Below are 57,671 nucleotides of genomic sequence, written 5' to 3'. Positions count from 1 at the left end.
CCGCTCAGGCTCAGCAGACGCGCGCCGATCTCGCCCCGCACATCGTCCAGGCCGAAGCGCTCGACCTCTCCGGCCTGGAGGCGCCCGCCAGTCTTCTCCTCCACATAGTCGGGCAGAAAGGCATGCGTGAAACCGAAGACCGAGTCGCGCGCGAATTCGGTCTCGTTGACTGGTACCGGCCGACCGTCGACCAGCAGATAATGCACTCCATCGCGCGTGATCCGTCCGCCCTCGAAGAAAGCCGGCACCAGGAAATGCGCATCAAAGGGGCCAAGCTCCTCGGCGATGACATCGGTCTCGACCGGATAGTGACCGCGCAGCGTCGAATCCGAACGGCTGACGATCAATGGCTGGATCGGCTGCCCATCCCCCGCGAGCCGATCGAGCGCCGCGCGCAGATTGACGCAGATCTCGCGCGTCACGGCCGCAGCCTGCGCGGCATCCAGACCGCGCGTGTTGCTCAGCACGAAGAACAGCGGTGACTCATCGTTCAGCGCCTCGACGAGTGTCTCCACATGCCAGCGCGTCAGCAGCAGACAGGAATGCACCGTCTGACAGCCGGTCGGGTCGTCGTCGATAGCGATGATCTTGGTCTTGGTGGAAGCGTTCATCAGCGGCTCCGCGAAAAGTTCTCAGGCACAAGGCTCGGGGTGCGGCTGTCGGGGGGTGTCGGCCGCATGGATGCGGCCGTCAAGCCTACAGGGATGTATTCACGGCGTCCCCCCGGCAGCCGTACCCCGAGCCGCCACGCCCCAACCTAAGCCGCCCGATCCAGACGCGCGCCCTCGGAATCCAGCAACTCCAGCGCGCGCTGCTCCAGACTCTCGGGCGAGATACCGTTGTAGGCCATGATCTCGGCCGGGCTGGCGGTGGTCTCGCCGCGCTGCCAGCCGATCAGATCGCGTCCAGCCGCCCGCGAGCGCAGCAGCACCGGCTCCAGAGCCACGGTTCCGCCGCCGCTCACCCCAATCAAAGCATCCCCCGTAAAGAGCGCCTCGAACTCCGCATCCGACATGAACCGTCCATCCGGCTGCGCACTCTGCGACCAGGCGACATCGCGCTCGCGATAGAGCCGGCGCGGGTTGACCACAGCGACGATGCGCACCCGATAGCCCGCCGCCTCCAGCCGATCCTTGGCGGCGAACACCGGCTGGAACACCATGTCGCCCGTCACGGCGAAGACCACAGTCCCGCGTGCCCCATGCGCCGATTCATACAGACAGATCGCCCCGCGCTCGATCGCCTCACGCGCCTGATCGAGCGTGGTATGCACCGGCAACGCCGACTTGGAAGCCACGATGCTGATGCACTTGTTGGACTGCTCGACCGCCCAGGCATAGGCAGCCTGGATCATGTTGGCGTCGGTCGGATAGAGCAGATAGACATTGCCGTTGCGCACCTGACCGCCGATGTAGTTCTCGATCTCGGGACGCTGATGGGTCCAGCCGTTGCGGCCCTGCTCCAGCGCGCCGGCGGTGAACATCGACACCATCGCCGGCGTCCTGCGCCGCAGTTCAGCCATCGCCTGACCCACGGTCTGCACGATCGGCCAGCCGTTGATGGCGAAGCTCTCGTAGGACAGCCACAGCGAACGTCCGCCGAAGAGCGCGATCCCGGCCGCGAGTCCGGCGCAGGCGTCCTCGTTCAGCGGCTCATAGACCTGACCGCTCGGCGACTGGTTGTAGAGCGGATCAGCGGTCGGATGGCGGATCTTGAGCGCGTCGTTGATCGCCTTCATGGCCGAGGCTTCGTTGCCGTCGGCGTTGGTGACGACGAACAGCGGATCGCGTCGACCCAGTTCGGCCACCAGGGTCGCTAGGGCACTCGCCGGAACCGCCTGCTCGCCGCGCTCGAACTCATGCAGCGGGAGTCTGCCGATCTCGGGCAGTTGGCGCTCGAACTCCGTGACCACGGTCCGCGCGGCCGGTCCGCCACCGGCGCGGCTCATGTTGGTCCGGGTCAGCGCCCAGATCTCGGGCGCCAGGGCGCCGTGCTCCAGTGCAGCGGCGATGTTGGGCTTCTCAGCCGTGTCGCCCGGATAGAGGTTGTGCGACTTGGCGCCGCTGGCGTGCACGCCGGCCCCTTTGAGCTGCTTGAAGATCACCGCCGTCAGCGTCCCACTGAGCGCCGACTCGGCGGCGGCGCGCATCCCTTCGAGCACCGCGCGCGAGAAGGCCAGCCGTGCCTCGCGACCGAAGAGCGTGCTGTCGACATAGGCCCCCTCCTGCCCCGCGTCGTCGAAGTCCTTGGCGTCGATCAGGATCACGCGCTCGAAGTCGTGCGCGCGCCAATAGGCGATCATGGCGTCGTTGTCCATCCGCGACACCATCGAATGATGCTCCTGGCTGTAGCCGTTCCAGACCAGCACCGGCAGGAAGTTGGTCACATCCGGGTAGGCGGTGTGGAAGTGCTTCATGGCCGAGAGGATGTAGGGCTCGCCGAGACCGCCATCACCGATGGTGCAGGGAAAGAGCCGGTCGCGATTGAGATAGGCCCCGGCCATGGCGAAATGCTGGCCCTGACCGAGCGGACCAGCCGGTGCCAGCAGTCCCGGAATCGCGCCTGAGAGATGTCCCAGCAGCCCGTCGCGCTCGCGGAAGCGCGCCTGAAGCTCGGTCATGGTGTGGATGCCCATAGATTCCAGCGAGCCATCGAGGAACATGGCGCTGTAGAAACCGGGCGCGTGATGACCGACCTCGGTGACGATGTTGGTATGACCCAGCATCACCAACGCCGCATAGGCATCGGCCGAGCTGGCGAAACCGCCCGGATGACCTGACTGCTTGGAAGCACAGAGCTGGAGCGTCAGATAGCGCAGGGCATCGGCCGTCCACTGGGTCTGTTGTACGGCGGCAGCGTCGATCGCACCGATGGCCGATTGACCCTCACCGATCGCGGGCGTCTGGCCAAGGCGCGCGAAGTCGACCGGCAGTGCACCGAAATGCAGGATGCCGTCGCGGAAATCGGCCTTGGCGGTGCTGTGACTGATCGGAGTGGCGGCTTGGGTCATGGGTCTCTTCCTCTCGGTTGGTATCGGTTTAGCGCGTGGCTTTTGGCGTTGGAGAGACTGTAGAGACGGCATTGATTTTTCGCAATAGAGGATAGATTTCACTATGCGAAAATCGATCAATTCATCAACGGAGCCGTCGCCATGACCCCAAACACCCCATCTCAACCCGCCGACACTTCGGAAGACAGCGCGCGCACCCCAGGCATCCAGGTCATCGACCGCGCCGCCGCCCTGCTCGACGCCATCGCCCGCTATCCCGAGCCGGTCAGTCTCAAGATCCTGGCCGCCGAGACTGGACTGAACGTCTCGACCGCCCATCGCATCCTCGCGTCCCTGATCCAGAACCAGTTCGTCGAGAAGGACGCGGCCAGTCACTACCGGCTCGGTCGACGTCTGTTGCAACTCGGCGTGCGGCTGCACGGCAACATCGACGTGCGCGCCCTCGCCCGCCCGGTCATGGAGTCGTTGCGCGACCGTTTCGGCGAGACCATCAATCTCACCATCCGTGAGGGTGATTCTGTGGTCTATATCGAGAAGGCCACGCCGAACCGCATGATCCACGTCCAGCAGCTCATCGGCTCGCGCGCGCCCCTGCATGTAACGGCCGTCGGCAAGCTGATGCTGGGCGCCAGCGGTGAGGACGCCATCCGCGCCTATGCCCAGCGCACCAACCTGCCGGCCTACACCCGCAATACCTTGACGGCCCTGCCCGACCTGATCGCGGCCTGTCGGGAATCGCTCGCGCGCGGCTATGCGCTCGACGACGAGGAGGCCGAGATCGATGTCGGGTGCATCGGGGTCTTGATCCGCGACGGGACGGGCAATGTCAGCGCCGGGCTGTCGGTGTCGGCGCCGATCGTGCGTCGGCGGCTGGAGTGGATCGAGGCGTTGATCGAGGCGGGTCGGAGTCTCTCGGCGCAGCTCGGCTATCGCGCCGATGGCGAGTGATTCGCGCTGGATCGGGACAATACCTGAGAACTGCGCATTGTCATTGGCTGGTCGGGTCTGGAGGGTGAGAATGCGCCGCCATGAACAGACCCTACACACTCCTTTTTGTCATCCTACTGTTGTCACCACTGGCCGGCTGCGGACAGTCCGGTTCCAGCTCGAACACCGCCATGGCGCCCGATGGTCCGGGCATGGCCCTGATCGAGTCCGCCGAACAGGGCGACCTGAGCACCGTCGAGCAACTCCTGGCCCGCAATCGCCAGCCCAATGTGCGCGACAGCTGCGACTGGACGCCGCTCATGAAGGCCGCGCTCAACGGCCATGCCACCATCGTCGAGCGTCTGCTCCAGGCCGGCGCCCAGGTCGACGCCATGGACTCGGGCGGCTATACGGCCATGATGCTCGCCGCCTCGAACAACCATGCCGCCATCGTGAAAACGCTGCTCGAACGCGGCGCCATGGTCGACCATCAGGAATCGACCATGGGCTGGACGGCCCTGATCTGGGCCGCCAAGCAAGGTCATGTCGCCAGCGTCAAGGCTCTGCTCGAACACCAAGCCGACCAGACCCTCAAGGACTTCGACGGCAAGACCGCGGCCGACTGGGCACGCGAAGGCGGACACGACGAGATCCTGGGCCTGCTGCACTGAAGCGATCGGGCCAGCCCACGCAACCGCTTGGGCTGGAGCGCGGGCGCGATTATGCTTGGCCTCATGCCGAGCCTCACCAAAAAACTGACCGAGTACGGATTCGAGTCCAACGACGACTACGAATTCCAGGTCCGCTGTCTGCTCGAAACCCCGACCTCAGGGATCCGCGCCCTGAACATCGAGGGCGACGGCGAGCGGCGCAAGACCGCCTTTGCCAATGCCCTCGCCCGCGCGCTCGACTTCCCGCAGATCCTCTATCACGACTTCACCGACGCCCATCCGCCGTTGCCGGACGTGATCCTGCCGCCGAGCCAGGACGAACTCGGGCGCGAGGAACCGCCGATCGAGCCGTTCGACCGTATCGTCAGTGAAGCCTGCGCCCAGAGCGAGGGCGACCCGACCGTGCTGATCCTCGACCAGCTCCAGGCCGCCGACTTCCGCGAGCACATCCGTCTCCACCGTCTGATCAAGGACGGGTTCTGGGAGGTGCGCGGCGGCTCCTATTTCGCCAATCCCAACCGGCTCTTGATCGTCCTGATCTCGGAAGAACCGCTCTATCACGCCCTGCGTCAGGAGAGCTTCCGACTCTGGATCGGTCGCCAGTCCGAACGCCAACTGGTTTATCATCCGGCGGACTTCGGTCTGGGGCCGGATGCGCAGCCCGTCTTCGATGCCCTGACCCAGTTGTTCGAGTCGCTCGGGGCCGCGCCGACACGCCGTGAATTCACGCGCCTGCTCGACGATCTCAGACTCCATGTACGCACCCTCGAGCATCTGCGCCTGAGTCTCTATGGACGTCTGGAAGTGATCGAGCGGGAGGCGTTGAGCGATCCACGCCTCCGGCCGGCCCAGAACCGAATCCTGGAGGCCGCCCAAGGCTGGCTCGTCACCGAGCACATCGAACTGTCGGGCGATCGATCAGACCCAGATCCGAACCAAGAACAGAGCTGACCGAACCGAACCGCGAACCGATTCCACCACACGGAGATCCCGCCATCATGAGTCGTAAGCAGCGTATCGAGACCCGGATCCAAGAGACCCTCGCGCCCCTGTATCTGGACGTGGTCGATGAGAGCTATATGCACGCCGTCCCGCCGGACTCCGAATCCCACTTCAAGCTCCTGGTCGTGAGCGAGACTTTCGAGGATGTCGCGTTGATCGAACGCCATCGCCGGCTCAACGAACTGCTCGCCGACGAGTTCAGCCAGGGTCTGCATGCGCTGACCATGCACACTTGGACGCCGGAGGAATGGCAGGCCAAGGGCGGCGCGCCCGACTCCCCGCCCTGCCAGGGTGGCGGCAGGGGCGCCGGCGTCTGAATCCGAGCGCGTGCCCTCAGTCCGGTCGCGGGGTCGACGGCGCCAGACCGATCTGTGCGATCCGCGCCAGAAAGACCGCCGGTTCCAGGGCCGGCGCGCACAGATAGCCCTGGAACTCATGACATCCGGCATCCAGCAGGAACTGACGCTGGATGTCGGTCTCGACCCCCTCGGCGATCACCCGCAGCTTGAGCACGCCGGCCAGACCGATCACGGCCGTGGCGATGGCGGTATCGCTCTCGTCGTGTGGGATGTCGCGCACGAAGGACTGGTCGATCTTGAGTTTGTGGATCGGAAAGCGCTTCAGATAGGCCAGACTGGAATAGCCGGTGCCGAAATCGTCGATCGACAACCGCACGCCCAATGCCACCAGGTCTTCGAGCCGGCGCAGGGTCTCCTCGACGTTGTGGATGAGGATGGATTCGGTCAGTTCCAGCTCCAGCCGCCCCGGCGGCAGCCCTGTCTCCTCCAGGCACTGCGCCAGTGAGTCGATGAAATTGGCCTGCTGGAACTGCGTCGCCGAGACGTTCACCGATAGCGCCAGCTCGATGCCCTGAGCATGCCAGCGCGCCCCCTGCTGGATCGCCTCGCGCAACACCCAGGCGCCGAGCGCGACGATGAAGCCGGTCTCCTCGGCGATCGGGATGAAGCGCCCCGGCGAGAGTTGGCCCAGATTGGGATCCGTCCAGCGCACCAGGGCCTCGGCCCCGATCACCAGGCCGCTCTGCAGATCGATCTGCGGCTGATAGGCAAGCCGGAAACAGCCCTGCTGCAACGCCTCGCGCATGGCGTGATCGAGCTGCACCCGTTCGAGCAGATCGACGTTCATCTGGCGCTGATAGAAACAGCAATCGCCCCGACCGTGCTCCTTGACGTGATACATGGCGCTGTCGGCGTTCTTGATCAGGTCGTCGAGCGTCTCGCCGTCCTCCGGGTAGAGCGCGATGCCGATACTGCACGAGAGCGAGAACTTCAGCCCGTCGAGCTCGAAGGGCTGGTCCATGGTCTCCAGCAACCGGCGCGCGACCAGCTCGGCCTCGCGGGCCTCGACCCGATGCAGCAGCAGCACGAACTCGTCGCCCCCCAGACGGGCGATAGTGTCGACATGACGCAGACACTGCTGGATGCGCCGCGCCACCTCGATCAGCACCCGGTCGCCGAAGACGTGCCCCAGGGAATCGTTGATGTGCTTGAAGCGGTCGATGTCGATGAAGAGCACGGCGAAGCGCGTGTCCTCGCGCCGGGCCAGCTCGATGCTGAACTCCAGCCGCTCGGTGAGCCGGAGCCGGTTCGGCAACCCGGTCAGGGCGTCGTTGAAGGCCAGTTGCTCGATACGCCGGCGCGCCTCCACCGTCTCGGACAGATCCTTGACGAAGCCGACATAGTGAACGGGCTGCCCCGCGTCATCCGGCACCCGCATCAGCGAGACCAGACAGGGGATGGTCGAACCATTGGCATGACGCTGCTCGATCTCGCCCTGCCAGTGACCGCAACGGTCGAGCGCCGCCTGGATGTCCGGGTCGAGCGTCTCGTCGGACCAGAGCCGCAGCGAGGCATCGAGCCGCTGACCGATCAGCTCGGCGCCGGGGCGACCGGTCATACTCTCAACCGCCGGATTGACGGCCACGATCCCGAACTCGGGGTCGGTGACGAAGATGGCGTCCAGACTGGCCTCGAACACGCGCGCCGCGAGCTTCAGCCCCTGTTCGTCCTGCAGGCGCTGGGTGATGTCGCGAAACGAGTAGACGCGCCCGATGGGACGCCCACGCGCGTACTGCGGCAGGGTCACGCGCTCCAGCACCCGCCCCCGGCGCAGGGTCAGCAGATCCGAGGCCTCCAGCAGGGGATTCTCGGCGATGGCCTGGAGACGCACGGCATAGCTCTCGGCATCCAGCACCTCGCGCGCCATCCAGTCATGGATTCCGGCATCGTTGCGCTCGGTCAGCAGTGCCGCCGGCAGACTCCACAGCTCGGCGAAGCGCTGATTGAAGCTGCGGATCGCGCCATCGAGATCCATGACCAGGATGCCGTCGGCGCTCGACTCCAGGGTCGCGCGCAGTTCGGCGACCAGTTTCTCGAGTTCGTTCTCGACCGCGCGCCGCTCGCTCTGATTGGAGAAACAGGCCAGATAGAGGCACCGGCCATCCGGGCAGGACACCCGCCCGACGCGCCTCAGGACCGTCACCAGGGTGCCGTCCGGGCGACACAGCAGCGTCTCGGAGAGCAGGGCATCGCCGCGTCCGGCGGCCACGTCCTCCCAGAAGAACAGATCCTCGGGCGTGCAGGCCAGTTCGCTCACGGGCCGACCGACCAGGGAGGCACGATCCTGACCGAGCAATTCCTCGGCCGCCCGGTTGACGGCCAGCAGACGCTGATCACCGGCATCGACCAGCCACACCGCTTCGATCAGCTCGTCGATGAGGGCTTGTGCAAGGTCGAGATCGGTGGTCAAGTCGTCATCCTCGGCACCCTGGCCAGTGGTGGACTTGCAAGACATCCCGGGTCATGACGACTTGGGACGATCCATGGATTCGCGCGCACGCTCGAAAAAATAGCAGATCCGCTGACGCGGCAGCAGATAATCGAAGACCGCGCGCGGCAGTTGCAGCGGTTTCAGGCTCTGACGGATGCCCAATTTCTCTTCGTGTTCGAGATCGACCAGGAGCGCCTCGTCGCGCGGAACCCTGGGGTCATGGACGATCACCCGCGGCTTGAGCGGACGCGCGGCGTTCACCGAGACCACCAGCGCATGACGCCCGTCGCTGAGCACCACCACCGAACCGGGCGGATAGACGCCCATCATGCGGATGAAGACGGCCAGGATGTCGGCGTCGAACTTGTCGCGTGACTGAGCGAACATCAGCGACAGCGCCTGATGCGGCGTGATGGCCGCCACCGGATTGGATGGATTGCACAGCATGTCGTAATGATTGACCAGGGTCACGATGCGCGACAGATAGGTCAGCTGCTCGCCGCGCAGCCGTCCCGGAAAACCGCTCCCGTCCACGTATTCGTGATGCTGGCCGATGATCGCGCCGATCTCGGCGTCCAGTCCCATGCGCGCGGCCAGCTCGACGCCATGCTCGACATGGCGCTGAAACAGCTTGCGTTCGGCGGCGCTGACCACGGCGTCACGCCAGCGCAGACGCTCGGGCAACGCGACCTTGCCGATGTCGTGCAGCAGGGCGCCGAGCGCGAGCTGGTCGAGCGCCGCGGCGTCCAGACCGAGACGCTGCCCGAGCAGCAGCGCGATGACGGAGACATTGATCGCATGCAGCGAGGTCTGTTCGCCGGCCTGCTCCGACAGCAGACGAATACAGGACTCACCCTGATCGAGCAGTCCCCGGACCAGACCATCGGCCATGGCCCGCGCCCGCTCGTGCGCCAGTTCGGGCTGGGCGGAGGCGAGCTTGAGGATGTCGCGAAAGGCGCGCGTGGCATCGGCGAACTCGCGCTCACAGCGGGCCAGACTGGCCTGCTGGTCCAACAGGAGCCGGCGTTGCTGCTCAACCGGCGTGGGAGGGGCGGCCGGTGTTTCGAGCCTGACCACCGGATCGGCGGACGCGGGCGGATCGCTGAGTTCGGGCGACCAGCGCAACCGCTTCAGGCCGAGTCTGCGAATGGTCTCGATCTGGCTCTCGGAGTCGATCTTGAAGTTGTTGAGCGCGAACGGATGGCCCATCCAGCCGAGATCCAGATAGATGTACAGACCGACACGCAGCTCGTCGACATCGATGAAGCGAGCCTGGATATCGCTCATGTCCGCCTCTCCGTGAGACTGGTCGGGTGGGCAGGCGCTCAAGGTCTCGGCTCGCGCACACCGCGCTCCAAGCGGTCGCGGGCGAGTCTGGCCTCGGTGCTGTTCGGATAGTCGCGGATCACGCGCTCCAGGGTCGCTCGGGCCTGTTCGATGGCGTTTTGTTCATACTGAATGAAGCCGATCTTGAGCAGCGCGCCCGGCACCTTGGCGCTGGTCGGACTGAGCTGGACCAGCCGGTCGTATTCGGCCAGGGCGGCCGGATACTCGCGCAGCACATAGTAGGTCTCGCCAAGCCAGTAGCGGGCGTTTTCGGTGTATTCGCCCTGCGGATAGCGGCGCAGCAGCTCATTGAAGGCGGTCTTGGCCTCCTGGTACTGGCGCTCCTTGAGATGCTCGAAGGCCTGGCTGTAGAGGTCGCGCTCACTGGCCCCCTGGGTCTCGGGCGCGGGCAGGGACGGAATCCCAGTGGTCCCAGGACTCGCGGGCACGGGCGGCGTCACGGGATTGCCGGATGGATTCGCGATGGGCGGTGCGTCCAGTCCCGTACCGCTCGCATCCACGACGCCGGGCGGGAGTGTCGACTCCGCCGTCCCGCCGCCATCCGGCCCGGATGCGCGTCCGGTGCCGGCGAGCCGCGCGTCGAGATCGAGGAACTGATCGCGCTGCTGGCGCTGGAGGCGTTCGATGTCGAACCGCTGCTGCTCGACCATGCCGCGCAGTTCCTGCACCTCGCTCTGCAGACGCTGCATCTGGAGCAGCAGCTCCGAGCCGCTCTGGTTCTCCAGGATGCGTTCGAGACGCCCGATGCGCCCTTCGAGTTCAGGATCGGCGGCGGCAAGGCCGGGCGGGATCAGGCCCCCAAGGACCAGCATGAGCGCAAATGACGGGAATCGAACGGACGGCGGCATGGTTCTCACCTCAGTATTGGATGATCACGCGACGGTTCAGGCGCCAGGAGGCCTCGCTATGCCCCGGATCGGCCGGACGCTCCTCGCCATAGCTCAGGGTCGCGAGCTGCTTGGCCGGCACGCCCTCGGCGAGCATGAAGCGGCGCACCGACTCGGCGCGCTGGTCGCCCAGGGCCAGATTGTACTCGCGCGTGCCGCGCTCGTCGGTGTGTCCTTCCAGCGTGACGCGCGTGCCGGGTTGGCTGCCGAGATAGCGCGCATGGGTGCGGATCACATCGAGATATTGCGGCTTGATCTCGGCGTTGTCGTAATCGAAATAGATGGTGCGCTCATAGAGCGGACTGGACGGATCTTCCCAGGGGCCGGCATAGGTCGGGCGGGTGGATTCCAGGGGCGCCGTGGTCGCGGCGCTTCCGACGGTCGTCGTCGGCGTCGGCATGGAGGCGGACATGTCGCTCGGCGCGGGCCTGGAGGCGCAACCGGCGAGTCCGGCGCCGGACAGGATCAGGAATAGCGCGGCCAGATGCGTGGTGCGGGATTCAGTCATTTCGTGGAATCTCCCGGTGAATGGATGGCCTATCTTGCCGAAAGCGCTCGCCGGGCGGCAACACGGGCTCAGCGTCGGCTTCAGCGCCTCAGCGGCGACCAGGCCGGTTCGCGCACCTGCCCCGAGTCCTGCGTGAGACGCTGACTGCCGCCGCCCTCGACCGAGGCGGTCGCCAGCACGCCGCGATGGCCGTGGATGGTGGCGTAGATAACCATGGCGCCGTTGGGCGCGAAACTCGGCGATTCGTCCAGATCGCCGCGGCTGAGCAGGCGCGTCACGCCGCGCGCCAGATCGAGCTGGCCGATGCGAAAGGCGCCGTTGACGCGCGTGACCATGACGATCGAGCGCCCGTCCGGGGCGTAGGACGCCCGTCCATTGTAGTCGCCCTCAACGCTGATGCGCTCGGCGGGACCGCCTGCGGCCGCCATGCGATAGATCTGCGGACTGCCGCCCCGATCCGAGGTGAAGATGATCGACTGTCCGTCGGGCGACCAGGACGGTTCGGTGTCGATCGCGTAGTGATCGGTGAGCCGGGTGAGCTCGCGGCTGAGCAGATTGAGGCTGTAGATGTCGGGATTGCCGTCCTTGGAGAGCGTCATCGCCAGGCGCGAGCCGTCGGGCGAGAAGGCCGGCGAGCCGTTGATGCCCGGATGACTGGCGACCAGTTCGCGTCGGCCCGAGCTGAGTTCCTGGATATAGATGGCCGCGCGCTTGTTCTCGAACGAGACATAGGCGAGGCGCTGGCCGTCCGGCGACCAAGCGGGCGACATCAGGGGTTCGGCCGAGGAGACGATGGTCTGCGGATTGTAGCCGTCGGCATCGGCCACGCGCAGGGTCACGGTCAGATCCGCGCCGCTGCCGGTGGAGGTGATATAGGCGATGCGGGTCGCGGCCACGCCCGGCTGGCCGGTGAGTTTTTCGTGGATTTCGTCGGCGATGCGGTGTGCGGTCTGGCGCATCCCGGACTTGGTGCTGACCAGGCTCGTGCTGGCCAGTTCGGTGCCGCGAAAGACGTCGAAGAGCGTGAAGCTGACCCGGTAGCCCGTAGGGTCCGGCTCGACCCGGCCGATGACCAGATTGTTCATGCCGAGCAGGCTCCAGTCGCGGAAGTCGACCTCCTCGCGCGTGCTGGGCATGTCGAGCATGTCGCGGGTCGGCATCGGCTTGAAACGCCCGGTGCGGGCCAGATCGGCGCCGATGATGGCGGCCATGTCGACCGGCGGGATCAGGCCATCGGCGGTGCCGAAGGGGACGATGGCGATGGGCTGGGCCGACTCGATGCCGCCGGTGATCTCGATGTTGAGTCGGGGAGCGGCCAGCGCCTGTCCCAGGCCGACGAGGATCAGGACGACGACGAACAACGAACGCGGTAGGCAGGAGTATCGAGTCATGTGGCGTGATCCCTCAGCTCAAGGGGAAAAGGTGAAGTCGAACTCGCGGAAACGCTCGAACGGCGGACCCGAGGGTACCGGCAGTGGTGAGGCATTGTACACGGCAGCGACCACGGATTGATCAAAGGCCGTGTGACCGCTGCTGCGCACGACGCGCACGCTGTTGGGCACCACCTCGCCGCCGGGGATCAGACGCACAGAGACCACAGTCACCAGATCCAGTCCGGCCGACGGCGGGCGCACCCAGAATTGACGCACGCGATCGCGGATGGCCGGCACATAGCGATCGGCCTCGCGTGCGATCTGCTCGAAGGCGAGCCGCGAGGCCAGATCCTCTTCACGCGCGCGCTGGGCTTCCGCCGCAGCGGCACGCTGCGCGTCCTCGGCGGCTTGCTCACGCGCCAACTGCTCGCGGCGCTGCTGCTCGATCTCATCGGCCAGACGGCGCTCTTCCTCCTGGGCCAGTCGTTCCGCCTCCTCGGCGAGTTGCTGTCGACGCTCGCGTTCCAGTTCCGCTTCCAACCGAGCCGCTTCTTCGGCAGCCAGTCGCTCGGCTTCCTGGCGCAGACGTTCGCGTTCGGCCTCCATGCGCCGCGCCTCCTGCTCGGCACGCTCACGCGCCTCTCGGGCCAGACGCTCCTCTTCCGCCCGTTGGCGTTCGAGTTCGGCCTGACGACGCGCTTCGAGCTCCAGAGCTTCACGCCGCGCCGCTTTCTCAGCGGCGAGACGTTGGGCCTCCAGTTCAGCCTGACGCTGGGCTTCGAGTTCCAGGGCTTCGCGCCGGGCCGCTTCCTCGGCCTCACGTCGAGCAGCCTCCTGTGCCTCGCGCTGAGCGGCCAGTTCAGCCGCGCGACGGGCTTCTTCCTCGGCGGCGAGGCGCTGGGCTTCCAATTCGGCCGGATCTGGCTCAGGTGGTTGCAGCTCAGGTCGGGTGGGACGTTCGGCCTCAGTGGAATCGGATGCGGGCAGCTCGGGTTCGGGCAGATCCGGAACCGGCATCTCGATCCCCGTGTCCGCCTCCGGCATCGAACCCTCCGCAGATCCGGCCGCTCCAGTCTCCAGATCCGATACCAGCGCCTCCAGCGCCCGATCCGAGACCAGATTCGCCTGCACCACGCGCGCCTTGGAGCCAATGTCCGGCGCGGGTTTCAGGACATCGATCCCGACGAAGAACAGCAGCGCAAAGAACAGATGCAGTCCGAGCGACCAGTAGAAGGCGCGCGGATTGACGCGCAGGATCTCCCACATGGTCAGGGCTCGCGGCGCTCCGGCGGCACGGTGATCAGTCCGACCTCGGGCGCGCCCGCCTTCTGGGCGATGGCCATGGCGCGCACCACGCGGCCATAGTCGACGCTGTTGTCGCCGCGCACCAGGATCGGGGTGTCGGGCTGATAGTCGAGCACCACCCGCAGCCGGTCATAGAGGATCTGGTCGCTCGCCGGCTGATTTTTCTCGGCGCCGATGTCGATGTAATAGTCCCCGAACTGATCGACCGTGATGACGACCGACTCGGTGGCCGGCCCGGTGATGGCGCCGGTCTTGACCTGGGGCAGACTGACCTTGACCCCGCTGGTGATGAGCGGCGCCGTCACCATGAAGATGACCAGCAGCACCAGCATCACGTCGATATAGGGCACGACGTTGATCTCGGCCATGAGACGACGGCGGGTGCGGCGGCGGCTGTGCTTGACCATGCGTCGAAGCCCCCTGCCCCGCTCAGCCGCGCCCCTGGCGCTGGAGCAGGGTCGCGAATTCCTCGATGAACTCTTCGTAGCGGTTGTTGAGCCGCTCGACCTGATTGGAGTAGCGGTTGTAGGCGATGACGGCCGGAATGGCGGCGAAGAGTCCGATGGCCGTGGCGACCAGCGCCTCCGAGATACCGGGCGCGACCAGAGCCAAGGTCGCCTGCTCGACGTTACCGAGCGCATGGAAGGACTGCATGATGCCCCAGACGGTGCCGAACAGCCCGATGTAGGGACTGGTCGAGCCGACGGTGGCCAGGAAGGCCAGATTGGTTTCGAGACGATCCATCTCGCGGCTCAGGGCCACACGCATCGAGCGCTCGGCCCCTTGCAGCACGGCCGGCATGTCGGTGTCCTCGACCTTGCGCAGCCGCACGAACTCCTTGAAGCCGGCGCGAAAGATCACCGCCAGCCCCTGACCGCCCTTCTCGTCCTGACTCAGCTCCTTGTAGAGCGCCCCCAGATCGCCGCCGGACCAGAAACGCTCCTCGAAGCGATCGGCCAGCTTGCGCGCACGCCCGAGGACACGGGTGCGGTCCAGAATCATGGTCCAGGAGATGACCGAGGCGACCACCAGCACCAGCAGCACCAGTTGCACCACCAGGCTGGCATCGAGGATCAGAGCGAAGAGGGACAGATCGGATGTCATGGGATTTTTTTACTCAGATCGCCGCTGCCAGCCGGTCCGGCAGACGGCGCGGACGCATGGTCGCCGCATCGAGGCACACTACCTTGACCGACCCGCGACAGCAGACGGCCTGATCGGCGACACGCAGGATGTCCTGCTCGAAGGCCAGACTGGCGCCGCCCTTGTGGCTGAGACTGGAGCGCACCGTCAGCAGATCATTGAAACGCGCCGGGGTCAGATATTTGAGATCGACCGCTGTGACCGCGAAGACGACGCCCTGTTCCGCGCGCAGCCGGTCCTGCTCGAAGCCGAGCGCGCGCAGCCATTCGGTGCGGCCACGCTCCATGAAGCGCAGATAGTTGGCATAGAAGACGATGCCGGCGGCATCCGTGTCTTCGTAATAGACGCGCACCGGCCAGTCGAAACCGGCTGAAGCGCTATGAGTCTGTGTCGACATGCTGGACGTTCCTTGCGACACGAATCCGGACTCCGGCCCCGCGACCGTGCGCGGGAGCCGGGAACGACCCGAAGGATCGGGATCAGTTGCGGGTCTTGTCGACCAGCTTCTTCTCGCGGATCCAGGGCATCATCTCGCGCAGACGCTCGCCGACTTCCTCGATCTGGTGCTCGGCGCCGAGACGACGCATGGCCTTCATCGAAGCCGCGCCCGCCTGATTCTCCAGCATGAACTCCTTGGCGAACTGGCCGGTCTGGATCTCGGTCAGGATGCGCTTCATCTCAGCCTTGGTCTCGCTGGTGATGACGCGCGGACCACGGGTCAGGTCGCCGTACTCGGCGGTGTTGGAGATCGAGTAGCGCATGTTGGCGATGCCGCCCTCGTAGATGAGGTCGACGATCAGCTTCACTTCGTGCAGACACTCGAAGTAGGCCATCTCGGGCGCGTAGCCGGCCTCGACCAAGGTCTCGAAACCGGCCTGGATCAGCGAGGTCAGACCGCCGCACAGCACCACCTGCTCACCGAACAGGTCGGTCTCGCACTCCTCGCGGAAGGTGGTCTCGATGATGCCGGCACGACCGCCGCCGTTGGCCGAGGCATAAGCCATGGCGATGTCGCGCGCCTGGCCGCTGGCGTCCTGGTAGACCGCGATCAGCGAGGGCACGCCGCCGCCCTGGGTGTAGGTCGAGCGCACCAGGTGGCCCGGACCCTTGGGGGCGATCATGATGACGTCCAGATCCTCACGCGGGGTGATCTGGCCGAAGTGGACGTTGAAGCCGTGAGCGAAGGCCAGCGCCGCGCCCTGCTTGATGTTCGGCTCGATCTGCTCGCGATAGAGCGCGCCCTGATGCTCGTCGGGGGCCAGGATCATGACCACGTCGGCGTCGGCCACGGCTTCTGCAATCGGCTTGACGGTCAGACCGGCATTGGTGGCCTTGGCCGCCGAGGCCGAACCCGGACGCAGCGCCACGGTGACGGAGACGCCGGAGTCCTTGAGGTTGTTGGCGTGGGCATGGCCCTGCGAGCCATAGCCGACGATGGTCACTTTCTTCCCTTGGATCAGCGAAAGGTCGGCGTCTTTGTCGTAATACACGTTGATGGTCATGCGATGAATCCTAGTCTTGGATGGATCGGGTTCGAAAATCGGTTCGAAACGCGGTTTAGAGGGTCAAGCCCTTGGCGCCACGGGCGATGCCGGTGGGACCGGAGCGGACGACCTCGATGATCAGTCCCTCGGGCAGCGCATCGATGAAGGCGTCGAGTTTGCGCGAGGCGCCGGTCAGTTCGATGACATAGCTCACGTCGGTGACGTCGATGATCTTGGCGCGGAAGATGTCCACCAGCCGCTTGAGTTCTTCGCGGTCGGGACGCTCGGCGCGCACCTTGACCATCATCATTTCGCGCTCGATGTGGTCGCCCTCGGAGAGGTCGACGAGCTTGACGGTGTCGATGAGCTTGTTCAACTGCTTCTTGATCTGCTCGACGATCTCGTCGTTGCCGGTCGTCACCAGCGTCATGCGCGAGAGCGTGGGGTCGTCGGTGGGGGCGACCGTGAGCGATTCGATATTGTAGCCACGGGCCGAGAACAGTCCGGCGACGCGCGAGAGCGCTCCGGCCTCGTTCTCCAGCAGCACGGCGATGATGTGTCTCATATCCGGGTTCCTACAAATCAGGCCAGTTCGCGGTCGGAGTGGCTCGGCGAGAGCTGCATCTCGTGATGGCCCTTGCCGGCGGCGATCATGGGATAGACGTTCTCGGTCGGGTCGACGATCACATCGAGGAAGACGAAACGGTCGCGCATGGCGAAAGCCTCGCGCATGGCGTCTTCCAGGTGCTCGGGCCGTTCGACCCGCATCCCGACATGGCCGAAGCTCTCGGCGAGCTTGACGAAATCGGGCAGCGCGTCGACATAGGAATGCGAGTAGCGGCTCTCGTAGAACAGCTCCTGCCACTGGCGCACCATGCCCATGTAGCCGTTGTTGAGCAGCACCACCTTGATCGGCAGCCGGTATTGCTGGCAGGTCGCCAGCTCCTGGATGCACATCAGGATACTGGCATCGCCCGAGATACAGGCCACCTGCGCCTCGGGATGGGCCAGTTGGGCGCCGATCGCCGCCGGCAGACCATAGCCCATGGTGCCGAGTCCGCCCGAGTTGATCCAGCGCCGTGGCTTGTCGAACGGGTAGAACTGGGCGGCGAACATCTGGTGCTGGCCGACGTCGGAAGCCAGATAGAGTTCGCCGTTCGTGACCTTGTAGAGCGTCTCGACGGCGAACTGCGGCTTGATGGCCTCGGGGTTGGCCGGATACTTCAGGCAATTGAGCGCACGCCATTCGCCGATCTTGGCCCACCAGTCGTCGAGCGCGTTGGCGGGCGACTTGGGCTGCTGCTCGCGGTAGAGCCTGAGCATGTCGGCGAGCACGCTCGCGACCTGACCGACGATCGGCACGTCGACCTTGACGTTCTTGGCGATCGAGGACGGGTCGACGTCGATGTGGATGATCCGGGCGTGCGGACAGAAATGCTCGATCTTGCCGGTGACGCGGTCGTCGAAGCGCGCGCCGATGGCGATCAGCACGTCGGTCTCGTGCATCGCCATGTTGGCTTCATAGGTGCCGTGCATCCCCAACATGCCGAGGAACTGCGGGTCGGTCATGGGGAAGGCGCCCAGGCCCATCAGGGTGCTGGTGATCGGGAAGCCGGTCGCCTTCACCAGCTCGGTCAGTTGCGCCGAGCCGTCGCCGAGCACCACGCCGCCGCCGGTATAGAACACCGGGCGCTTGGCTGCGAGCATCAGATCGACGGCCTTGCGGATCTGGCCCAGATGGCCCTTCTCCACCGGATTGTAGGAGCGCAGCTTGATCTCGCGCGGGTAGACGTAGGGGATCCGGATGTTGGGGTCGGTGACGTCCTTGGGGATGTCGACCACCACCGGCCCCGGACGACCCGTGGTCGCGATATGGAACGCCTTGCGGATGGTCAGGGCCAGATCGCGCACGTCCTTGACCAGGAAGTTGTGCTTGACGCACGGACGGGTGATGCCGACCGTGTCGACCTCCTGGAAGGCATCGCTGCCGATGAAGGGTGTGGGCACCTGTCCGGTCAGCACCACCATCGGGATCGAGTCCATGTAGGCGGTGGCGATGCCGGTGACGGCATTGGTCGCGCCCGGCCCCGAGGTGACGAGGCAGACGCCGCAATGGCCGGTGGCGCGCGCATAGCCGTCGGCCGCGTGCGCGGCCGCCTGCTCGTGACGCACCAGGATGTGCTTGAGCGAGCCCTGTTTGAACAGAGCATCGTAGATATGCAGTACCGCCCCGCCGGGGTAGCCGAAGACCAGCTCGACGCCTTCGTCGACCAGCGCCTGGATGACGATCTCCGCCCCGCTCAGTTCCGGCGAGGCTCCGTCCGGTTGTGCATCAGTCAGTGACACCTTGAGCGACCTCCGCTTCGGCCCGCTCGCCGGAACGCCGCCCGCGCGTCGGGCGTGGAACGCCGACGGGCTTGGGGATTCCGGGAGAGCGAAGACTAGAAATTGAAAAAGAGGTTGACGTTACAGGGATCGCGGGGAGTGGTCAAGATGCGCGCGGTCGATGAGTTCTCCGAATCGATGGCAGGCTCCAAACGAGGTGTTTTAGCTAGAATGGCCAGTTATAGCCAATCTTACACCCGGTGCACACAGTCGCAGGCCATGACCAACCTACAGAACCCAAAATTTCAGGAGCTCGTCGCCAAGCTGCGTGAAATCTTCCAGATCGACCGCCCGGAACTCGACTTCGGTATCTACCGCATCCTCAACGCCCGCGCGGGCGAGATCGACGACTATCTGCAAAACCGGCTGGCCGAAAAAGTACGGCAGGCGCTCAGCAGCGGTAACGAAGCCCAACGTGAGCTGGTGGCACGTGAGATCAAGGAGAAGGAAGACCAGTATCAGGCCGATGGGATCAATCCCGACACTGTGCCCAAGGTGCGGGAGTTGCGTCAGAAGCTGGCGCAGTACAGCGTCGGTGCCGGTGAACACGAAAACGCTGTGTTCTCGCACCTTCTCACCTTTTTTTCGCGCTACTACAAGGATGGCGACTTCATCAGCCAGCGCCGCTACAAGGGGGACACTTACGCCATCCCCTATGCGGGCGAAGAGGTGATGCTGCACTGGGCCAACAAGGATCAGTACTACACCAAGAGCGGCGAGAACTTCAGCAACTACAGTTTCAAGCTCGAAGATGGCCGCGCGGTGCATTTCCGTTTGGTCGCCGCCGACACGGCCAAGGACAATCGTAAGGACAACGATAAGGAACGTCGCTTTTCGCTGGTGGCGGCCAAGACCGTCACTCGTGTGGATGAAAACGGCGATGAGTACGATGAAGAGCGGCTGCCGGTGGAGGAAGTGTCGGACAGTGACGGCTCAAAGGAACTGATCGTCCGCTTCGAGTACGCCGCTCAGCCCAAAGGCACCAAGCAGGAGGCACTGGTCAGCGAGGCGGTCAAGGCTGTGCTGGCGGACGCCGTCGTCAAGGCGCGCTGGCCGGCCCTGGGCAATCGCGCGCCGACCGAGAAAAATCCGCAGCGCACCCTGCTGGAAAAGCACCTGAGCGACTACACCACCAAGAACACGGCGGATTACTTCATCCACAAGGATCTGGGTGGGTTCCTGCGCCGTGAGCTGGACTTCTACATCAAGAACGAAGTCATGCACCTGGACGACGTGCAGAACGCCGGCGTATTCGCAGACATCGAGAAGAACCTGCGGATGATCCAATGTCTGCGCGCTATCGCTCTGGAGCTGATTACTTTCCTGGCGCAGCTGGAGGATTTCCAGAAGAAGCTGTGGCTGAAGAAGAAGTTCGTTGTTTCCAGTCACTACTGTATCACGCTGGATCGGGTGCCGGAAGACTTGTACCCGGAGATCGCAGCGAATGAGAGGCAATGGATACAATGGTTTGAACTGGGTATGCGTGCTAGCAAGACTGCCGGCTCCATCGATGAGCTTCGCCAGCACCCGTTCTTGATGGTGGATACCGCAGTCTATTCGACGGAATTTAAATCCAAGCTGCTACAGAAGTTTTCCAGCTTGGAGGAAACTATAGACGGTTTACTAATCCACAGCGACAACTTTCAGGGCTTGAACTTGCTTGGCGAGCGCTATCGGGAGCAAATCAAGTGTATCTATATTGATCCACCTTACAACACCAGCAGTAGCGCTATTCCCTATAAGAACACTTTCAAGCACTCAGCATGGGCCACGATGATGCACAACCGCATCGTTAAGCTGTCGCCCTTGATGCCGCAGGACGGAGCAATTTTCGTCAGTATTGACAAGCACGAGCGGCAAGGACTTGAGCACGTTTTGTCAGAAATATTTGGCGAAGAAAATCAGATTGAAGAATTGATCTGGTCGATGAATACCAACAACAGCCAAGCACCTAACTATTCAACCAACCATGAATATGTCTTGGTGTACGCTAAGAACCGTGTCATTGCGGAGCAAAACAAGGACATGTTCCGTGAGCCTAAGCCGGGTTATGCGGAAGTGATGGAGCTGGTCGCACGACTGAATCCAGAATATCCGCCCATTGCGAACATTGAAGAGGAACTTCGTAAACTATACCGGCAGCACCAGATTGAATATCGAGAACATGTAGAAGCAGAAGGTTTGGAATGGGAAGATGAAAAAAAGAACGATCCATGGAGGGGCTTATTCAACTACAAAAATGCTGAATATCGTGACTCTGCTGGCCGACTGGTTGCGGAGCATGAGGCGCGCGCGAAGCAAGCTGTTATTTGGATTTGGCAAGAAGACAATACTTCCATGCCAGCCACAAAACAATCACCTACTGTTAATGATCCAAATCATCCAAATTACCGTTGGTACAAGCCAAAGCATCCCATCACAGGGAAAGAGTGCCCACATCCGAAAAGCGGCTGGAAATATGCCTATGAGGATACCCCAGAAAGCCCGGGGAAACGCAGTTTGATGTCTCTGCATCGAGACGGACGGATCGCCTGGGGTGAAGACGAAGCCAAAGTTCCGCGTATCAAGCGCATGCTCCATGAAGTTGAAACCAACGTGGGCAAGAGCGTTTTTTCGGACTACTCGGATGGCGAGAAGCAAACGCACGCGCTGTTCAATCGTTCCGGCGTTTTTCTTGCTCCCAAGCACGCCAAATTTGTGTCTCGGTTTATCCAACATGCCAGCAAGAAAAACAGCATTGTTCTTGACTGCTTTGGGGGTTCCGGCAGTACCGGGCAGGCGGTCATCAGTGTCAATCGCGAAGACAACGGCAAGCGCAAGTTTATTCTCATAGAACAAGGCGAGTATTTTTCGACTGTAATCAAGCCACGCATTCAGAAAGTGGTCTATTCGCCAGAATGGAAGGCAGGTAAACCCGTTTCTGAGCAAGCAGGTATTTCCCACTGCTTCAAAGTCCTCAAACTCGAATCCTACGAAGATACCCTGAACAACCTGCAACTGCGCCGCACGCCCGCGCAGGGCGATCTACTGAAGACCCTACCTCAGCAGGTCAAGGACGACTACCTACTCCACTACCTGCTGGACATGGAAAGCCGTGGATCGCTGCTGTCGGTGGAGGATTTCAGGAAGCCCTTCGACTACACCCTCAACGTGGCCGTCGATTCGGCGGGCGCGTTCGAGCCGCGCAAGATCGATCTGGTCGAAACTTTCAACTACCTGATCGGCCTGCGCGTCAAACGCATCGACATGCAGCCTGCGCGCGGCTTCGTCACCGTCACCGGCACACTGCCCAGCGGCGAAAGCTGCCTGGTGCTGTGGCGCGACTGTGATGTGCTGGATTACGAAGGCATCGGCAAGCTCTGCGACACGCTGGGCATCACCCCAGCGGACAACACATTCGACGTGGTCTATATCAACGGCGACCACAACATCCCGACCGTCCTCACCCAGACCGCCGACGAAGGCGGCGCCACCCGCGTGCTCAAACTGCGCCAGATCGAACCGGAGTTTCTGGAGCGCATGTTCTCAGTGGAGGACGTTTGAATGGCCGCCGCAACGCCACCCACCAGAACCAACCGGATTCGTTCGGTCACTATCGAAGGCTTTCGTAGCCTGAAGAACATCCGGAACCTGGAGCTGCCGCCGCTCACCGTGCTCATCGGCGCAAACGGTGCGGGCAAGTCCACCCTGATCCGCTTCTTCGAGCTGCTGAGCTGGATGCTCAAAGCCAAGAACCTGCAAGAGTTCGTGCTACGCCACGGCGGAGGCGATGACCAATTCTTCATGGGGGCGCGCAAGACACCGCGCATCCATGCCGAGCTATGCCTGGATACCGAGAAAGGACAGAACGACTATCGATTTGACCTGGCCCACATCTCGGCCGGAGATTCAGTGATGGTGATGAACGAAGCCTATCGGTATTCGGCCCATGACATACCGACCAAAGCGAAATGGACCGAGATTGACGCTGTGGGTAAGGAATCCAGCCTGCTGGACCAGACGCACAAAACGGCCAAAACCATCGTCAATCTACTGCGGCAATGTTCCACCTATCACTTCCACGACACATCCATCAACGCCGCCATTCACAATCGCTGGGACGTCACCGACTCGTTCCGCCTGCGCTCTGACGGCGGCAACCTCGCGGCCGTGCTGTTGGATCTACGCAAGACAGACGGCAAACGCTACGAACTGATCGTCAAACAGATTAACCGTGTGTTGCCGACGTTCAAGGACTTTGTGCTGGAAGAAGAAGCCGGTAAGGTGCTCTTGCGCTGGGTGGGGCGGCAAAGCGACAAGGTCTTCGGCTCGCACCTCACTTCGGACGGGTCTCTGCGCCTGTTCTGCCTGCTGACGCTGCTGAACCTGCCGCCCGACCGGCTGCCGGACGTGATGTTCTTCGACGAGCCTGAGTTGGGGCTACACCCTCATGCCATTACGCTGGTCGCTGAGATGTTCAAGCGCCTCTCGAAGAAGCGTCAGATCTTCATCGCAACGCAGTCGCCCTATCTGGTGGACTGCTTCGAGCTGGAAAACATCATCGTGGCCAATGCCAACAACGGTGAGACCCTGTTGCGCAACTTGCCGCGCGAGCAATACCAAGAATGGCTCGATGACGAGTATCAGCTCTCTGACATCTGGTTGAAGCAGGCGGTCGGAGGGATGGAATGATTCGGATCTGTATTGTTTGCGAAGGCCAGACCGAAGTCGAGTTTGTGAAGTCCTGCCTAGCGCCTTATCTGCTGTGTAGCCAAGTATTGGCATTTCCGTCACTGCTTCAGGCCCCATCAGGGAATCATAGAGGCGGTCGTGTCACGGTAGAGCGCCTGGTCAAGTTCATATCGCACCAGTACCACCAGGCGGACCGCATCACCACGCTGGTGGACTTCTACGGTTTCCAAGATCGAGGCAGTCGTAGCCGTGCTCAACTGGAAGCCGACATCCGTGCGGGCGTTGAGGGCTCTACCACCGGGTACGACCGGCGCTTCGTGTTGCCCTACGTGCAGATGCATGAATTTGAAGGCTTGCTGTTCACCAATCCGGGGGCATTCGAATGGGTTTCGGATGGCTGGAGTGAAGATGTGAAGAATGCACTGACCGCCGTTGCACAGGGGGTAGCAAGTCCGGAAGACATCAACGATAGTCCGGAATCAGCCCCTTCCAAGCGAATCCTGCGCATTTTTCCGGAAGGAACCTACTCGAAGACAGAACATGGCCCACTGATTGCCGAGGCCATCGGGATTGACGCGATTCGCCGGAAGTGTCCGCAGTTCGATGCCTGGGTTGCTCATCTGCAGGCATGGGGTTATTGAAGTGGCACGGCAAACAAAACATCAAAAGAAACGCAGTTTCCATCAGGAACTGGTGCTCAATCGCTGGGTGCTGGGCTTCTTTCAGGGCGGCACGCCGGCAGCACTGAAGATGCGTCTGGGCGATGACCGCTTCGAGGGCATCGACGAGGATGGCCAGACCAAGTTCTTTCATGAACTGATCCGAGGCTTGTTCGATCTCAACAAGGTGTCTGAAACCGAGCTGCGGCGCTACGACCTGAACATCGTCGCCCACTGGCAGGCCATCACCGCCCAGCGCAACACGCTGGAAGGCCACGAACTGCAGATGAAGTACTTCCAGTACCTCTCGCTGCTGTTCACCGAGCTGTATCTGGACTGGTACTTCAACCATCGCCAAGACCTGCTGGACGGTCTGAACGAGGAGATGATTCGCTACCGCGCCGAGAACGGCGCGGAGCCTTTCCGTGACTTCGAGGCGGACGATCTGAACAAGATCGCCTTCTGGAACGCCACCGGCAGCGGCAAGACGCTTCTGTTGCATGTCAACATCCGCCAATACCTGCACTATTTTCAGGCCGGGCGACACGATCACTATCCGAGCAAGATCATCCTGCTCACACCCAATGAGGGTCTGTCGCGCCAGCACTTGGAAGAGCTGCACCTGTCCGGCTTCGGCTTCGCGCAGTTCTTCAACAAGGCCCAGACCCCGACGCGCGGCGCCATCGAGATCATCGACATCAACAAACTGGGCGACGAGATGGGCGACAAGACGGTCGCCGTGGAGGCCTTCGAGGGCAACAACCTCGTGCTGGTGGACGAAGGACATCGCGGCACGGGCACGGCGGCAGGCGCATGGATGGCGCGACGCGAGGCCCTGGTGCGCGGCGGTTTTGCCTTTGAGTATTCGGCCACATTCGGGCAGGCGGTGGCCAAGGGCATGACCGTGGCTGACGCAGAAGAAGACATCCGGAAAAAGCGCGCCAAGATGCTGTTCGAGACGACCAGCCTGAAAAAGCTGGACGACGGGCAGAAGGCGCAGTTGGCGCTGACCGCCGAGGACAAGCGACGCGCGCGCATCACCGCTACCCGCGAGATCTACGCCAAGTGCATCCTGTTCGACTACTCGTACAAGTTCTTCTATGAGGACGGCTACGGCAAGGAATCGCTGATCCTCAACATGAATGGCGCGGCCTATGAACAGGCCGACAACGCGCGCAAGTATTTCACCGCCTGCCTGCTCGCCTACTACCAGCAGCTCTGGCTGTGGAGCACGCACGGCGACAAGTTGACGGACTTCAACATCGAAAAGCCGCTGTGGATATTCGTGGGCAACACGGTGTCGGGTGAGGATTCTGACATTCTGGATGTGGTGAACTTCCTCGCCGACTTCCTGAACAGCGATGCGCAGATCAAGATCTGGCTGGCCGAGATGATTGCGGACAAGGCGCAGATCCTGGACGCCAAGGGCAACAACATCTTCAGCGGGCGCTTTACGCCCTTGATGGGCTTCAGTGGTCGCGTGGACGCGCTGTACGCCGACATCCTGCGGCGCGTGTTCAATGCCTCGGCCCGTCAGCGGTTGAAACTGATCAACATCAAGAGCAGCAAAGGCGAACTGGCGTTGCGCGTGGGCAATGCCGAGCCCTTCGGCCTCATCAATATCGGCGACGATGCCGGCTTCTTCGGCATGGCGGAAGACCAGCCGGCCTTCGACAGCGAACGCGATGACTTCGGCGGCGCGCTATTCGGTACGCTGAACAACAAGGACAGCCGCTTGAACCTACTGATCGGCTCGCGCAAGTTCACGGAAGGCTGGAGCAGCTGGCGCGTATCCACGATGGGTCTACTGAACATGGGTCAAGGTGAAGGGTCGCAGATAATCCAGTTGTTCGGGCGCGGGGTGCGACTCAAGGGCAAAGGTTTCTCGCTCAAGCGCAGCTTGCCGCAGGACAGACCCAAGGGCGTGCATCTGGACAAACTGGAAACGCTGAACATCTTCGGCGTGCGCGCCGGTTACATGGCGGCGTTCAAGGACTACCTGCGCGAGGAAGGCATCACGCCCAGTGACGAAGTGCTGGAGCTGGACTTCCCGACCCGCGCCGACCTGCCCAAGGGCAAGCTCAAGACCTTGGCGCTGAAGGATGGCTACAAGGACAACCAGAAACTCGGGTTCAAGCGTAAGCACTTCCCGTGGCTGTACGAGATTCCCGCGCCGTTCCAGGGCAAGATCAAGCCACCCCATGTGGTGCTTGACCTCTACCCGCGCGTCGAAGCGCTGTCCGGCAAGGACAAGGACACAGCCTCAACGACGGAAGCCCGCAACAAGGGCACATTGAATCAGACACTGTTCGCGGCCTTCGACTGGGATCGCCTCTATCTGGCCTTGCAGGATTACAAGCTGCAGCGTAGCTGGAGCAACCTGCGGCTGGAACGGCGGAAGCTGATCGACTTCTGCGCAGGCGCGCAGGATTGGTACACACTGTTCATTCCGGCGGCGGAATTGAACGTCACGACCTTCGCCGACATCCGCAAGCAGGAAGACATCCTGCTGCGACTGCTGACGGACTATACCGACCGCTTCTACAAGGCCCTGAAGACCGGCTACGAAGGCCAGTTCTACGACATCACCCACATCGATGAAGATCACGGGGCGATGCTCAAGCTTTACCGGTTCGAGATCGAGAACAGCGACGACGGTCTTGAGTATCAGGCGAAGCTGGAAGTGCTGAAGAAACTGGTGGCGGACGGTAAGATCGGCGAGGCCGGCCAATGGAACGCGCCGCACATGGTGGCCATCAGCTTCGACCGACACCTGTACTACCCGCTCCTGGCACTGGAGGACAAGGATGCTGTGCCGCTGAAGCTGCGCCCGCCGACGTTTGACGCGCCGAGCGAATGGAGGTTTGTCCGCGATCTGAAGGCGTTCTACAACTCAGGCGAAGGCAAGGAAGCCATTGGTCCGCGCAGTCTTTACCTATTGCGCAATGCGGATCGGGAAGAGAAAGGCCTGGGTTTCGCGTTGGCGGGCAACTTCTATCCGGACTTCCTGCTGTGGCTGGTTGACGATATCAGCGGTAAGCAGTGGCTGACCTTCGTCGATCCGAAGGGTCTGCGCAATCTCGACCTGTCGCACCCCAAGCTGGGTCTCTACAAGGAAGTGAAGACGCTGGAGAAGACCCTGGCGGCGCAGGCCAAAGCGGGCGAACCGCCGTTGGTCTTGAATGCCTTCGTCCTGTCGCCGACGAAGTTCGCCGATCTGCTCAACGTGGGCGACCCGACAAAAAAGGCCGATCTGGAAAACCGCAACGTGCTGTTCATGGAAGATGGTGCAAGCAACTACCTGAAAAAGCTGTTTGCAAAGATCTCCGGATGAACGCCATCGACTTGATCCGCGCTGAACACGGACGCCATCAGCCGTCCGTGTTCCAGCGGCCAGTCCTCACCCCAGCCGCTGTAATGCACGATCAACCCCTGCATCAGACTTTCCGCCGTGGTGCGCGTCGGCGTTGTCCGGCCGCCTCGGCCTGCTCCATCTGCGCGATGGACCGGCGCTTGAGCACGAACAGGTCTTCCAGATCCTCGACCAGCCCCAGCGCCTGGACCACGCGGACCAGGGTTTCCAGCGAACTCTGACCATCCCGCTCCAGCTTGCGCACGGCCCCCAGGGACAGCCCGGCCATCTGGGCCAGATCGCGTTGTGAGAGTTCCTGGGCCAGACGCTGTGTCCGCAGACGAGAACCCAGCGTCTGCTGGATCTCAGCGGGTAATGCAAGGGCAAAAACCATTTTTATGGCTCTAGAATCACACAAGAGATTTTAAGAGCTATTATAATGACTTTTGATTTGCAGGTGGCGTTCGTGCGTCATCAAACAGACAGCACGAACTGTTTCGGTCAGTCTTTCAATACGCTGTGCAGCGGTCGAGCGGTCGCCCCTAAAACTCAGGTCGCCTACGATCGGCACAGGACACTCACAGGAGGAAACTGACGATGCCCACACCAACGACCACACCGACCGAGACCCTTTCGCCATGGTGGCCACGGTCACTGGCGATCGTGATGATCGTCGGCTTCTCGCTCCTGATCCTGCTCTCGATGAAGACTTATGAGAACGCGCCGCCGATCCCGGCGCGGGCAGTCGATCCCAGCGGAGCGGTCGTCTTCACCGCCGAGGACGTCGCCGCCGGCCAGGAGGTCTTTCTCAAATACGGCCTGATGGACAACGGAACGATCTGGGGCCACGGGGGCATGCTGGGTCCGGACTTCTCGGCGCAGACGCTGCACGGCCTCGCCCTGCATCATGCCGAGCATCTGGCCCAGACCCGCTTTCAGACAGCCTACACCGAGTTGAGCGCCGACGAGCGCGCCGGCGTCGACGGCTCGGTCGCCGCCGAATTCAAGCGCAACGGCTACGACCCGGCCACCGGGATCCTGAGCCTGCCGGCCGATAGCCAGGCAGCATTCGACGCCCAGATCGCCGCCTGGACCGCCTATTTCCAGAGTCCGGCCGACAACGGCGGACTCGCCGGCGGCGCCGTGACCGATCCCACCGAGCTACGCCAGCTCACCGCCTTTTTCAGTTGGGCCGCCTGGGCGGCCGCCGCGCAGCGGCCCGGCACTACGCACTCCTATACCAACAACTTTCCGTATGACCCGCTCGTCGGCAATCATCCGACCTCCGGCGCGCTCTTATGGAGCGCCATCAGTCTGATATTTCTGCTCGGCGGCATCGCGATCGTGCTGCTGGCATTCGGGAAATTCTCCTATCTCGGCTGGCACGGGGACGACACGGCGGCTCGCTCCCGGCTCGCTATGGCCACGCCGGTCGCCATCACGCCGGCCCAGTCGGCGACACTCAAATTCATGGTCATCGCCGGCCTGCTCTTTCTCGCGCAGGTGCTGATCGGCGGCGGCATCGCACACTACCGCGCCGAGCCGGAGAATTTTTATGGGTTCGATCTCTCGACCCTCTGGCCGAGCAACCTGTTGCGCATCTGGCATCTGCAACTGGCGATCTTCTGGGTTGCCACGGCCTATGTGGGCGGCGCGCTGTTCGTGGCATCGGCGCTCGGCGGCGGCGACCCGACGCATCAACGCCGGCTGATCGACACGCTCTTCTGGGCACTGGTCGCGGTGGTCGTCGGCAGCCTGCTCGGTCAGTGGCTCGGCATCAATGACCTGCTGGGCGGGTGGTGGTTCTGGCTCGGCAATCAGGGCTGGGAGTATCTGGAGATCGGGCGCTTCTGGCAGATGCTGCTGGCGGCGGGTCTGTTCTTCTGGTTCTGGCTGGTGCTGCGTGCCGTGAAACCGGCGCGGGCCGATCCCGAGCGGCGCACCTTCGTCAACTTCTTCCTGATCGCCGCCTTCGCGATTCCGTTTTTCTATCTCCCGGCGTTCTTCTTCGGCAGCACGACGCATTTTTCGGTCGTCGACATGTGGCGGTTCTGGCTGATCCATCTCTGGGTCGAGGGCTTCTTCGAGTTCTTCGTGACCGTGATCGTCGCGGTCATCTTCTACCAGCTCGGCCTGGTGCGGCGGCTCACGGCGATCCGGGTCATCTATCTCGACGCCATCCTCTACTTCGGCGGCGGTCTGATCGGCACCGCCCACCACTGGTATTTCACCGGCCAGACCGAACTGGCGATGGCGCTCGGGGCCACCTTCTCGGCGCTGGAGGTCGTCCCGCTGACCCTGCTGACGCTGGATGCCTGGGATTTCTACCGTGTGAGCCGGGGCGGCGGCCCGGTTTACCCGCACCGCTGGACCTTCTTCTTCCTGATGGCGGTCGGCTTCTGGAACTTCACCGGCGCCGGGGTCTTCGGCTTCCTCATCAACATGCCGATCGTGAGCTACTACGAGATCGGCACCACGCTCACCATCAATCATGGCCATGCCGCCTTCGTCGGCGTCTTTGGCATGCTGGCGGTCGGACTCATGGCCTATCTGCTGCGCGAGATCACCAGCGACGAGCGCTGGCCACTGGTCGAGACCTGTCTGAAAGTGAGCTTCTGGGGGCTGAACATTGGTCTGGCTCTGATGATCCTTCTCAGCCTGCTGCCGGGCGGCGTGCTGCAACTGCGGGACGTACTGGAGAACGGGTACTGGCACGCCCGCTCGCTGAACTACACGGCCACGTCGCTCGCCCGCTACGTCGAATGGATGCGGATCTGGGGCGATTCGGTCTTCATCCTGTTCGGCGTGGTTCCGCTCGTCATCGGGCTTCTGCTGGCCTATCGCGATCCGTGGCGCCGCCGTGCCGTGCTTACCGATTCAACCCGGTCGGCCATCGGGTCGCGGGCTCCATAGCATGGGGGCATGCACCCAGAGAAAGAGTCCGAAGGCCAGGATCCAGCACAGCCCGCCGGCCGTCAGCCAGGTCTGATAGCCGGCGGGTGCAAGCAGGGGCGCGAGTCCGCGCAGGACCGCCGCGAGATTGATGAGGACGAAGGCGAGCAGCGTCAGCGGCGCCGCCTGCATGGGTCGACCCGTATGACCCACCGCCACCCGCGCCATCATGCCCAGCGTCAATACCCCGATCGCGCCCACGGTCAGGCTGTGCAGGGCCGCGCGCGGCGTCATGCCGGTGAAGGCCGGCAGCCCGTCCAGGATCAGACCGAGCGCGAGCCAGAGCAGGCCAAGGTAGAGCACGGTCAGCATGGGCGTGTTCCAGATCCGCCGGTCGTGCCAGCCGATCAGCCGCGCCAGTTGCAGCAGACCCAGGGTCAGCGCCAGACCGCCCGCGACCGGCCCGAGCGGCTGGACGAAATCGACGATCAGCAACCCGGCGGCGACGACAAAGACCAGTCGCTCCAGGATCGGAAACACCTGGGGTTGCGCGTTGGCGAGGGCGCTCTTGATGAAGAAGGGCATGACCCGCCCGGAGACCAGCAGCATCACCAGCACGATCAGACCGAGCATCAGGCGATGACCGCGCGTGGCGCCGCCGACGAGCAGGCCGAGCGCCTCCAGATGGACCATCGCACTGGCGGCCGTCATCCCGGCGAAGACCAGCAAAAAGACCCGGTTGACCGGATTGGGACCGTGCCAGAGTGGGTGCCGGAGTGCGAGCGCCAGCGCCGGAAAAAAGGCGAGATCGAGCAGAACGACCGGCAGCGGCGGCAACCCGACCCAGGGCGCGAGCCGTCCGGCCAGCCAGAGACCGACCAGCGCGGCGAGTCGAGCGCCGGTTGCGGTCGGCATCCCGGTCCAGTTGCGCACGGCGGTGAGCAGGAATCCGGCGATCACCGCTGCGAGATAGCCGAGCAGCATCTCGTGCGCGTGCCAGGCAGTGCCGGCGAGATGGCCCGGCTGAGGCCAGAGACCGCTCAGGATCGCCAGCCAGACAGCGACGGAGAGGATCGCCGCCAGACCGGCGGCGAGAAAGAAGGGACGGAACCCGAGCGCGAGGACGGGAGCGGCGTTGAGACGGGCGGTGAGGGTCATGCGAATCCGGGCCGGTTGGCGGTTGCAGCGGAGCTTGAGTGCAGGCTAGCGACCGTGCTGTCTGCGGGCCTTGATGCGGGTCAAGCGGCGAGCGGCGTACAGCCGGGTCGAGTCGGCTACAGCCAGAACTCAGGATAGCGCCGGGTGGCGGGGAGATTATTGAACAGTAGCGCCACGACCAGCAGCACCAGTGGTCCCAGCGTGGCCGGGAACAGCACGAAGAGATAGCCCATGGCATGCACCTGATCGGAGCCGATGACGGCGATGAGCGCGGTCGCACCGCCCGGCGGGTGCAGGGTGCGGGTCAGGTGCATCAGGGCGATGGCGGTGGCGACCGCGACCGACTGCGCCAGCCAGGGTTCGCCGCCCAGCCACTGCCAGCAGGTCACGCCCACCAGCGCCGAGATGACATGCCCGCCGATGAGATTGCGCGGCTGGGCCAGCGGGCTGCGCACCGCGCCGAAGACCAGCACCGCCGAAGCGCCGAGCGAGCCGATGGCAAGCGTCAGATCGGTCCCGGCGAAGAACCACTGATTGATCCAGGCGACGGCGGCCATCCCCAGGAAGGCGCCCATCCACGACCAGAGCACCTCCGGCCGGCTGACGCGGGGCGGGCTGCCATGGAGGCTGCCGCGCATCTTGCTCAAATAGCTCCTCAACCCCATGACTGGCGATCCAGGTGATAGGCGCTCAGAAAGACCTTGCGCAGAAGCAACCCCGCCAGACGCCCATCGGTCGAAATCACCGGCATGGCGCGGCCGGGATGGCTGGCGAAGGCGGCAAGCAACTCGCGCAGTCCGGCGTCCAGCGGCACGCTCACCACGGGCGAGGTCATGAACTCGCCGACCGGGCGATGGTGCTGTTCCGACTTGATGCACGAATCATCCATGATCACCCGCGCCAGCAGGCCAAGAAAGGTCTCAGCCCCAAGCCAGCGCAGCACATCGGTCTCGGTCAGGATGCCAAGCACACGCCTCTGCCCGTCCACCACCGGCAGCGATTTCAACCCCTGATGCACGAAGCTGGGGATGGCCTCGGCGAGCGGGATCTCGGGCGTCAGCGGACTGACCTCGCGGCGCATCAGCCGTCCGGCGGTGATCCCGCTGAACAGCCGGTCGATCGCGTGACGATGGGCCAGACGGTAGACGGCGCGGAAATCCATGGTGGTGATGTCGAGATAGCCGGGGATCTCGCGCATCGCCTCCAGGATGTCATCGTCGGTGAGCTCGATCTCGGCGGGGTCGTCCTGAGCGGACGGCGGCTCCGACAAGTCGAGGGTCGAGCGCTGCGTCATGGCCAAAATCCTCCAGGGCGATGGATTCGCCGGTTGGCTCATTGCATACGCGCACGACGTTTGACGCCTTGATGCAGGTCAAGTCCAGGGGGCACGTCATCACACGGGACGCAACACAGGCAGAGCGGGCAGAGATCGCGGCGGGCCTGACAGTACCTCACTGTCAGGATTTCAGAGGAGTTGGCGGAGATTTGCGGGCTTTCGGCGGCCCGCAGAAATCTCCGGAAAGTGCTGTATCGACTCAGACGTTGAACCGGAAGTGGATGACGTCCCCATCCTGGACGACGTACTCCTTGCCTTCCGAGCGCAGCTTGCCGGCCTCCTTGGCGCCCTGCTCGCCCTTGCAGGCGACGAAGTCCTCGTAGCCGATGACCTCGGCACGGATGAAGCCGCGCTCGAAGTCGGAGTGGATGACGCCGGCGGCCTGTGGCGCCCTGGACTGCTTGGGGATGGTCCAGGCGCGCACCTCCTTGGGTCCGGCGGTGAAATAGGTCTCCAGACCCAGCAGCCGATAGCCGGCGCGCACCACCCGGTTCAGACCCGGTTCCTCCAGCCCGAGATCGGCCAGGAACTCATCGCGCGCTTCATCGTCGAGTTCCAGGATCTCGGCCTCGATCGCCGCGCACACCGGCACCACCACGGCGCCTTCGCTCTCGGCCAGCGCCCGCACCTGATCGAGCAGCGGATTGTTCTCGAAACCGTCCTCGGACACGTTGGCGATATACATGGTCGGCTTGGCGGTCAGCAGGAACAGATCGCGTAGCTCGGCCTGCTCGTCCTCGTCCAGACCTAACGAGCGCACCGGCTTGCCGGCGTCGAGTTGCACCTGTGCGCGCTCCAGGATCTCCTTGCGCTTGAGGATCTGCTTGTCGCCGGTCTTGGCCGTGCGCTGCGCCCGGTCGAGCGCCTTGCTCACACTCTCCAGGTCCGCCAGCGCCAGCTCGGTATTGATGACCTCGATGTCGCCGAGCGGATCGACCTTGCCGGCCACATGCACCACGTCATCGTTCTCGAAGCAGCGCACCACATGGGCGATGGCGTCGGTCTCGCGGATGTTGGCCAGGAACTTGTTGCCCAGCCCCTCGCCCTTGGAGGCGCCGGCCACCAGTCCGGCGATGTCGACGAACTGCATCGAAGTCGGCAGCACCTTCTGCGGCTTGGTGATGCCGGCGATGACATCGAGCCGGGGGTCGGGTAGCGGCACCACGCCGACATTCGGGTCGATGGTGCAGAAAGGGTAGTTTTCGGCCGCGATGGCCGCCTTGGTCAGGGCATTGAAGAGGGTCGACTTGCCGACGTTGGGCAGACCGACGATGCCGCATTTGAATCCCATGTTGAATTGAACCGCGTTGTTTCAGAAGAAAGAATGTTGAGGAGGATCGACCGTCAGTCCCGGCGCGGCTCGACCGGATCGCGATTGTAGCGATCCTCGAAACGCACGATGTCGTCCTCGCCCAGATAGCTGCCGGACTGCACCTCGATGAGTTCGAGCGGGATACGGCCCGGATTCTCCAGCCGATGCGTGACCCCGACCGGGATATAGGTCGACTGGTTCTCGGTGAGCAGGAACGTCTTGTCGTCACAGGTCACGCGCGCGGTGCCGGAGACGACGATCCAGTGCTCGGCGCGATGATGATGCATCTGCAACGACAGCGACTCGCCGGGCTTCACGGTCAGGCGCTTGACCTGATAGCGTGCCCCCTGATCGATCGACTCATAGGCACCCCAGGGCCGATGCACGCGCTGATGATGGATATATTCATCACGCTGCTGACGCTGGAGGAACTGTGTGACGGCCTTGACGTCCTGCGCCGCTTCCTTGGTCGCGACCAGCACCGCATCCGGGGTCTCGACCACGATCAGGTTGTCGACGCCGATGGCCGCTACCATGCGATGCTTGGCCACCAGCAGATTGTCGTGGGCATTGTGCACGAAGGCATCGCCATCGAGCACGTTGCCGCTGGCGTCCTGCTCGCGCACCGCCCACAGCGCCGACCAGGCGCCGACGTCCGACCAGCCGACGTTGAGCGGGATCACGATCGTCGGTGGCAGATCGCTCCCCTCCCCATCCCGCACCGCACGCGCCAGCGGCTCCATGACCGCATAGTCGATCGAATCGCTCGGGCAGGCCGCGAACAGCTCGGCGTCGAGACGCAGGAAATCGCCATCGTTCGTCGCGCTCTCGCAGGCGCGGGTCACGGCCTGCGCGATGTCGGGCCGGAAGCGCTCGATGAGCGCCAGCCACACCGAGGCGCGCAGCACGAACAGACCGCTGTTCCACAGATATTCGCCCGAGGCCAGATAGCCCTGAGCGGTCTCGGTATCGGGTTTCTCGACGAAGCCATCGAGTGCGTAGGCCGGCCCGCTCAGATCGGTGCGATCGAGCGACGCTCCCTGACGAATATAGCCATAGCCGGTCTCGGGCGCGCTCGGCACGATCCCGAAGGTGACGACCGCCCCGTCACGCGCCAGCGCATGGGCATCGGCCACGGCGGCGCGGAACCCCGGCTCGTCGCGGATGTTGTGATCGGCCGGCATCACCAGCATCACCGGATCCGCGTCCGACTGATTGGCCACGAGCGCGGCCAGCGTCAGGGCCGGTGCGGTGTTGCGTCCCTTGGGTTCGAGCACGATGGCGGCGGCCCGTCGCCCCATCAGCCGCAACTGCTCGGCGACCAGGAAGCGATGCGCATCGTTGCAGACCACCAGCGGATCGCGCACGGCAATGGCCTGACGCGGATGCTCCTCGGCCAGACCGTCGAGCCGGCCGACCGTCTCCTGCAGCATGGTATGCTCACTGGTGAGCGGCAGGAACTGCTTGGGATAGGCTTCACGCGAGAGCGGCCAGAGTCGCGTGCCGGATCCACCGGAGAGAATGACGGGTTGTAAGGGCATCGCGACAGGCTCCATATCTTGGAATCGATAAACAAAGGTTTGAATTAAAGCGCGTCCGGCGCGCGATGTGTAGAGCACCTGACCCAATAGGCCCGCGAACGATGATAGCCGAACCGACCCACCTCGCCCGTCTGCTGCGCGACACCGCTGCGACCGCCATCCTGCCCAACTGGAAGGGGATCGCCGCCCGCCACAAGTCCGACGGCAGCTTCGTCACCGAATCGGACCTGGCGGCGCAACGCTACCTCACCGAAGCGCTCGCCCGCGACTTCCCAGGCATCCCGCTGCTCGGCGAGGAGATGACGCCCGTCGAGCAAGAGCGGATGCTCCGGAACGCCGACAGCGCCCTGTGGGTGGTCGACCCGCTGGACGGCACCAGCAACTATGCCGCCGGTTTTCCGGCGTTCTCGATCTCGCTGGCGCTGATCAAGGGCGGGCGACCGGTACTCGGCGCCATCCTCGACCCGGTGCGCGACGAGTGCTTCGTCGCCGCCCGAGGCCAAGGCGCCTGGCTGAACGATGAGCCGATCCGCCCTTTCGCGCCGAGCCGTTCAGTCCGCGACTGTTTGGCGATGGTCGATCTCAAGCGGCTCCCGCCCGAACTGCTGCGGGCCGTCACCCGCCAGACCTGCTTCAGCTCACAGCGCTATCTCGGCTCGGTCGCGCTCGAATGGTGCTGGCTGGCCGCCGGGCGCTTTCAGCTCTATCTGCATGGCGGCCAGAAGCTGTGGGACTATGCTGCCGGGCGCCTGATCGCCGATGAGGCCGGCGCGGCGGCCTGGCATCTCATCCCGGACAGCCTCGAACCCAGCCCCGAAATCACCCTGGAACCCCGGCTGGCCATCGCCGCCGCCAATACCGAACTCTTGCACGCCTGGAGCCACTGTCTCGGACTGGCAGTCGACGTGGATTAGCGCAGCACCGCCCGCAGCCGCATCAGAATACGATCCGCCGCCTCGACCGCGAAGTCGTCGTAGATCATCGCCTGTTCGAGCTGTTTGCCGAGCACCTCGACGTCGGGGTTGTCGAAGGTGCGGGCCAGATCGAGCGTCTGGCGCGGAACGCGGGTCTGGCCATCCATGGCGACGGCTTCGAAGCTGACCAGATAATGCAGCTCATAGGCGAGCGTCTTGCCGTTCAGATCGACCGCCGCCACCCGCGCGGAGCGGTTTTCGGACAGGATGCGCAGCGTCAGCCTGGCCTCGGCCGGGTTGGTCGTCAGCCGAATCTGACTGCCGGTCAGCAGGTCGCGCATGGCACGCTCGACCGCTGAACCACCAGGCGCCTGAATCAGCATCGGGTTGTATTCGGGCGGGATCTCGACGCTGCCGCGCAGCCGAAAGCCGCAACCGGCCTGAAACGCCAGAACCAGCGCCAGCAGCCCATATAACGCGATCCGCGTCCGACTCATGACGATCGACCCTCCCGTCCGGCGTTTCACACGACTCACACGACCAGATTGAGCAGACCAAGAGTGCTAGGTGTCTGATTTTGATTCATTTAACCCCCAAAACTACCCCAAGATTAGCGACCACTAAGACTAATTATGTACCTGTAAATTCAACTACTTACCCGCGAGTTTTGGAAATCACCAGACCTCGCGATCGAACCACCGCCGCGCCGCGGGCATCTGCTGCAAGCCGCCTGGGATCGCCCGCCAGAAGCTCTTGTCAGCGTGCTCAAAGCCGTTGTTGAGGACATCCTGAATCTGATCGACCTGCGGTCCAAGGAGCGACAGCAGCCACACCCGGTTCCCTTGGTCCACCGCGCGCTCGGCGTCCATCATAAACTGCAAGGGGCCGTAGAACCCAGCGCGTTGCGATAGTTCCCACAGCAGATCCAACCCATCCTTGTCCATGTGCGGGGGCACCTTGCCCCACCACCCGATCTCACGACGAAGCTCATAGCCCAGCAGCGCCAGAGCCAGTGCCGGGACAGCGAGCGTCACCGCAGGCATCAACGCCAACGCCTTGCACGGGCCGACCTCATCACCCCAACGTCGCACGCTCTCGGTCCACACCTGGCGCAGCGCCCGCTCGTAGAACGACCACGCAAACCCCTTGAGATGCGCAAACATCATCATACGCGGATCTGAGGCCCAGGCTGCACGCAACGGCGCGTTCGGACGCAGCACCGAGTCATCGATGAACTGGTTGAGCGCCGCATTGACGGCGGCGTGCCCTCGGTCTCCAACAGGCTTTCCTGCCGCCTCCCACGCCAACACCTGCTCAGGGGTCACCCCCAGAACACGCAGACGCTGACGGCTCAGCTCCGAGTGCTGAGCGCCATGCGCGTGGTCGACGAGGAAACCCTTCCCGGTATGCAGCGCCATGACGCGCGTCATGTTCGTCCAACGGTGCATCTGGATCACCCGGAAGAATGCCTCGTTGATCCGTTGCGGCGCCCCGCCCATATACATCCCGCCGAGCTGATCGTTCACGATCGCCTCGGTCATGTCCGAGCGCAACGCACCCAGCGCCTTGAGCTCAGCCTTGGCCTCCTCGATACCCCGCGCCCGGATCATCGCCCGCAGACCATTCCATGTGGAACGCACGTCACTGCGGTTGAGGATCAGCGCTGGGTCCACGAGCGAGCTGAACAGCGTGAAGCCCAGCAGCCGGACGTTCTGATACGTCACGGCCCACGACGAGAGTGTCCGCCAGCCCTGGTTGCCATCCAGCCCAAGCTGCCCGAACAGCGCCGGGATCGCCTGCTCGGCGGCGAACTTGAACTCCGCCTCCGACAGCTCCCCGCTGTGCCGCGCCCGAGCGAGTGCCACATTGAGCTTGCTGATCGGGTCCATGCGCCGCTCCACGGTCCCGTCGCGCTTGTGGACCTCAACCTCGGCGCCAAACATCTTCTGCGTCACGCCGCGCTTGACGGCGGCTGTGGCGTACCGGTGCAGCGTCCCGCCGATGTCGTCGACCTGCCAGTCACGCAGCACGCGATGGATGTCCGGGCTCCAACGCCGTGACCGCCCCCACTCGAAACCCGGCGTGACGATCTTGGAGGTCTCACTCACGATCTGCCCATTGAGCAATTCGATGATCGATCCGTCGCTGTTCAGGGTGTCTTCCCAGACAGCCTCGGCTTCCGCCCAGTCCATGCCAAGCTCTCGGCGCAACGTCTGGATGATCAAGTCTTTGTCACGCTGGAACCGCACCATGTCGACCACGACCGGCCAGTAATCGGCGCGCTTCTGGATGTCGAGCCCGTACTCCGCGTTCAGGAACTGGCGCGTCTTCTCCAGCGCCTCGCGCAACCCCTTGACCGTCGCGCGCGTCTGCGGGTCCGGGATCGAGTTCAGTGGCGTCTCGCGGATGAGCGCCTGCTGCACAGCGTCGTACAGGGGCGAGCGCTCCAGCCCCGGATCGGACTCCAGGAGCGTGTTCACGAGTCCCGGCGCTCGGCGCAAGGGGCCAAGCGCAGGCTCCAGGATCGTGTTCCAGACATGGGCGAAGTCCTGTCGGTTGGCCGTCTCCCACGGCGCCCCACGCCCCAGGTTGTTGCCCCGCGCATCCGTGCGCCGGTAGAAGTGCGCGCCCATCTCCTTCATGATCGGTCCGCGCGCGTCGAACCAGGAGGCCAGCGTTTGGAACGTGTTGCGTGACAGCCATCCACCGAAATCGACGATCGACGCCTTGGTCGGCGAGCCATTCCAGTCGTCCAGCGCCGTGTCGATCGCCTCCCGCAGCCGGTCAAGGCGACGGCGCTGGAGGAAGCTCAGGTCGTGCTGACCGGGTCGCTCCCCCGGCGCCATGTTGTGAAACGGCGCGTCATCCTGACGACGTTGCGCCAGGAATGGAGAGCGGCCACTCGACGCCAGGGACTCCGCCACCTGATTCTGGAGTCTGGAGCCCCGGTACTCGCCCTGAGCCCCGTAGTACCCGTTGACCGCCTCAAGGAACTGGCGGAAGGTCTCATCGAGCTGAGTCTGGGCGCGCAGCACCCGCCACGCGGCGCGAAGCGCGTCGACCACGTCCTGGAAGAACTGCGCCAGGGCTGACTCATGTTGCGGCGCCTGGCGGGCGGCATAGGCCACAGTCTGATCCGCGAACCACTCCGCGAACTGTTCCGAGCGCACGACGTTCTCCGGCATCCCCTCGAACGGTCTGTCAGCCTGGAACGCCCGCGCCAGTGCCTCGCGCACCTCGGGGCTCATCCGGTCGAGGTAGACCTGCTGGATGATGTGCCCGATCTCGTGGGCGATCGAGCGCACCGTCTCTTGAAGCGACTTCCCGCCCCGGATGGTGTCGTTCAGCACCACGATCGGCTGCCGCAGCGACGGCGTGGCGTAGCCGTTGTTGTAGATGACACGGGCCGGATTGGGCATGTGGCGCGTGTCCAGCAACAAGCGGTAGGTGTGGCGTGCTTCCGCGAGGTCTTGCTCGCGCTCAGCCAGCATCCGTTTCAGCCGCGCGCGATCCGAAGGCTTCAGATGCGGCTCGCTCAGTCCGACCTTGATCGCCTCAATCGCGGCGCTGAGCTCTTGCCCCAGCGCCTCGATCTGACCCAGCACGGTCTCCAGCGACGCCTGATCGACTGTCGTCACCTGGACGTCGGTTGCCGAGTCCTGGCGCAAGGCCGTCGCGCGCAGCACTTGATCCAGGATCGCCGAAACGCGATGGCCCGCCCGATGCTCGACCCTCGTCTCGCCAGTTAGCTTCGGCGTGACCGTGATCTCGACACCGCGCTCGGGGGCTTGGCGCTCGGCGCCACGCGCCGCGCGCTGGCCTTCATGCGCTGAGCGGCGTGCTTGCCGCTCCTCGGTCTCAAGCCCCGGCTCATAGGTGCCGCGCTCCAGGGCGGTCTCGACGGTCTGGTCTTCGTTCTCAACCGCCCGACCCTCAGCTTCGCGCAGTTCCCGATACGAGCGCTCGCGCGCCGCGAGATCCCGCAACGCCTGACGTGCAGCGTTGATCTGGCGCTCAGCTTGGGTCACGGCGCGATGCGCTTGCACAGCCTCACGCCGGGACGCCTTCGCCCGCGCCTCACGCGCCTGAACCAGCTCAGCTTCAGCCGTCTTGAGAGCGTCCTCAGCCGCGCGCCACTCAGCCAGCGAGACGCGCTCGCGGTCAGCGCTGCGCGCCAAGTCCCGAGAGTCGAGATCCTTGATCGCCTCGGTCGGAAGCATCTCCCGCGTCTGAAGTTCGGCGCGCAGTTCTTGCGCCAAGACGTTGTGCAGCTTAGAGCGGTCGCGATGCGGTCGAATCTGCTCCATCAGCGCTCGGCGCGCCTCGTGCAGACGCTTCAGCCGCCCTCGGGTCGGTCCATCGAGCGTCCGCTTTCGATAGAGCGCCGCCACTCGATCACCCAGATCACGCATCCGCGCGTTGTACTCATGGCCGCGCTTCTCCTGAATCATCTGTTCGCGCTGAACCTCCAGCGCCGCCCGTTCCTGGTCGATCCGGGTCAGCTCGCGCCGCGCCTGCGCCGGGAGCTTGGCGCCCTGCTGCTCGGCCTGGATCTCAGCCCACAACACCTGGATCTCAGCCTCCAGCGCTCCGGCGTGGTAGAGGTAGTCGTCCAGCGCCTCGCTCGCGGCGCGTTGCGCGTCGACGTAGCTCTGATAGAGCACCGCCTGATCGTTGAGGTTGGTCAGCAGATCCCGCAGCGTAGTCGTCGCCCCGTCCTTCTGCTCGATCACCAGGTCGCCCGACAACACGCCCTTGAACGAGGTGCCCAGAAGCTCGGTCAGCGTGGTCAGCCCCTCGAAGAAGTCGCGCAGATACGCCTGCTCGACCGTCTCGTCGGCCAGCACATGCTGGTCACTGCGCAACTGCCGTCCGAGACGGCGAATGCCGACCGTGTTGACCGCGACCTGCGTGTGGCTGACGCCCGGTAGGTCACCCACCGGCAACATCGCCTTGTTCCTCGGACTGTTGGCACCGGACGTGAAAATCTCCGCGAGCTTCTGCAACGCCGCTTGCGGGTTGTCGCTCAGCACGGTCTGGTCGGGCTCGACCAGCCCTTCCAGGCGCACGTCGATCATCGACCATCCATCCGTGTTGACTAGATCCCAGGTGAAGTCATCCAGCGCGACCGTCTGGCGCTCAGCGCCGCGCGCCAGGGACACTTGAACCTTGAGCCCGGCCTCTGCCGTGACCGTCTGGAGCAGACGCCCGATCAGTACCACCACACCGGCGTCGGCCATCAAGCCATCGGCCTTCACACCGTCCGGCTTGACGTTGACCACCAGCGACACGGGCTTCGGCGGGTATGTCCCCTCCATGTACGCCCGCTCGATCTCGGCACGCTCGCGCGACAGGCGTTCCTCGAACGTCTCGTCCTGTGCGGCATGGGCCTCGTTCTCCAGCACGGCGGCTTCCGTGTCCTGATGCTCGCGCAGCAGTTCCTCGAACGTGGCCTCGAAGCCCGCGATCTCAGCAGCGAGGCTGTCCGCCCCCGCTGCCGCCGTCGGTGCCTCTTCCAAGCTCGGCGGCTGAGCCGCGTCCTGGCGCTTCGGTGTCTGAACCTGGAGCGTGCGCGCGTGGGTCGCCTGCGGGGGCTCAAGCCCGGCGCGGGCGTACCCGGCATTGCGTGCGGCCTCCAGCAACCGGCTGTAGGCGTTGACCGACTTCGGGTCGATCATGTACTCCCGAAACGCCCCGTCGAGGTCTTGGGCGAGCACCTCAATCAAGGCGCGGGGATCTTCGATCTGGCCGCTACGCGCGAGCTCAGCGAGCGGGTCTACCGCCTCGGTCTCCGTGCTTGGCGCTTGGGGCTCGGTGTCGGCCTTCGGCGTCCAGATGCCCGTCTCTTGGGGATCTTCGTACCCGCGCGAAGCCAGGTACGCTGCCAGGTCGCGCTCACCCGTGTTGTACGGGCGCTCACGATCCGCCTTCGGGTCCGCGATGATCGTCGCCTTGGCATCGATTGCCGCATCGATCTCGGGCTGGATCTCACTGAACGGAACGGGCGTACGCGCCGGGTGGTTGCCGTTGATCGACACGAACACCTTGGCGCCTTGCGGGTACTGTCGCTGGTTGACGCGCTCGGGGGCGACGCCTGCCCAGTCCTTCTGGTACGCCGCCGTCGAGGAACCCTCCGCGCCCTTGCCGATGAAGTGCGTGGCCTGATCCGACTTGGCCGCATCCTTGTCACGGAACGCCGGATGTCCCGACAGTGTCGGCTGGGGTTGCGTCAGCCCCAGCGCCTCGTGCTCAGACTTGGTGCTCGGCGCTTGCTTCTGGCCCTCGCGCCACATCTGGCGGGCTTGCGCCAGCGCCTCCTCCATCACGTCCACGGGCTCGCGACCGGCCTGAAGTCCCTCGGCCATCAGCGCCTCGATCGGCGCCCAGCGCTGGCCCAGCTTCGCGCGTGCGGCCTCTAACCGGCTCTGGAGCGCCTTGATCCGCTGCACCGGGCTATCGCGCTGAGCGCTCGGCGCTCCTTCCGGTTGCCGTTGCTCAGCCACCGGCTCGGCGGACTCAGCCACGGGCTGTCCGTTGTCAGTGGCTCGGTTCTCAGTTCCCAGCGCTTGGGCGGCGTGCTCCTCCTGGAGCTTCTGCCAGGCGCGGATGAAATTGGTCTCGCCATACGCCGCCTTGACCTCCGTTTTCTGCTCGGGCGTGAGTTTCCTGGCTACCGTACTCGGCTTCAGATTGACCCCGACCGCCGTGATGTGTGCCAGTCGCTCCAGGCGCCTTGGCTCCAACACCGCTTGTTCTGCGCTGTGATCCGTTGCCGTCACTCCAGGCGTTGCGGCTTGATCTCCTGGCTCTCGGTTCTCGGCGGTCGCGGATGGTGCAACTCCTTCGCTCTCGTTCGGGGCATGGGTTATCTCGGCGGGCGTTGGCCCTTGCCCTTCTTCTTGCAAGCCATCGGTCGTCTCCGGTGGTGAGTTTGGGGGAGTGAGTGCTTGGTTCTCAGCGCTCGGTGCCTCGTTCGAGGTCTCCTCCACCACGATACGGCCGTCTGCGGGCTCGGGATTGAGTGCCGAGTCCTCAGAAGCCGCCCGATGTGCCGCACGCGACTGCTCGACGAAGGTGTCCCATTCTGGGTCACCGGTCGGTGCGTCCTCGCCTCGTAGCGCCTTGAGGTAGCGCTCAGCCTCCGCGATCTCGGCGCGAATCGCTGAACGGGCCTCCCCGTTGTACTGCGTCTCGCGCGCCTTCTGGTTGGCAATGAACTGCCCCAGCTCCTCAGCGGTCGCTTCCGGGATCGCCTCCATGATCTGGGTGTGAACCGACTCAGACGACGCCCCATCCCGACTGGCCCGATTCGCCGTCAACTCGGTCAGACGACGGTTCTGGTCGACCGGCCCGAACAGTTGCGCCTCGGCAGCGATCCGCTCCTCCTGCTGGCGAATGATGTCCTCCAGCGTGCGGACTTCCTTTGTCGACGCCTCCGGGGAGAACTGGCGGATGTAGTTGAGGGCGTTGCGTGCCTCGCTGATCGCTCGGGTCCGAGCCTCGTACAGCGCCACGCGCTCGCCTTCCGTCGCCGAGCCCCTCTCGGCGAACTTGCGGTGCATCCCGGTGGCCGCGACCCGGTGGTTGTTCATGATCCTGGTGCGTTCGCCGAACGCGGCCTCGTCCCAACCCTCGGCCTTCCGGTATTCAGCCACCGGCCGTACGTTGTCCTGCGGGTAGGCTTGCCGGTAGGTCTCATCCTCCGTGACCTCGCGCGTGGGTTGCTCGCCCGTCACCTGCGTCTCGGCGCGTGCGACCTGTGCCTCTCGCCACTGCTGGATTGCGGTCTCGGCCTGAGCCTCGGTCATCTCCGGGGTGACACCCGCTTGCCGCGCCATGTCACGCGCACTCAGATGCCGCGCAGAGTCCGTAGTCGTGGTGATCGAAGCGCTGACCGCGCTACCGGCGATACCACCTTTGATTGCCGCTTCACGGACGCGCTTGATGTTCTCTTCGCTGAAGAGCTCGAAGCTCGGGTCTTCATACGCCCGTGCTGTCAGTAGGATCAGCTCCTGAAGCGCTTCGGTCGGCGCCTCGACGGCCGCCCCGATCGCTGCGCCCTTACCCAGCCCCTTGGCCGCTTCCTTCCAGAGCTTCGCCCCCGACGCTTCCAGGATCTGGAGCGCCGCCGTCTTCGACGAAGTCCTGAGCAACGGGGCGGCCATCGCCGACAACCCGATCGCATCCAGCGCCGCCATCGGGATACCGGCCACCAGCGCCGTGCCCGAAGCATCGATCCCAGCCTCCAGGAGCTCCTTCTGGACCTCACCGGCGTTCAGCCCGTAGCTCGCCGCCCCTGAACCCAGCGCGAAGCGCATGGCCGCTTTGCCCGCGGCTTGGCGCGCCGCCAAACCAGCGGCGGCCACACCTGGCGCCGCCGTGCCGCCCGAAGCCGCCACAGCCAGGCCCGCGCCCAACGACACACCCATGTTCGGGAGGTTCTCGACGATGGCTTCGAGCGCATAGGTACCGACGTTGTCCCAGGTCACAGCATCCCAATCGGCTACCTTCGCCGGATTGACCGCCGCCTCCATCATGTTGCGCTCCAGGCCGTGCCGGGCATCTTCCGCCCAGCCCTCGGCACCGAGCTGGTCGCCCACAGCGTTGCCGAAGGCGTAGAGCATCGCCTGCATGTTGTCGACGCCACGATCCCAGGAGCGCTTGACCGTGCCGCCCGGCATCCCGCCCGACCGGATGTTGCCCGCCAAATCAAACTCAGCCGGAGTGGACAGCGCCTCCTCGCGTCGCGCCGCCAGCTCCCGCTCCTGGTCGGTCATCATCTCGGGCAGGGCGTTGCGCCGGAAGAACCCGGCGAGCTCCTGATCCATCTCCGACTGCGTGCTCCACTGCGTTGGCGAGGCCAGCCCGTTGCGGATCATGTACTCGCTGTGCTCCTCGCCGTCGGCGCGGATCATCCGTCCCATCGAGCGCGTTCCCGTCGCGTCCCGGCCACCCACGGGGATGATCGTCGCGCCCTGCTCCAACGCCGAGCGCGTCTCCTCGGTGGCCAGATCCGCCCCCGGTTGCCCACGCTGGCCACGCCAGGGCTTGCGCGTCTCCGGGGCGTCGAACCCGACCAGACGGACGCGCTCGTCCCGGCCCTGCTCGCGCACCGTATCGGCGTCGATGGCGAAGAATCGCTGAAGGTCATCATTGAGCATGGCGGCGTCCGGTCTGTTGGGCGAGGACGTGTTCGTAGCGCGAGGGAGTCAACTCCACCCCTTGCTCCTTGGCCTGCTCGATGTGCTGGAGCAGATCCGACACCTTGAACCCGTAGCGCATGGCCATCTGGATCATCTGCGCCGACTCTGCCGGGGTCACACCCGCGCGCTCCTGGACCGTGCCGAGCCCGATCATGAGGTGAAGCTGCGTTTCCTCGCTGATGTTCTCGCCGCCGACGATCGACTGCATCGGTTTGACCAGTCGGTCGACAACCTCACCTGCCTCCGTCTCCGTCAGGCCCAGGGCGCCCGCGGCCATCCCCACCGAGTAGGAGCGGAACGTCGGGCCGCGCCCGATAAGGGGCTTCATCTTCTCCTGCACCGCTTCCGTCGTGCGCTTGGCGTGATGCATGACCGTCGAGAGATTCTTCTGGGTCGGCTCGATCCCACGCGCGTCCATCGTGATCGCCATCATGGCGCCAACTTGCGGCGTGAAATCGTCACCGAAGGCGTGCTTGCCGACCTGCTCGATCGTCTTCATCCGCTGCTGAGCCAGTTTGTACTGCTGCTCCTCCAGCTTCAGGCGAGTTTCGGCCTGCTCTGCCGCCGTCATCGGCGTCTCCGTCGCCGCACGCTCCCAGAGCGAGCGACCGTTGTAAGGGTCGACCGCGGCACCCCCGCCCTTGGAATCACGCAGATACTGCGGCTCGGCCAAGCGCCCGGTGTTGGCGTAGCGCTCAGCGTCCTTAACGCTCACCTCGTTGGGGAAGTGCGTGGCCATACGGATGGCCGCATCCAACCCTCGGGGGCTCCCCTGTCGGGATGCGCCCACAGCGCGTGAGTTGCCACGTTCCGGCGAACCGCCGCCTGCTTGACCGAGGATCGTGCGGACGTAATTCTGGGTCTCGCGGAAGTTCGGAATCCCACCGGCCTTGTCGACCGCCCCGGCTCCGGCGTTGTACGCGGCCAGAGCCAGCGGGACATTCCCATCGTAGCGAGCCAGCATCGCTTTGAGATAGTCGGCGCTGAAGCGCAGGTTCTCCTCCGGCGTGTTGTTGCGCACCGGCGTCACACCAAAACCCGGCTGTCTGGCCGTCTCAGGCATGATCTGGCCCAAGCCCCACGCGCCTTTGTTGGATCGCGCCGTCGGGTTCCAGCCCGACTCCTGCTGGACGAGACTCAGGAACAGCTCTGGCGGCAGCCCGGCGCGGGTGGCGTGATAGACCGCCGCCCCTTGCGCGTCCTCCTTGGTGCGAATCGCCGACCCCGGCTTCCAGTCCAGGTTCGGGGACCACGCCCCGGAGACCGGCGCTTGGCGCTGGGGCTCGGCGCTTGGCTCCGAGCCCAAGGCGCTGCGAGACCCCCGCCCGGAGCGAACCCCTTGACGCTCACGGGGAACCACCTCCTCGGGCATGGGGGTCGGTGCGGCCTCCCGCAGCGAGCGCCCCGTGCGAGTGCCTTGGCGCTCACGGGGGACTACGTCATCAGGCATGTGGACCGGCGCGGCCTCCCGCAGCGAACGCCCAGTACGAGTGCCCTGCCGCTCCTCGGGCACCACACTCTCCGGCACGGAGCGCTCAGAAACCGCCGGAGCGTTCTGCAAGACACTGAAGTCCAGGGCGCTTGGATCTTCCGCCACGTCCGGGGCATCCGGGCGCTCGCCGCCAAGCCCTTGGGGCTGAGCACGGGTGCTGGGGACGTAGGACACCGAGGCATGTGACTCCGCCCCGAGCATCCCTTCGATCAGTCCCCGGCGCCCCCGATACAGGCGTCCTTGGTTGTCGATGTCGGCGAACTTCGCGCTTCGGCCCCGCAAATGGTCGAGCATTCCGGAAAAGGCTTGCTCAGGCGTGAACAGCACCACCGGGTCGCTACCCTCAGAGCTTCGCCCTTGGGTCGCGGGACCACGGCTCTTGACCTCACCAGTCTTAGGATCGAACACCACCAAGTCCAACGCCAGACGTCCATCCTGCGTCGGCGTAAGTCCCTCGACCCGGATCAGGTTGCCGTTGGCGTCGCGGATGTCCTCGAACCCGTAGTCGTTGAGCAAATCCACCCACTGAGTCCGCAACTGCTCATCACCAAGCAACTGCTCCATCGGGCGAGGCGCACCGAGGTCGTCGTAGTACAACGTCTCAGCGCGTCGTGCGAGGGAGTCGTGATACTCCTGACCGCCCAGCTTGTACGCCTCCCGAGCCTCGCGCAGCGTCTGCTCAGCCAGCGAGTCATTGCCCTTCTTGCGCAGAAGCTCGGCCCGGCGCTGGGCGCGGGCATACTCGACCTCATAGGAGGGCGGCGCGCTGCTGTAGGTCTTGTCGCCGAACTGATAGCGCTTGACGTACTCCTTGCCCGAAGCTGCCTCCCCGCCCAACCCTGTGGCGACCTCCGGCGCCTCGATCTCGATGACCTCAAGGTCACTGAGGGCTTCGAGATCCTTATTGGCGCGACGATCAATAAAGTTCTGGGCGAGCAGGTCTCCGATCTGAGCGCCGCGCGCAAAGCCTGCCGAAAAACTCATGCGGGTACCTCTGTCAACTCAAGACCCAACTGGTCGTAGTAAACCGCCTGGTACCCAGAAGGCAGAGTAACAACCGCCTCGGGGAAGCGCTTGGCGACCTCATCGGCCATAACACCAAGCCACCGACGCCGGGGATCGAACCGGTAAACAAACGTGTAGAGACCCAAGCCCAAGTGGGCCAGGAACCCGACCAACCGGATCTGCGTTTTGAGGCGGCGGTCAGACTTCGTTGCTGCCCCCAACCCAGCCCCCACGATCGTGCCCCACATATCTGCGTTGCTGCTGACCGAGTTGTTGTAGACACTCGTCTGCGAGTTCAGGATGCTCGACAGCCCGCTCATTTGCAGGCTTTGCCCGGCCTGAATCGTGCTGGCCCCGCTACTCAACCCGGCCATGTAGTTGTTACCCGCCGTCGACGCATTCGCCCCGGCTGAGTTACCCGCATTGATGGCCACCGAATACGCTCCCGTAGACGCCCCGGTCAGCCCGCGTCCCAAGCTCGTGGCATCCAGCAGCCGCGCGTAGCCCGTCGATTCGGCCTGCGAGCGCGCGTTCGTCATGGCGTTGGCTCGTTGCGCCGCCAATGCCAGCGTGGACTGGTTCCGCTGCCCGGCAAACCGCCCGGAGTTCGGGTTGACCCCCATCGCCGCCATCGAGCGGTTGTTGGCCTGCTGCGTGACCGCGTATGCCTTTGCGGCATCCACCGCCGCCTGCCGCGCCTGCTCCTCCTTGTAGGCGTCCGAATTGAACGACTCCGCCTGCGCCAGGAGCCGCTGCTCCACCGGCTGATAGGAGTTCTTCCAGTAGTTGTAGTAGTCCGTGCCCTGCTTGTTGGTCTGGTTTTGCGTGTCGACCAACGACGCGGTGATCTGCTCGTAGAGCGGCTTCAGTTCTTCATACTGCGACCGGGACAGCTCGACTTGCTCCATCCCTAGTTCGTAACTCAACAGCGCGGATTTCTCCGACGCGCTGGCCAAAGAGGTGTAATCAGGGGCTTCCGAGGAACTCTTACCCATTGCATTGCTCCCGAGGCTTGATCCACCGACAGGTGTCTTTCCACATCACCAACATGACGACGTCCACGCCGTTGCCCTTCGGGATCACGAACTCAGGGGCGAACCCCAGGTGCTGATCGAAGCGCAAGGCATCCGCGTTGTCAGCGTCGACCAGAGCGGTCACCCGCTCCAGGCCGAGCTGGTTGAAGGCGTAATCGAAGAACCCGTACAGCAAACAACGCTTAAGCGCGTACCGGCCCTCGAAGGCTACATGCGCGTTGGCGTTGGTATCGGTGATGTTGTTGAGGATGCACCCAGCCACCAGAGGGCCACCGGGGCTCTCGCGCAACCCAAGTGCGGCGAATGACCCCCAATCGCCCGACAACAGGCCCACACGCTGCGCCACCCACGGACCAACGACGTGGCGGTCGATCTCAAGGCGTGGGTCGTCGACAGCCGGAGGGACCGGCTCATGCGTTACGAGCGTGGAATACACCGTGTCGGAGATCGCCGTCTCGTAGCCGTGAACGATCCCGACGATCAGTTCGGGGGTCAGAACGCTGCCCGCGTTACGGGCGAGAATCTGATGAAGGGGGGTCATAGCAGGAAGCCGACTCCGCAACAGCGCGTTGAAAATCATCCCCGATTCTAAAGGTCTGATTTTGGGTCTGTGCGCTATCAGCCGGAGTCGTCACGGCGGCGTCGGCCACTCGATATGCTCAGGAAAACCAGGCTGGGCCGGGACGTCGCGCAGTGCCTGCCGGTAACGCTGCCACTCGTTTCTGGCCACGCCCGGAGCGTCCGAGAGTTGAGTCCAATCAGACGCTTTGAGTCGACGATCTCGCTCAAGGCGAGCAAGGAATGTCGCCCGCTCTGAAGGGATCTTCCAGGTGTCCGCCTGGAAGTCGAACTCATGGTGCATGGACGGGCGCGGTGGAAGGGTTTCGACCTGCAACACGCCCTCGCGCACAACAACCCGATCAGTCACCGGATCGGCGCGCACGCCAGCCACCAAGGTTTGCCCCTCCCCCGTGGTGGGGAGCGCGCCATCCGTCTCGCCGGACATCACGACTCGCCCGGTCAGAGTTTCGTACACCGTGAACAAGGTACTCATCGCTTGAACGCAATCGCTGTAATCGAGGCCGCGCCCAGCGTTACGCCAGGATCAAGCCCGCCGCCCGTGCGCCCCCAAATGAACGCCCCGACGGCGGCGTTCCAGGGGGAACTGACCGACGGCGAGAAGATGCCCGCCGCCGTCAGCGTGACGGCGGTACCTACATCAAACGAGGCGCCAACCTCATGGTACCCGGTCATCGAACCCACGCTGAGATTCATGTGCGCTTCCGTCATCACGGGGCTGTAGTTGAAGACGTTCGCCGTGGCGATGACCAAGACCTGCGTCCCCGGCTCCGACAACGGGAGTGAAAGCGAAGGCATCCACCCATTCGCCGACGCCCCCGCGACGTTCGTGACGGCGTTCGACAGCAGATTGGCGCTGCCGACCTTCAACTGATCGATGTAAACGACCCCACCTTGCACCCGAAACGGTGTGACCGCCTGCCCATTGACGATGTCGCGGATCTTGAACTGATTGCCTGCCAGGTTGAACTCGACCTGGCCATCGCCCCGGAGCATCCAACCCTGCACCCCGGATTGGTAGTTCGTCGAGCGCAGCTCCGTGTCGACCGCGATGCTCCCCGACGTGATCTTGCCCGCCCATAGGCTCTGGATCTTCGCTGAGGTAATCGCCGCATCCCCGATCTTCGCTGAGGTGATCGAGCCGTTGCGGATAAACGCCTCGCGCATGTAGACGCCCGCAGGCACGGTTTCCCCATTGATGATCGACGTCGACGTCGATACGATGAACGGGTACTGCGCCGTATGCGTGCCGCCGCGCGAGGGGCTGCCGATAGCGAACATATCCGCGTTGACGACGAAATGGCTGACGGCCTGACCGTTGATGATCTGCGACGACAGCCCAAACCCGGAGATGTATCCGCTGTGGTCGATCTTCAGGCCGATCAGCCCGGTCGTCGTCCCATCGGCTCCCACCGAAGCGCGCATGAGTTGCTCGATCGAGAGCGTGTTCCCGCCGCTCGACACCGAGACCTGGCGCACAGCCTCAGCCAGCGGTCGGACAAGCCAGGTGCCGCCTGCGGCTTCACAAACCTCGCGCGTGGTGTGGCCTGCCAGCGTGCAGTAACCCACCATCGCCTGATCGAGCTGCCGGACCATCGCCTCCTGGTCTTCCAGGGTGGCGGTCAGCCCCGTGATCTGGTTGGTCAGCGCCTGATCAGCCGACACATACGCCTCGCGCACGCTGGTGATCTCGGCGTGCGCCTTCGCCAATCCGGTATCCGGGTCATTGATTGTGGCCGTGAGCTGCGCGGTCTGACGGGCGTTCACTGATCCGGAGGTGACGGAGATGTCGTTCAGGTCGGCGATTGACCCCTCATTGGTCCCCACCCGCCCGGTGAGCGCCGTGAGGTCCGTGACTACCGCTCCGATCTCATCGACCCGCGCCTCACGCTCATCCATGATCAGCCCTTCGATCCGACCTGTCTCGGTCTCGACCGTGGCGCCGATCTCCTGGATCTGGGTGGCCAGGGCCGCATCCTCTTCCGCTCGTGCGGTCTCCTCGCGCGTAATGCGCGCGTGGGATTCGGCCAGCCCGGTCTCCTCATCGTAGATCGCCGCCTCGATCCCGTACAGTGTGCGCGCCGTGACCGACCCGGAGTCCTCGGTCACCGTGTTGAGCTGCATGATCGCCGCCGAGTTGAGATCCCCTGCCACCTTCAGCGCTCGAAGCGAGGTGTAACCACCCTGCCCGCCGATCGTGATATCGGTCCCGCCGTCGACCAGCTCGCGAATCGTGGCGTTCACCTCCGCATTGAGAAGCGAGAAGCGCTCCTCCAGCGCCGCCGTCATCGCTCTGATTCGCGTCTCCGGGAGCTGGATCAGATCGATGCGTTCGTTGAGATACCGGACAATCTCACTGTCGGCGATCCGCTCTTCCAGCAGATCGATGAGCTTGTCGATGTCGACATCAAGCCAGCCCTCGTCCCCTTCATCCGGGTCTTTTCCGAACGCCCGCCCGACGATGCGGGCCACGTCGCTCCTGGTGGCAAAGCCCCCATCGAACGCCTCGCGAACCCGATCGACGAACAGACGCAGATCACGGGGAATATCGCTGGTGACGGTAGGCAGACTGGACTTAGACACTGGCAATCTCCGACATCGCCTGCGCAATCGCGACGTTGAAAATCTCCACCGGGACCGTCAGCTCGAACTGCCACGCCCGCGCCTGCACAGCCGGAAGGCGGAACGGATCACGACCGGTAACAGCGTGCTCCAGAATCGTTTGCCCTCCGGCGAAGACCGTGCAGATGATCGGCGGGTCCGGGGGCGGTCCTTCCGCTTCGACCTGGGCGCAGGAGAATCCGGTGATCTGCGGGAAGGTGAACAACTTGGACCGCCACACGCCCGTCACCGGATCGCCCTCGCCCCAAGCACGAATAGCCGCGCCCGCCACGGTGTATAAGCGGTCGGCCTGAAGGTCGGCATACGCCGCCGACACACCGTCTCGCCGATGGAAATAGAGCTGCCCCTCACGGGTGTCGAACACAAAGCCGCCAGGACGATCTCCGTACAGTGCGATGTACTTCCCATCATGGCTGTAGGCGTGCAGCGCCTCGGGATTCAGCGCCCGCCACTGCTCGCGCGTCAGGAGCGCCCCCGTCACCAGCTCCGAACCGCTCGGCGACAGGCGCATGAGTCCGTCCGGGCTGGCGTAGAACACCGACCCGTTCATGGAGACGATTGAGCGCTTGGAGACACACGCCTGCTCCAGGTCCGACTTGACCGCCACCAGCACATCCGGGTGACTGCCCTGGATGATGTACGGGACGCCCGTGGTCAGGACCGCGAGCGTCGTATCCATGCGACCAAGGCCCACCACTGGGTAGTCGATGGTCTGCTGGTAGTTCTCAGGCCAGGCGTGCGGATGGTAAGGCTCGCAGAAATGCAGGTCGCGCCCGGTGAACCCCGCCATCATGCCGTTAGGGAGGTTGATCAGCCCCTGAAGATCGTCCGGGGGCGGCGTCCAAGTCATCGACGGCATCTCCTCACCCAACCCGTCCGCTGTGACGCCATCCACGAGACTCGTCGTACTGACGCTCTCCTCCCCAACGAACAAGTAGGCGCCGTTGACCGACCGGTACAGGCGCCAGTGCGTCACCTGCGCCTCGGACGGGCCGGACGGAAGGCTGACCGATACGGCTTGCTTCGGATAGACGTCAACCGACTCACTCGGCGGCGAAGGGGCCGATTCCCGCTCCCAATCGTCGACTTTGGACACCCAGGTGTAGGCGTAGACCCGTGTCTCCTTGGAAAGCACGTCCAAGGTCCGGCCAGTCGCCAGCAGAACATTGGCGGTGGTGGTCTTGTACCGCACATCCAGCGTGACTCGGCTATGCGGGTGCCCTGGAGGAGGCGCCATGTACCCAATAGCCGCGGTCTTGATGACCACGCTGGTGCCATTGGTGACCGCGACCAGATGCGGTTCGTCGTTGAACACCGCCGCCACCGCCGCAGGCGTCGTGCTGCTGACCTGGATCGTGGTGTAGGTCGCGCCCTCATCCAACGAATACTGGATGTCGTCCTCGCTATTGAGCAACGACAGATCCGTGCTGTTCAGCGTGACTTCAGCGTAGTGCGGGTCATTACCGTGCGCGTCGAAGGTGAGATTGTGGTTTCGGTTCTCCTGCCAGAAGGCCAGCCCCAGATGCGCCCCCTCCCCGATGTGCGGGTGGAACGTCTCGACATACACGTCGCTCCCATCCATCCCCGCCACCAGGAATCCGGTCGCATTGAGCATGTCGACGAGGATCTGCGCGTTGAACGCCCCGCGCGGAAAGTGATGCACGACTTCAGGTACAGGGTCGTTGCGGTGGATGTGCAGGAACACCCGTCCTCCCTTGTCGGCGACCCACCCGGCGATTGTGCTGACGTGCGCCTGATAGATCCGCAAACGTGGGGGCCAGGCATCCTGCCCCTGCCCGGACTTGCGTGTATAGTCGTCCTCGGCGTACTTGATGTGGATCGACACATCCCGTCCGGCCTCCGAGGTCTTGACCACCACGTTGCCGCCGACGACTTCCGCCGTCAGACCCGCCACCCCGTTCAACGCATCGGCCACCGAAGACGCGGTGATCTCGCCCGTGAGGGCTACGTCATGGGTGAACGTCTGCCCGCCGTCCAGGCTGACTTTGAGACCAAAACGGTTCGTAAATGAGCTGATCTCCCCCAAAGTGATCGTCAACGTCGCCGGTTCGGTCTCGTAGGCGTACTCCTGCTCGGTCGCTCCCGGTGCCTGGCTCGGCGGCTGGACCCCGAGCGGGATCGACTGCGCGGGCGGGCCACCGGAGTTCGGGGCCAGGTTCTTGTTGGTCGCCTTGGGCGCCCCGTCCCCGGTGTAGAACGTCCACTCATGCTCGTCGCCCGCAATCTGCGAGCGCACCACATCGACCTCATGCTCCCAGGCGAACCACTGGGGCGCGGCACTCAGGTCATTCTGGCGGAATCGATAGAGTGTCTTCGCTCCCGCGATGGCCGAAGCAACCGCAGGCCCGAGCGCTCGCAACGGCTTAAGCGACGTCCCCGCCGCTTCGACGTCCTCGGCGACCTGCGCCATATCCTCGGGCAGGAACCGAGGCGGGATCTTGGGCGCAACGCCTTTGAAGCGCGGGGTCGAGAGCTTCATGGATTACCAGCGCGCCTTGTGGCCGCGGCAGTCAACGTGTGTAAACGTCTTGTATTGACCCACGCCCCCATTGGCAAACTCACGATCGCAGAAAGCGTACACTTCCCTGGGATGAACCCCCCGAACCTGAATGTCCGCCGCCATGCCCTTGGTGTGATAGCTGTTGCGCGCCCCGCCTACTTTGCGGTTGTACTCCGGCGAACGGTAGCCGCTCGTGATGATTACAGCGCTGTTGAAATGCGCGCGTACGCGCTCCAACATCTCAATCAGTCGTGGATCAATCGGGTGCTCAGCCCCATCACGGGAACGAAATTCGTGCTTTGAGAAATGCGCAGAAAGGTCGCCCATCTTCATCCCGCCAACCGTGTTTCAAAAATCAGGTACAACAGCCCTGAAACGACCACCAAAAATTGGAGAATGGAAGACGAGAACAATCGCCGGACGCTCCCTGTTTCGGCGATAACGTGCGCTGAAAGACGGGCATCAATACCGTCGAGCTTCTCCTCGGTTCGTAGCTGGGCCTTCTCTTGAGCCTCCCGAAGGTTTCCCACGGAATCCGTCAAGCGCTTGGTACTCTCTAGCAGCATCACGGTGTCACGCTCTAGGAGCCGGATACGGGCCTCATGGTCATGAACCTGAGTCCCGATCCGATAGTAGACGTCCGTACCGCAATGCACCGGGGGGATAGGCACATTGGAGGTAAGCTCGTCCATCAATCACGCTCCAACTCGTAGGTCTCCCGAATCGCGCGGATGATGGGCAGCAAAATCGCATCATCCGTCTTGGTCTGGCTATCCAAGATGGCCTGCTCAACGACATCAAGAATCGCCTTGACGGCCGCCCGTGCTACATTCGGAGCCAGTTGGGTGATCAGCGTCCCGACAAGTTGGGAAAGCAAAACATTCATCGCGCGCGCTCCTCTTTGAAGAAGCAACGGTCTTTGTGCTCTTGGAGCTTGCCTTTGTTGTACGCTGAAATCGGTCGATGATAGCCCATGACCCGACTCCAGATTTCACACGGGGTACGCTCCTGATCTTGTAGCTCGGTATTCGTTCGCTCGCTCATCAAATCGCCCCAGGCAGAGGAATGAGGCCCATTTTACTGGGCAGTAGACTGGGGCTGAGCAGAATGACTTACGCCTCGATGTACCCTGCCGTAACAAACAGCGTATCGATCTGCTCCGCTGTCAGTTCGAGCAAGGTTGAAATAGCCTCGACCGTCGGTGAATGGCGCCGAAACTCCTGCGCATCCTGCCAGGCGATTCGCGCGATTGGATCTGTCTCAGGATCAGCCATCAAGGCTTCCACAGATGCAAGCAACCCATGCATGTGCAGCGCGGCACGCGCCTGGAACCGGCTCACTTTGTCGGGCACGGGAAGTGGGGGAAGCACAGCGGCTGGAGGCCCGTGCGGCGTCGGCGTATCGCCCCACCGATCGCCATCGAAGTACCGTGGCGTATCGGCATCGCCGTCATACATCATGGTTGTTGAGCCGACCTCGGCGTTCTGGATCTCAGTGACCCCGCTGCCTTGGAAAGAACCGTCACTACGCGAGTAGCAGTAGAACAACATATCGCCTCACATCTTATTCAAGTAGGGGGATAAACACGTTTGGGCCTCTAATGGGGCGCAACGCATGTCCACCTGAAAGATGTCCGTTGAATCGAGGGGAATACCGTAGAACCGATTATGGTAGCTGAGCACCCCGCCGCACCATTTACTCGATCCTGTACCCGACATCCCGAATGCCCCCCGCCCCGCCGTACCATTCGCCGGGTTGATCAACAGCACATCGGTTGCCGTAAAAGGAATCCCATAAATACGCCCGTTCGGTCCTAAGACTCCACCCACCCACTTGGCCGAACCCGACAGGCTCGCCCCCATTGCCAAGCGCGTAGCCGACCACGTTAGTGGATCGATAACAAGAATGTCCGTCGCTGAGTAGGGGATGCAGTAAATCTTCCCATCTGGGCCGAGAACACCGCCTGCCCACTTATTTGTTCCCGATAGAGAGATACCGAAATCCGTGAGCACCGCAGACGACGCCTCGGCATTGATCGCCAAAACGCTCGTCGCGTTGAAGGGAATACAGAAAATCCACCCATTCGGGGCCAGCACACCGCCAATCCATTTGTTCGATCCTGACATAGCCGCCCCCATATTCGATCGCGAGGCGGTCCCCGTAAACGGGTTGATCATTAAGATGTCTTGCGCATCGAATGGAACACCACAAAGGAGCCCCGTCGGACTTGCAACGCCGCCACGCCATTTGGAGGTGGCGGTCATATTACTCAGTGACGGATTCCATCGTGTCGCCACGCCCGTATGTGGTGTGATGACCAGGATGTCTGACGCATTGTGGGGGATGCCATAAATTGTCCCGTTCCCACTGAGAACCCCTCCGTACCATTTTCCGCTTCCGGTGAGGCTCGCCCCTAGATTTGTCCGCGTGGCCGTATGGTTGGTCGGGCTGATGATCAAAACATCCGTGGAGTCGAACGGGATAGCCATGATGTTTCCGCCAGGGGCCAGCACTCCCCCCATCCACTTCGATGTACCGGTCAGTGACC

44 protein-coding genes (2 of these 44 only partly in view) are annotated in these 57,671 nt (G+C 63.8%); 10 read left to right on the top strand and 34 right to left on the bottom strand.

Translation table 11 applies throughout. From position 1 onward, the window contains the following. Both HW932_RS02165 and HW932_RS02160 read right to left on the bottom strand, forming a co-directional pair. Positions 1-611 carry the start of a four-carbon acid sugar kinase family protein gene (locus tag HW932_RS02165; RefSeq protein ID WP_176974849.1) on the bottom strand. 721 nt of this gene lie to the left of the window's left edge, so the window shows 611 of its 1,332 coding nt (coding positions 1-611); its start codon is at positions 609-611; its stop codon lies off the left edge, out of view. Positions 612-757: 146 nt separating this feature from the next. Then, a complete protein-coding gene (locus tag HW932_RS02160; RefSeq protein ID WP_176974848.1) occupies positions 758-3,010 on the bottom strand; it encodes a phosphoketolase family protein in 2,253 nt (750 codons plus the stop codon). A 141-nt stretch (positions 3,011-3,151) separates the two neighbouring features. On the opposite strand from HW932_RS02160, the gene HW932_RS02155 reads away from it, so the two are divergent. From HW932_RS02155 to HW932_RS02140, 4 genes are all read left to right on the top strand, one after another. After that, positions 3,152-3,958, top strand: a complete 807-nt coding sequence (locus HW932_RS02155; protein ID WP_222932188.1) for an IclR family transcriptional regulator — start codon at positions 3,152-3,154, stop codon at positions 3,956-3,958. 80 nt (positions 3,959-4,038) lie between these two features. After that, entirely contained in the window at positions 4,039-4,608 is a 570-nt protein-coding gene (locus tag HW932_RS02150; protein ID WP_176974847.1) for an ankyrin repeat domain-containing protein, read from the top strand. Between the two features lie 63 nt (positions 4,609-4,671). Continuing rightward, complete coding sequence (locus HW932_RS02145; protein WP_176974846.1) at positions 4,672-5,559, top strand: hypothetical protein; 888 nt, start codon at positions 4,672-4,674, stop codon at positions 5,557-5,559. A gap of 47 nt (positions 5,560-5,606) precedes the next feature. After that, positions 5,607-5,927, top strand: coding sequence for a BolA family protein (locus tag HW932_RS02140; RefSeq protein ID WP_176974845.1), 321 nt, complete (start codon positions 5,607-5,609; stop codon positions 5,925-5,927). Between the two features lie 16 nt (positions 5,928-5,943). Here HW932_RS02140 and HW932_RS02135 read toward each other — a convergent pair whose 3' ends face one another. From HW932_RS02135 to ilvB, 12 genes are all read right to left on the bottom strand, one after another. Further along, the gene (locus tag HW932_RS02135; protein WP_176974844.1) at positions 5,944-8,379 is read right to left on the bottom strand and encodes a sensor domain-containing protein; all 2,436 of its coding nucleotides are present in this window, start codon (positions 8,377-8,379) and stop codon (positions 5,944-5,946) included. Positions 8,380-8,430: 51 nt separating this feature from the next. Next, positions 8,431-9,687, bottom strand: coding sequence for an HD-GYP domain-containing protein (locus HW932_RS02130; RefSeq protein WP_176974843.1), 1,257 nt, complete (start codon positions 9,685-9,687; stop codon positions 8,431-8,433). Positions 9,688-9,725: 38 nt separating this feature from the next. Next, positions 9,726-10,595 (bottom strand): tol-pal system protein YbgF, encoded by an 870-nt coding sequence (ybgF, locus tag HW932_RS02125; protein WP_176974842.1) that lies wholly within the window; start codon positions 10,593-10,595, stop codon positions 9,726-9,728. A 10-nt stretch (positions 10,596-10,605) separates the two neighbouring features. Then, positions 10,606-11,142 (bottom strand): peptidoglycan-associated lipoprotein Pal, encoded by a 537-nt coding sequence (gene pal, locus HW932_RS02120; protein WP_176974841.1) that lies wholly within the window; start codon positions 11,140-11,142, stop codon positions 10,606-10,608. Between the two features lie 80 nt (positions 11,143-11,222). Further along, entirely contained in the window at positions 11,223-12,533 is a 1,311-nt protein-coding gene (gene tolB / locus HW932_RS02115; protein WP_176974840.1) for a Tol-Pal system beta propeller repeat protein TolB, read from the bottom strand. A gap of 18 nt (positions 12,534-12,551) precedes the next feature. Further along, positions 12,552-13,781: a cell envelope integrity protein TolA gene (tolA, locus tag HW932_RS02110; protein WP_176974839.1), complete on the bottom strand. Its 1,230-nt coding sequence runs from the start codon at positions 13,779-13,781 to the stop codon at positions 12,552-12,554. Between the two features lie 2 nt (positions 13,782-13,783). Next, the gene (gene tolR / locus HW932_RS02105; RefSeq protein WP_176974838.1) at positions 13,784-14,227 is read right to left on the bottom strand and encodes a protein TolR; all 444 of its coding nucleotides are present in this window, start codon (positions 14,225-14,227) and stop codon (positions 13,784-13,786) included. Positions 14,228-14,249: 22 nt separating this feature from the next. Next, the gene (gene tolQ, locus HW932_RS02100) at positions 14,250-14,924 is read right to left on the bottom strand and encodes a protein TolQ (protein ID WP_176974837.1); all 675 of its coding nucleotides are present in this window, start codon (positions 14,922-14,924) and stop codon (positions 14,250-14,252) included. A 13-nt stretch (positions 14,925-14,937) separates the two neighbouring features. Then, positions 14,938-15,360 (bottom strand): tol-pal system-associated acyl-CoA thioesterase, encoded by a 423-nt coding sequence (gene ybgC / locus HW932_RS02095; protein ID WP_176974836.1) that lies wholly within the window; start codon positions 15,358-15,360, stop codon positions 14,938-14,940. Positions 15,361-15,442: 82 nt separating this feature from the next. Continuing rightward, the gene (gene ilvC / locus HW932_RS02090) at positions 15,443-16,459 is read right to left on the bottom strand and encodes a ketol-acid reductoisomerase (protein ID WP_176974923.1); all 1,017 of its coding nucleotides are present in this window, start codon (positions 16,457-16,459) and stop codon (positions 15,443-15,445) included. Between the two features lie 61 nt (positions 16,460-16,520). Further along, entirely contained in the window at positions 16,521-17,012 is a 492-nt protein-coding gene (ilvN, locus tag HW932_RS02085; protein ID WP_012970168.1) for an acetolactate synthase small subunit, read from the bottom strand. Between the two features lie 17 nt (positions 17,013-17,029). After that, positions 17,030-18,793 carry a biosynthetic-type acetolactate synthase large subunit gene (gene ilvB, locus HW932_RS02080; RefSeq protein ID WP_176974835.1) on the bottom strand — a complete coding sequence of 588 codons (1,764 nt, stop codon included), beginning with the start codon at positions 18,791-18,793 and terminating at the stop codon, positions 17,030-17,032. 147 nt (positions 18,794-18,940) lie between these two features. Between ilvB and HW932_RS02075 the strand changes: the two genes are divergently transcribed. Genes HW932_RS02075 through HW932_RS02060 form a run of 4 tightly spaced genes read left to right on the top strand, consistent with a single transcriptional unit; the run spans position 18,941 to position 27,496 of the window. Then, positions 18,941-22,375: a site-specific DNA-methyltransferase gene (locus HW932_RS02075; RefSeq protein ID WP_222932186.1), complete on the top strand. Its 3,435-nt coding sequence runs from the start codon at positions 18,941-18,943 to the stop codon at positions 22,373-22,375. Then, positions 22,376-23,503, top strand: coding sequence for an AAA family ATPase (locus HW932_RS02070; protein ID WP_176974834.1), 1,128 nt, complete (start codon positions 22,376-22,378; stop codon positions 23,501-23,503). Beyond that, the gene (locus HW932_RS02065) at positions 23,500-24,144 is read left to right on the top strand and encodes a DUF4276 family protein (protein WP_176974833.1); all 645 of its coding nucleotides are present in this window, start codon (positions 23,500-23,502) and stop codon (positions 24,142-24,144) included. The genes HW932_RS02070 and HW932_RS02065 overlap by 4 nt, the downstream gene beginning before the upstream one ends. Positions 24,145-24,196: 52 nt before the next feature. Further along, the gene (locus HW932_RS02060) at positions 24,197-27,496 is read left to right on the top strand and encodes a DEAD/DEAH box helicase family protein (RefSeq protein ID WP_222932185.1); all 3,300 of its coding nucleotides are present in this window, start codon (positions 24,197-24,199) and stop codon (positions 27,494-27,496) included. Between the two features lie 103 nt (positions 27,497-27,599). Here the strand turns inward: HW932_RS02060 and HW932_RS02055 are convergent, their stop codons facing one another. Next, positions 27,600-27,908, bottom strand: a complete 309-nt coding sequence (locus tag HW932_RS02055) for a helix-turn-helix domain-containing protein (protein WP_176974832.1) — start codon at positions 27,906-27,908, stop codon at positions 27,600-27,602. A 203-nt stretch (positions 27,909-28,111) separates the two neighbouring features. Here HW932_RS02055 and HW932_RS02050 point away from each other — a divergent pair, with 203 nt between their 5' ends. Then, entirely contained in the window at positions 28,112-30,427 is a 2,316-nt protein-coding gene (locus HW932_RS02050) for a nitric-oxide reductase large subunit (protein WP_176974831.1), read from the top strand. Here the strand turns inward: HW932_RS02050 and HW932_RS02045 are convergent. From HW932_RS02045 to HW932_RS02025, 5 genes are all read right to left on the bottom strand, one after another. Then, on the bottom strand, positions 30,392-31,564 hold the full coding sequence (locus tag HW932_RS02045; RefSeq protein ID WP_176974830.1) for an NnrS family protein: 1,173 nt from the start codon (positions 31,562-31,564) through the stop codon (positions 30,392-30,394). The two genes, HW932_RS02050 and HW932_RS02045, sit on opposite strands and share 36 nt — an antisense overlap. Before the next feature lie 116 nt (positions 31,565-31,680). Beyond that, positions 31,681-32,202: an HPP family protein gene (locus tag HW932_RS02040; RefSeq protein ID WP_246296599.1), complete on the bottom strand. Its 522-nt coding sequence runs from the start codon at positions 32,200-32,202 to the stop codon at positions 31,681-31,683. Positions 32,203-32,219: 17 nt separating this feature from the next. Then, a complete protein-coding gene (locus HW932_RS02035) occupies positions 32,220-32,858 on the bottom strand; it encodes a CBS domain-containing protein (RefSeq protein ID WP_176974828.1) in 639 nt (212 codons plus the stop codon). Between the two features lie 241 nt (positions 32,859-33,099). Then, positions 33,100-34,191, bottom strand: coding sequence for a redox-regulated ATPase YchF (gene ychF, locus HW932_RS02030; protein WP_176974827.1), 1,092 nt, complete (start codon positions 34,189-34,191; stop codon positions 33,100-33,102). A 53-nt stretch (positions 34,192-34,244) separates the two neighbouring features. Continuing rightward, positions 34,245-35,753 carry a mannose-1-phosphate guanylyltransferase/mannose-6-phosphate isomerase gene (locus HW932_RS02025; protein WP_176974826.1) on the bottom strand — a complete coding sequence of 503 codons (1,509 nt, stop codon included), beginning with the start codon at positions 35,751-35,753 and terminating at the stop codon, positions 34,245-34,247. 101 nt (positions 35,754-35,854) lie between these two features. Here HW932_RS02025 and HW932_RS02020 point away from each other — a divergent pair, with 101 nt between their 5' ends. Further along, a complete protein-coding gene (locus HW932_RS02020; protein WP_176974825.1) occupies positions 35,855-36,667 on the top strand; it encodes an inositol monophosphatase family protein in 813 nt (270 codons plus the stop codon). On the opposite strand, the gene HW932_RS02015 is transcribed toward HW932_RS02020, so the two are convergent. From HW932_RS02015 to HW932_RS01950, 14 genes are all read right to left on the bottom strand, one after another. After that, positions 36,664-37,164, bottom strand: a complete 501-nt coding sequence (locus tag HW932_RS02015) for an LPS-assembly lipoprotein LptE (RefSeq protein ID WP_176974824.1) — start codon at positions 37,162-37,164, stop codon at positions 36,664-36,666. The genes HW932_RS02020 and HW932_RS02015 overlap by 4 nt on opposite strands. 177 nt (positions 37,165-37,341) lie before the next feature. Next, positions 37,342-45,828 carry a thermonuclease family protein gene (locus HW932_RS02010; RefSeq protein WP_176974823.1) on the bottom strand — a complete coding sequence of 2,829 codons (8,487 nt, stop codon included), beginning with the start codon at positions 45,826-45,828 and terminating at the stop codon, positions 37,342-37,344. Further along, entirely contained in the window at positions 45,818-48,346 is a 2,529-nt protein-coding gene (locus HW932_RS21615; RefSeq protein ID WP_222932184.1) for a lytic transglycosylase domain-containing protein, read from the bottom strand. The genes HW932_RS02010 and HW932_RS21615 overlap by 11 nt, the downstream gene beginning before the upstream one ends. After that, complete coding sequence (locus tag HW932_RS02000; RefSeq protein WP_176974822.1) at positions 48,343-49,362, bottom strand: tail fiber domain-containing protein; 1,020 nt, start codon at positions 49,360-49,362, stop codon at positions 48,343-48,345. The genes HW932_RS21615 and HW932_RS02000 overlap by 4 nt, the downstream gene beginning before the upstream one ends. Then, the gene (locus HW932_RS01995) at positions 49,355-49,942 is read right to left on the bottom strand and encodes a GNAT family N-acetyltransferase (protein ID WP_176974821.1); all 588 of its coding nucleotides are present in this window, start codon (positions 49,940-49,942) and stop codon (positions 49,355-49,357) included. The genes HW932_RS02000 and HW932_RS01995 overlap by 8 nt, the downstream gene beginning before the upstream one ends. A gap of 90 nt (positions 49,943-50,032) precedes the next feature. Then, positions 50,033-50,455 carry a tail fiber assembly protein gene (locus HW932_RS01990; RefSeq protein ID WP_222932183.1) on the bottom strand — a complete coding sequence of 141 codons (423 nt, stop codon included), beginning with the start codon at positions 50,453-50,455 and terminating at the stop codon, positions 50,033-50,035. Beyond that, positions 50,452-52,563 (bottom strand): phage tail tip fiber protein, encoded by a 2,112-nt coding sequence (locus tag HW932_RS22070; protein WP_176974820.1) that lies wholly within the window; start codon positions 52,561-52,563, stop codon positions 50,452-50,454. Before HW932_RS22070 ends, HW932_RS01990 begins: the two co-directional genes overlap by 4 nt. Further along, a complete protein-coding gene (locus HW932_RS01980; protein ID WP_176974819.1) occupies positions 52,556-55,102 on the bottom strand; it encodes a hypothetical protein in 2,547 nt (848 codons plus the stop codon). Before HW932_RS01980 ends, HW932_RS22070 begins: the two co-directional genes overlap by 8 nt. 3 nt (positions 55,103-55,105) lie before the next feature. Then, the gene (locus HW932_RS01975; protein ID WP_222932182.1) at positions 55,106-55,456 is read right to left on the bottom strand and encodes a YcbK family protein; all 351 of its coding nucleotides are present in this window, start codon (positions 55,454-55,456) and stop codon (positions 55,106-55,108) included. Continuing rightward, positions 55,453-55,815, bottom strand: coding sequence for a hypothetical protein (locus tag HW932_RS01970; protein WP_176974818.1), 363 nt, complete (start codon positions 55,813-55,815; stop codon positions 55,453-55,455). The genes HW932_RS01975 and HW932_RS01970 overlap by 4 nt, the downstream gene beginning before the upstream one ends. Then, on the bottom strand, positions 55,815-56,009 hold the full coding sequence (locus HW932_RS01965) for a hypothetical protein (protein ID WP_176974817.1): 195 nt from the start codon (positions 56,007-56,009) through the stop codon (positions 55,815-55,817). Before HW932_RS01965 ends, HW932_RS01970 begins: the two co-directional genes overlap by 1 nt. Next, positions 56,006-56,167: an anaerobic ribonucleoside-triphosphate reductase gene (gene nrdD / locus HW932_RS01960; RefSeq protein WP_176974816.1), complete on the bottom strand. Its 162-nt coding sequence runs from the start codon at positions 56,165-56,167 to the stop codon at positions 56,006-56,008. The genes HW932_RS01965 and nrdD overlap by 4 nt, the downstream gene beginning before the upstream one ends. Before the next feature lie 68 nt (positions 56,168-56,235). Continuing rightward, positions 56,236-56,673, bottom strand: a complete 438-nt coding sequence (locus HW932_RS01955; RefSeq protein ID WP_176974815.1) for a hypothetical protein — start codon at positions 56,671-56,673, stop codon at positions 56,236-56,238. A gap of 6 nt (positions 56,674-56,679) precedes the next feature. Beyond that, positions 56,680-57,671: the 3' portion of a hypothetical protein gene (locus HW932_RS01950; RefSeq protein ID WP_176974814.1), read on the bottom strand. Its footprint extends 871 nt past the window's final position; only the last 992 of its 1,863 coding nucleotides appear in the window; its start codon lies beyond the right edge, outside the window — the gene reads right to left on this strand; its stop codon occupies positions 56,680-56,682.

Origin of the sequence: Allochromatium humboldtianum (assembly GCF_013385175.1) — a bacterium.
In the GTDB taxonomy this organism is placed as follows: Bacteria; Pseudomonadota; Gammaproteobacteria; order Chromatiales; family Chromatiaceae; genus Thermochromatium; species Thermochromatium humboldtianum.
The sequence above is the reverse complement of the archived record's forward strand: the minus strand, read 5'-3'. Positions and strand labels throughout refer to the sequence as shown.

Excerpts from the sequence above, each read along its gene's own strand:
- HW932_RS02160 (WP_176974848.1), bottom strand. The coding sequence starts at position 3,010 with ATGACCCAAGCCGCCACTCCGATCAGTCACAGCACCGCCAAGGCCGAT.
- HW932_RS02155 (WP_222932188.1), top strand. The coding sequence starts at position 3,152 with ATGACCCCAAACACCCCATCTCAACCCGCCGACACTTCGGAAGACAGC.
- HW932_RS02150 (WP_176974847.1), top strand. The coding sequence starts at position 4,039 with ATGAACAGACCCTACACACTCCTTTTTGTCATCCTACTGTTGTCACCA.
- HW932_RS02145 (WP_176974846.1), top strand. The coding sequence starts at position 4,672 with ATGCCGAGCCTCACCAAAAAACTGACCGAGTACGGATTCGAGTCCAAC.
- HW932_RS02140 (WP_176974845.1), top strand. The coding sequence starts at position 5,607 with ATGAGTCGTAAGCAGCGTATCGAGACCCGGATCCAAGAGACCCTCGCG.
- HW932_RS02130 (WP_176974843.1), bottom strand. The coding sequence starts at position 9,687 with ATGAGCGATATCCAGGCTCGCTTCATCGATGTCGACGAGCTGCGTGTC.
- ybgF (WP_176974842.1), bottom strand. The coding sequence starts at position 10,595 with ATGCCGCCGTCCGTTCGATTCCCGTCATTTGCGCTCATGCTGGTCCTT.
- pal (WP_176974841.1), bottom strand. The coding sequence starts at position 11,142 with ATGACTGAATCCCGCACCACGCATCTGGCCGCGCTATTCCTGATCCTG.
- tolB (WP_176974840.1), bottom strand. The coding sequence starts at position 12,533 with ATGACTCGATACTCCTGCCTACCGCGTTCGTTGTTCGTCGTCGTCCTG.
- tolA (WP_176974839.1), bottom strand. The coding sequence starts at position 13,781 with ATGTGGGAGATCCTGCGCGTCAATCCGCGCGCCTTCTACTGGTCGCTC.
- tolR (WP_176974838.1), bottom strand. The coding sequence starts at position 14,227 with ATGGTCAAGCACAGCCGCCGCCGCACCCGCCGTCGTCTCATGGCCGAG.
- tolQ (WP_176974837.1), bottom strand. The coding sequence starts at position 14,924 with ATGACATCCGATCTGTCCCTCTTCGCTCTGATCCTCGATGCCAGCCTG.
- ybgC (WP_176974836.1), bottom strand. The coding sequence starts at position 15,360 with ATGTCGACACAGACTCATAGCGCTTCAGCCGGTTTCGACTGGCCGGTG.
- ilvN (WP_012970168.1), bottom strand. The coding sequence starts at position 17,012 with ATGAGACACATCATCGCCGTGCTGCTGGAGAACGAGGCCGGAGCGCTC.
- HW932_RS02075 (WP_222932186.1), top strand. The coding sequence starts at position 18,941 with ATGCGCGCGGTCGATGAGTTCTCCGAATCGATGGCAGGCTCCAAACGA.
- HW932_RS02070 (WP_176974834.1), top strand. The coding sequence starts at position 22,376 with ATGGCCGCCGCAACGCCACCCACCAGAACCAACCGGATTCGTTCGGTC.
- HW932_RS02065 (WP_176974833.1), top strand. The coding sequence starts at position 23,500 with ATGATTCGGATCTGTATTGTTTGCGAAGGCCAGACCGAAGTCGAGTTT.
- HW932_RS02055 (WP_176974832.1), bottom strand. The coding sequence starts at position 27,908 with ATGGTTTTTGCCCTTGCATTACCCGCTGAGATCCAGCAGACGCTGGGT.
- HW932_RS02050 (WP_176974831.1), top strand. The coding sequence starts at position 28,112 with ATGCCCACACCAACGACCACACCGACCGAGACCCTTTCGCCATGGTGG.
- HW932_RS02045 (WP_176974830.1), bottom strand. The coding sequence starts at position 31,564 with ATGACCCTCACCGCCCGTCTCAACGCCGCTCCCGTCCTCGCGCTCGGG.
- HW932_RS02040 (WP_246296599.1), bottom strand. The coding sequence starts at position 32,202 with ATGCGCGGCAGCCTCCATGGCAGCCCGCCCCGCGTCAGCCGGCCGGAG.
- HW932_RS02035 (WP_176974828.1), bottom strand. The coding sequence starts at position 32,858 with ATGACGCAGCGCTCGACCCTCGACTTGTCGGAGCCGCCGTCCGCTCAG.
- ychF (WP_176974827.1), bottom strand. The coding sequence starts at position 34,191 with ATGGGATTCAAATGCGGCATCGTCGGTCTGCCCAACGTCGGCAAGTCG.
- HW932_RS02025 (WP_176974826.1), bottom strand. The coding sequence starts at position 35,753 with ATGCCCTTACAACCCGTCATTCTCTCCGGTGGATCCGGCACGCGACTC.
- HW932_RS02020 (WP_176974825.1), top strand. The coding sequence starts at position 35,855 with ATGATAGCCGAACCGACCCACCTCGCCCGTCTGCTGCGCGACACCGCT.
- HW932_RS02015 (WP_176974824.1), bottom strand. The coding sequence starts at position 37,164 with ATGAGTCGGACGCGGATCGCGTTATATGGGCTGCTGGCGCTGGTTCTG.
- HW932_RS02010 (WP_176974823.1), bottom strand. The coding sequence starts at position 45,828 with ATGCTCAATGATGACCTTCAGCGATTCTTCGCCATCGACGCCGATACG.
- HW932_RS21615 (WP_222932184.1), bottom strand. The coding sequence starts at position 48,346 with ATGAGTTTTTCGGCAGGCTTTGCGCGCGGCGCTCAGATCGGAGACCTG.
- HW932_RS02000 (WP_176974822.1), bottom strand. The coding sequence starts at position 49,362 with ATGGGTAAGAGTTCCTCGGAAGCCCCTGATTACACCTCTTTGGCCAGC.
- HW932_RS01995 (WP_176974821.1), bottom strand. The coding sequence starts at position 49,942 with ATGACCCCCCTTCATCAGATTCTCGCCCGTAACGCGGGCAGCGTTCTG.
- HW932_RS01990 (WP_222932183.1), bottom strand. The coding sequence starts at position 50,455 with ATGAGTACCTTGTTCACGGTGTACGAAACTCTGACCGGGCGAGTCGTG.
- HW932_RS01980 (WP_176974819.1), bottom strand. The coding sequence starts at position 55,102 with ATGAAGCTCTCGACCCCGCGCTTCAAAGGCGTTGCGCCCAAGATCCCG.
- HW932_RS01975 (WP_222932182.1), bottom strand. The coding sequence starts at position 55,456 with ATGAAGATGGGCGACCTTTCTGCGCATTTCTCAAAGCACGAATTTCGT.
- HW932_RS01970 (WP_176974818.1), bottom strand. The coding sequence starts at position 55,815 with ATGGACGAGCTTACCTCCAATGTGCCTATCCCCCCGGTGCATTGCGGT.
- HW932_RS01965 (WP_176974817.1), bottom strand. The coding sequence starts at position 56,009 with ATGAATGTTTTGCTTTCCCAACTTGTCGGGACGCTGATCACCCAACTG.
- nrdD (WP_176974816.1), bottom strand. The coding sequence starts at position 56,167 with ATGAGCGAGCGAACGAATACCGAGCTACAAGATCAGGAGCGTACCCCG.
- HW932_RS01955 (WP_176974815.1), bottom strand. The coding sequence starts at position 56,673 with ATGTTGTTCTACTGCTACTCGCGTAGTGACGGTTCTTTCCAAGGCAGC.